This window comes from Corynebacterium kalidii, assembly GCF_022869005.1.
Classification (GTDB): domain Bacteria; phylum Actinomycetota; class Actinomycetes; order Mycobacteriales; family Mycobacteriaceae; genus Corynebacterium; species Corynebacterium kalidii.
This window is the reverse complement of sequence record NZ_JALIEA010000011.1, coordinates 514,127-558,774: the sequence shown is the minus strand read 5'-3', so window position 1 is coordinate 558,774 and position 44,648 is coordinate 514,127. Positions and strand designations below refer to the sequence as shown.

Annotated in this window: 53 protein-coding genes and 1 pseudogene (1 of these 54 cut by a window edge); 27 read left to right on the top strand and 27 right to left on the bottom strand. The window is 69.0% G+C overall.

Features of this window, described 5'->3' with window-relative positions; translation table 11 throughout:
• Position 1 precedes the first annotated feature (1 nt).
• The gene (locus MUN33_RS05785; protein WP_244802870.1) at positions 2–604 is read left to right on the top strand and encodes a superoxide dismutase; all 603 of its coding nucleotides are present in this window, start codon (positions 2–4) and stop codon (positions 602–604) included.
• Positions 605–608: 4 nt separating this feature from the next.
• Entirely contained in the window at positions 609–932 is a 324-nt protein-coding gene (gene fdxA / locus MUN33_RS05780; RefSeq protein ID WP_244803928.1) for a ferredoxin, read from the top strand.
• Positions 933–960: 28 nt separating this feature from the next.
• On the opposite strand, the gene MUN33_RS05775 is transcribed toward fdxA, so the two are convergent.
• From MUN33_RS05775 to MUN33_RS05720, 12 genes are all read right to left on the bottom strand, one after another.
• A complete protein-coding gene (locus tag MUN33_RS05775; RefSeq protein WP_244803927.1) occupies positions 961–1,611 on the bottom strand; it encodes a LysE family translocator in 651 nt (216 codons plus the stop codon).
• 77 nt (positions 1,612–1,688) lie between these two features.
• Positions 1,689–2,510, bottom strand: coding sequence for a helix-turn-helix transcriptional regulator (locus MUN33_RS05770; protein ID WP_244803926.1), 822 nt, complete (start codon positions 2,508–2,510; stop codon positions 1,689–1,691).
• Between the two features lie 18 nt (positions 2,511–2,528).
• Positions 2,529–3,362: a hypothetical protein gene (locus MUN33_RS05765; RefSeq protein WP_244803925.1), complete on the bottom strand. Its 834-nt coding sequence runs from the start codon at positions 3,360–3,362 to the stop codon at positions 2,529–2,531.
• On the bottom strand, positions 3,359–4,093 hold the full coding sequence (locus MUN33_RS05760) for an ABC transporter ATP-binding protein (RefSeq protein ID WP_244803924.1): 735 nt from the start codon (positions 4,091–4,093) through the stop codon (positions 3,359–3,361). Before MUN33_RS05760 ends, MUN33_RS05765 begins: the two co-directional genes overlap by 4 nt.
• A complete protein-coding gene (locus MUN33_RS05755) occupies positions 4,090–4,635 on the bottom strand; it encodes a helix-turn-helix domain-containing protein (protein WP_244803923.1) in 546 nt (181 codons plus the stop codon). Before MUN33_RS05755 ends, MUN33_RS05760 begins: the two co-directional genes overlap by 4 nt.
• Before the next feature lie 44 nt (positions 4,636–4,679).
• Complete coding sequence (locus MUN33_RS05750) at positions 4,680–5,096, bottom strand: DMT family transporter (protein WP_244803922.1); 417 nt, start codon at positions 5,094–5,096, stop codon at positions 4,680–4,682.
• Positions 5,097–5,134: 38 nt separating this feature from the next.
• On the bottom strand, positions 5,135–5,455 hold the full coding sequence (locus MUN33_RS05745) for a DMT family transporter (protein WP_244803921.1): 321 nt from the start codon (positions 5,453–5,455) through the stop codon (positions 5,135–5,137).
• On the bottom strand, positions 5,452–5,958 hold the full coding sequence (locus MUN33_RS05740) for a tRNA-specific adenosine deaminase (RefSeq protein WP_244803920.1): 507 nt from the start codon (positions 5,956–5,958) through the stop codon (positions 5,452–5,454). The genes MUN33_RS05745 and MUN33_RS05740 overlap by 4 nt, the downstream gene beginning before the upstream one ends.
• Entirely contained in the window at positions 5,955–6,560 is a 606-nt protein-coding gene (locus MUN33_RS05735) for a DsbA family oxidoreductase (RefSeq protein ID WP_244803919.1), read from the bottom strand. The genes MUN33_RS05740 and MUN33_RS05735 overlap by 4 nt, the downstream gene beginning before the upstream one ends.
• An 84-nt stretch (positions 6,561–6,644) precedes the next feature.
• A complete protein-coding gene (locus MUN33_RS05730; protein ID WP_244803918.1) occupies positions 6,645–7,118 on the bottom strand; it encodes a MarR family winged helix-turn-helix transcriptional regulator in 474 nt (157 codons plus the stop codon).
• Positions 7,119–7,133: 15 nt separating this feature from the next.
• A complete protein-coding gene (locus MUN33_RS05725; RefSeq protein WP_244803917.1) occupies positions 7,134–7,652 on the bottom strand; it encodes a mycothiol transferase in 519 nt (172 codons plus the stop codon).
• Between the two features lie 49 nt (positions 7,653–7,701).
• The gene (locus MUN33_RS05720; RefSeq protein ID WP_244803916.1) at positions 7,702–8,643 is read right to left on the bottom strand and encodes a tyrosine-protein phosphatase; all 942 of its coding nucleotides are present in this window, start codon (positions 8,641–8,643) and stop codon (positions 7,702–7,704) included.
• Between the two features lie 137 nt (positions 8,644–8,780).
• Here MUN33_RS05720 and MUN33_RS05715 point away from each other — a divergent pair, with 137 nt between their 5' ends.
• Positions 8,781–9,515 carry a PIG-L deacetylase family protein gene (locus MUN33_RS05715; protein WP_244803915.1) on the top strand — a complete coding sequence of 245 codons (735 nt, stop codon included), beginning with the start codon at positions 8,781–8,783 and terminating at the stop codon, positions 9,513–9,515.
• A 16-nt stretch (positions 9,516–9,531) separates the two neighbouring features.
• On the opposite strand, the gene MUN33_RS05710 is transcribed toward MUN33_RS05715, so the two are convergent.
• Positions 9,532–9,792: a lipopolysaccharide assembly protein LapA domain-containing protein gene (locus MUN33_RS05710; RefSeq protein WP_244803914.1), complete on the bottom strand. Its 261-nt coding sequence runs from the start codon at positions 9,790–9,792 to the stop codon at positions 9,532–9,534.
• Positions 9,793–9,812: 20 nt separating this feature from the next.
• On the bottom strand, positions 9,813–10,010 hold the full coding sequence (locus tag MUN33_RS05705) for a CsbD family protein (protein ID WP_244803913.1): 198 nt from the start codon (positions 10,008–10,010) through the stop codon (positions 9,813–9,815).
• 204 nt (positions 10,011–10,214) lie between these two features.
• Between MUN33_RS05705 and MUN33_RS05700 the strand changes: the two genes are divergently transcribed.
• On the top strand, positions 10,215–10,820 hold the full coding sequence (locus MUN33_RS05700) for a TetR/AcrR family transcriptional regulator (protein ID WP_244803912.1): 606 nt from the start codon (positions 10,215–10,217) through the stop codon (positions 10,818–10,820).
• Positions 10,821–10,905: 85 nt separating this feature from the next.
• Positions 10,906–12,090 carry an MFS transporter gene (locus MUN33_RS05695; protein WP_244803911.1) on the top strand — a complete coding sequence of 395 codons (1,185 nt, stop codon included), beginning with the start codon at positions 10,906–10,908 and terminating at the stop codon, positions 12,088–12,090.
• 152 nt (positions 12,091–12,242) lie between these two features.
• Here MUN33_RS05695 and MUN33_RS05690 read toward each other — a convergent pair whose 3' ends face one another.
• The 3 genes from MUN33_RS05690 to MUN33_RS05680 all read right to left on the bottom strand — a co-directional run bounded on the left by MUN33_RS05690 (position 12,243) and on the right by MUN33_RS05680 (position 14,968).
• A complete protein-coding gene (locus MUN33_RS05690; RefSeq protein ID WP_244803910.1) occupies positions 12,243–13,154 on the bottom strand; it encodes a zeta toxin family protein in 912 nt (303 codons plus the stop codon).
• A complete protein-coding gene (locus MUN33_RS05685) occupies positions 13,147–13,413 on the bottom strand; it encodes a hypothetical protein (RefSeq protein ID WP_244803909.1) in 267 nt (88 codons plus the stop codon). Before MUN33_RS05685 ends, MUN33_RS05690 begins: the two co-directional genes overlap by 8 nt.
• A gap of 328 nt (positions 13,414–13,741) precedes the next feature.
• Positions 13,742–14,968 carry an MFS transporter gene (locus MUN33_RS05680; protein WP_244803908.1) on the bottom strand — a complete coding sequence of 409 codons (1,227 nt, stop codon included), beginning with the start codon at positions 14,966–14,968 and terminating at the stop codon, positions 13,742–13,744.
• Between the two features lie 72 nt (positions 14,969–15,040).
• Between MUN33_RS05680 and MUN33_RS05675 the strand changes: the two genes are divergently transcribed.
• Positions 15,041–15,394, top strand: coding sequence for a MerR family transcriptional regulator (locus tag MUN33_RS05675; RefSeq protein ID WP_244803907.1), 354 nt, complete (start codon positions 15,041–15,043; stop codon positions 15,392–15,394).
• A 38-nt stretch (positions 15,395–15,432) separates the two neighbouring features.
• Here MUN33_RS05675 and fni read toward each other — a convergent pair whose 3' ends face one another.
• Positions 15,433–16,539 (bottom strand): type 2 isopentenyl-diphosphate Delta-isomerase, encoded by a 1,107-nt coding sequence (gene fni / locus MUN33_RS05670; RefSeq protein WP_244803906.1) that lies wholly within the window; start codon positions 16,537–16,539, stop codon positions 15,433–15,435.
• A gap of 204 nt (positions 16,540–16,743) precedes the next feature.
• Here fni and MUN33_RS05665 point away from each other — a divergent pair, with 204 nt between their 5' ends.
• Positions 16,744–16,983, top strand: coding sequence for a hypothetical protein (locus tag MUN33_RS05665; RefSeq protein WP_244803905.1), 240 nt, complete (start codon positions 16,744–16,746; stop codon positions 16,981–16,983).
• Positions 16,984–17,169: 186 nt separating this feature from the next.
• On the opposite strand, the gene MUN33_RS05660 is transcribed toward MUN33_RS05665, so the two are convergent.
• From MUN33_RS05660 to MUN33_RS05650, 3 genes are read right to left on the bottom strand one after another with little or no spacing between them, the layout of a single operon-like run.
• Positions 17,170–17,328 (bottom strand): hypothetical protein, encoded by a 159-nt coding sequence (locus tag MUN33_RS05660; protein ID WP_244803904.1) that lies wholly within the window; start codon positions 17,326–17,328, stop codon positions 17,170–17,172.
• On the bottom strand, positions 17,297–17,965 hold the full coding sequence (locus MUN33_RS05655) for an NAD(P)-dependent oxidoreductase (protein ID WP_244803903.1): 669 nt from the start codon (positions 17,963–17,965) through the stop codon (positions 17,297–17,299). Before MUN33_RS05655 ends, MUN33_RS05660 begins: the two co-directional genes overlap by 32 nt.
• Positions 17,962–18,942 (bottom strand): EamA family transporter, encoded by a 981-nt coding sequence (locus MUN33_RS05650; protein WP_244803902.1) that lies wholly within the window; start codon positions 18,940–18,942, stop codon positions 17,962–17,964. Before MUN33_RS05650 ends, MUN33_RS05655 begins: the two co-directional genes overlap by 4 nt.
• 79 nt (positions 18,943–19,021) lie before the next feature.
• Between MUN33_RS05650 and MUN33_RS05645 the strand changes: the two genes are divergently transcribed.
• The 13 genes from MUN33_RS05645 (at position 19,022) to MUN33_RS05585 (ending at position 31,203) form a co-directional block, all read left to right on the top strand.
• Positions 19,022–19,900: a LysR family transcriptional regulator gene (locus MUN33_RS05645; RefSeq protein ID WP_244803901.1), complete on the top strand. Its 879-nt coding sequence runs from the start codon at positions 19,022–19,024 to the stop codon at positions 19,898–19,900.
• A 176-nt stretch (positions 19,901–20,076) separates the two neighbouring features.
• Positions 20,077–20,868 (top strand): 23S ribosomal RNA methyltransferase Erm, encoded by a 792-nt coding sequence (gene erm / locus MUN33_RS05640; RefSeq protein ID WP_244803968.1) that lies wholly within the window; start codon positions 20,077–20,079, stop codon positions 20,866–20,868.
• 152 nt (positions 20,869–21,020) lie between these two features.
• On the top strand, positions 21,021–21,320 hold the full coding sequence (locus MUN33_RS05635) for a YHS domain-containing protein (RefSeq protein WP_244803900.1): 300 nt from the start codon (positions 21,021–21,023) through the stop codon (positions 21,318–21,320).
• 125 nt (positions 21,321–21,445) lie between these two features.
• A complete protein-coding gene (locus MUN33_RS05630; RefSeq protein ID WP_244803899.1) occupies positions 21,446–23,608 on the top strand; it encodes a heavy metal translocating P-type ATPase in 2,163 nt (720 codons plus the stop codon).
• A 55-nt stretch (positions 23,609–23,663) separates the two neighbouring features.
• Positions 23,664–24,029 carry an ArsR/SmtB family transcription factor gene (locus MUN33_RS05625; protein ID WP_244803898.1) on the top strand — a complete coding sequence of 122 codons (366 nt, stop codon included), beginning with the start codon at positions 23,664–23,666 and terminating at the stop codon, positions 24,027–24,029.
• Positions 24,030–24,033: 4 nt separating this feature from the next.
• On the top strand, positions 24,034–25,248 hold the full coding sequence (locus MUN33_RS05620; protein ID WP_244803897.1) for an MFS transporter: 1,215 nt from the start codon (positions 24,034–24,036) through the stop codon (positions 25,246–25,248).
• A gap of 233 nt (positions 25,249–25,481) precedes the next feature.
• Positions 25,482–26,591: a DNA alkylation repair protein gene (locus MUN33_RS05615; RefSeq protein ID WP_244803896.1), complete on the top strand. Its 1,110-nt coding sequence runs from the start codon at positions 25,482–25,484 to the stop codon at positions 26,589–26,591.
• 182 nt (positions 26,592–26,773) lie between these two features.
• Positions 26,774–27,784: a tripartite tricarboxylate transporter substrate binding protein gene (locus MUN33_RS05610; RefSeq protein ID WP_244803895.1), complete on the top strand. Its 1,011-nt coding sequence runs from the start codon at positions 26,774–26,776 to the stop codon at positions 27,782–27,784.
• A complete protein-coding gene (locus MUN33_RS05605) occupies positions 27,784–28,287 on the top strand; it encodes a tripartite tricarboxylate transporter TctB family protein (protein ID WP_244803894.1) in 504 nt (167 codons plus the stop codon). The genes MUN33_RS05610 and MUN33_RS05605 overlap by 1 nt, the downstream gene beginning before the upstream one ends.
• Complete coding sequence (locus tag MUN33_RS05600; RefSeq protein WP_244803893.1) at positions 28,284–29,906, top strand: tripartite tricarboxylate transporter permease; 1,623 nt, start codon at positions 28,284–28,286, stop codon at positions 29,904–29,906. Before MUN33_RS05605 ends, MUN33_RS05600 begins: the two co-directional genes overlap by 4 nt.
• A complete protein-coding gene (locus MUN33_RS05595; RefSeq protein WP_244803892.1) occupies positions 29,903–30,382 on the top strand; it encodes a universal stress protein in 480 nt (159 codons plus the stop codon). Before MUN33_RS05600 ends, MUN33_RS05595 begins: the two co-directional genes overlap by 4 nt.
• A 73-nt stretch (positions 30,383–30,455) precedes the next feature.
• Positions 30,456–30,926 (top strand): universal stress protein, encoded by a 471-nt coding sequence (locus tag MUN33_RS05590; protein WP_244803891.1) that lies wholly within the window; start codon positions 30,456–30,458, stop codon positions 30,924–30,926.
• Between the two features lie 22 nt (positions 30,927–30,948).
• On the top strand, positions 30,949–31,203 hold the full coding sequence (locus tag MUN33_RS05585; RefSeq protein ID WP_244803890.1) for a hypothetical protein: 255 nt from the start codon (positions 30,949–30,951) through the stop codon (positions 31,201–31,203).
• A gap of 44 nt (positions 31,204–31,247) precedes the next feature.
• Here MUN33_RS05585 and MUN33_RS05580 read toward each other — a convergent pair whose 3' ends face one another.
• Genes MUN33_RS05580 through MUN33_RS05570 form a run of 3 tightly spaced genes read right to left on the bottom strand, consistent with a single transcriptional unit; the run spans position 31,248 to position 36,805 of the window.
• Positions 31,248–34,592: an ATP-binding protein gene (locus MUN33_RS05580; protein WP_244803967.1), complete on the bottom strand. Its 3,345-nt coding sequence runs from the start codon at positions 34,590–34,592 to the stop codon at positions 31,248–31,250.
• Between the two features lie 9 nt (positions 34,593–34,601).
• Positions 34,602–35,237 carry a DUF4194 domain-containing protein gene (locus MUN33_RS05575; protein ID WP_244803889.1) on the bottom strand — a complete coding sequence of 212 codons (636 nt, stop codon included), beginning with the start codon at positions 35,235–35,237 and terminating at the stop codon, positions 34,602–34,604.
• The gene (locus MUN33_RS05570) at positions 35,234–36,805 is read right to left on the bottom strand and encodes a DUF3375 domain-containing protein (protein ID WP_244803888.1); all 1,572 of its coding nucleotides are present in this window, start codon (positions 36,803–36,805) and stop codon (positions 35,234–35,236) included. Before MUN33_RS05570 ends, MUN33_RS05575 begins: the two co-directional genes overlap by 4 nt.
• 258 nt (positions 36,806–37,063) lie before the next feature.
• Here MUN33_RS05570 and MUN33_RS05565 point away from each other — a divergent pair, with 258 nt between their 5' ends.
• The 3 genes from MUN33_RS05565 (at position 37,064) to MUN33_RS05555 (ending at position 39,298) form a co-directional block, all read left to right on the top strand.
• Positions 37,064–37,759, top strand: coding sequence for a histidine phosphatase family protein (locus MUN33_RS05565; RefSeq protein ID WP_244803887.1), 696 nt, complete (start codon positions 37,064–37,066; stop codon positions 37,757–37,759).
• A 164-nt stretch (positions 37,760–37,923) separates the two neighbouring features.
• On the top strand, positions 37,924–38,508 hold the full coding sequence (locus tag MUN33_RS05560; RefSeq protein WP_244803886.1) for a DUF3090 domain-containing protein: 585 nt from the start codon (positions 37,924–37,926) through the stop codon (positions 38,506–38,508).
• 1 nt (position 38,509) lies between these two features.
• Positions 38,510–39,298, top strand: a complete 789-nt coding sequence (locus MUN33_RS05555) for an SCO1664 family protein (protein ID WP_244803885.1) — start codon at positions 38,510–38,512, stop codon at positions 39,296–39,298.
• Here the strand turns inward: MUN33_RS05555 and MUN33_RS05550 are convergent.
• Both MUN33_RS05550 and MUN33_RS05545 read right to left on the bottom strand, forming a co-directional pair.
• The gene (locus MUN33_RS05550; protein ID WP_244803884.1) at positions 39,295–40,443 is read right to left on the bottom strand and encodes an MFS transporter; all 1,149 of its coding nucleotides are present in this window, start codon (positions 40,441–40,443) and stop codon (positions 39,295–39,297) included. The genes MUN33_RS05555 and MUN33_RS05550 overlap by 4 nt on opposite strands.
• Positions 40,440–40,763, bottom strand: coding sequence for an ArsR/SmtB family transcription factor (locus tag MUN33_RS05545; protein WP_244803883.1), 324 nt, complete (start codon positions 40,761–40,763; stop codon positions 40,440–40,442). Before MUN33_RS05545 ends, MUN33_RS05550 begins: the two co-directional genes overlap by 4 nt.
• A gap of 103 nt (positions 40,764–40,866) precedes the next feature.
• On the opposite strand from MUN33_RS05545, the pseudogene MUN33_RS05540 reads away from it, so the two are divergent.
• Both MUN33_RS05540 and MUN33_RS05535 read left to right on the top strand, forming a co-directional pair.
• A pseudogene (locus MUN33_RS05540) lies at positions 40,867–41,680 on the top strand (class I SAM-dependent methyltransferase).
• A 64-nt stretch (positions 41,681–41,744) separates the two neighbouring features.
• On the top strand, positions 41,745–42,026 hold the full coding sequence (locus MUN33_RS05535; protein WP_244803882.1) for a PLDc N-terminal domain-containing protein: 282 nt from the start codon (positions 41,745–41,747) through the stop codon (positions 42,024–42,026).
• Here MUN33_RS05535 and MUN33_RS05530 read toward each other — a convergent pair.
• The gene (locus MUN33_RS05530) at positions 41,992–43,572 is read right to left on the bottom strand and encodes an MFS transporter (protein WP_244803881.1); all 1,581 of its coding nucleotides are present in this window, start codon (positions 43,570–43,572) and stop codon (positions 41,992–41,994) included. The two genes, MUN33_RS05535 and MUN33_RS05530, sit on opposite strands and share 35 nt — an antisense overlap.
• Before the next feature lie 125 nt (positions 43,573–43,697).
• On the opposite strand from MUN33_RS05530, the gene MUN33_RS05525 reads away from it, so the two are divergent.
• Together MUN33_RS05525 and MUN33_RS05520 are read left to right on the top strand one after the other, a co-directional pair.
• On the top strand, positions 43,698–44,312 hold the full coding sequence (locus tag MUN33_RS05525) for a TetR/AcrR family transcriptional regulator (RefSeq protein WP_244803880.1): 615 nt from the start codon (positions 43,698–43,700) through the stop codon (positions 44,310–44,312).
• A gap of 63 nt (positions 44,313–44,375) precedes the next feature.
• On the top strand, positions 44,376–44,648 hold the beginning of the coding sequence (locus MUN33_RS05520) for a TetR/AcrR family transcriptional regulator (protein WP_244803879.1). 333 nt of this gene lie beyond the right edge of the window; the window shows 273 of its 606 coding nt (coding positions 1–273); the start codon lies at positions 44,376–44,378; the stop codon falls past the right edge of the window.

The following is a 44,648-nucleotide window of genomic DNA, read 5'->3' as shown; positions in this document are numbered from 1 at the left end:
CATGGCTGTGTACGAGCTTCCCGACCTCCCCTACGACTACGACGCCCTCGAGCCGCACATCTCCGCCGAGATCATGCAGCTGCACCACGACAAGCACCACGCCACCTACGTCGCCGGCGCCAACACCGCCCTCGACGCCCTGGAGAAGGCCCGCGAAGACGGCACCAACCCCGACCAGATCCGCGCCCTGTCGAAGAACCTCGCGTTCAACCTCGGCGGCCACACCAACCACTCCATCTTCTGGAAGAACCTCTCCCCCAACGGCGGCGGCGAGCCCACCGGCGAACTCGCCGAGGCCATCGACCGCGACTTCGGCTCCTTCGACAAGTTCAAGGACCACTTCTCCTCGGCAGCCCTGGGCCTCTACGGCTCCGGCTGGGCCGTGCTGGGCTACGACCACATCGCCGGCCGCCTGGTCGTCGAGCAGCTCACCGACCAGCAGGGCAACATCTCGGTCAACCTCACCCCGCTGCTGATGCTCGACATGTGGGAGCACGCCTTCTACCTGCAGTACAAGAACGTCAAGGCCGACTACGTCAAGGCCGTGTGGAACGTGTTCAACTGGGACGACGTCGCCGAGCGCTTCGCCGCCGCCAAGGCCTGACCGCATGACCTACGTCATCGCCCAGCCCTGTGTGGACGTCCTCGACCGGGCGTGCGTGGAAGAGTGCCCGGTCGACTGCATCTACGAGGGCAAGCGCATGCTGTACATCCACCCGGACGAATGCATCGACTGCGGTGCATGCGAACCGGTCTGCCCGGTCGAGGCGATCTTCTACGAGGACGACGTCCCCGACGAGTGGGAGGACTACATCGACTACAACGTCGCGTTCTTCGACGAGATCGGTTCCCCGGGCGGGGCGGACAGCATCGGTCCCACCGGGACCGACCACCCCGCGATCACCGCCCTGCCACCGCAGAACCAGGAGTAGAGAACCCGGGGTAGGCACGGTGGGCGCCCTACCCCAGCTCGACGAGCAGTTCGGCGACCATGACCACACCGAACACCACGAGGAACGCCCCCGCTGTCCGTGTCAGCCACGGCACGACGCGTCCGAGCCTGTGCAGCGCCCTCGTCGATCCGAACAGCAGTGCCACCATGAGGTCCCACACCAGGACCAGCCCCACCATCCACGCGCCGTAAACCGTCAGCGCCATCGGATCCGCCCCGGAGACAGCGGTCGCCAGACTGACGTAGAACAGCGCGTTCTTCGGATTCAGCAACCCCGACGTCAGGCCGAGACCGAAGTTCCTGAGCCATGGCACTCTACTCGTACCACGCGTCCCGTCAGGCAGCGCCGTGCGCTCCGGTACCTGCAGGCCGTCCATCTGCTCCCCCGCCACCGACCGGAGGAACGCCACGCCGATATAGACGAGGAACAGCCCTCCGGCGAGGTGGACCACGCCCAGCACGATTGGATCCTGGATCAGGGAGAGCCCGGAGAACGCGGCCGCGATGATGATCCCGTTGGCGACCGCTATGCCCAGGCAGGCAGCGCTGGCACGCCGCCAGCCTTCGGCGATACTGAGCCGCAGGACGAGGAAGAAGTCGACCCCGGGAATCAACAAGGCAAGGAAGTGGGCGAGGGCGACGGCGGCAAACTGGTCCATGCCCATGAGTGTCGGGCACCGCCACTCACGACGTCTTGTACATTCTTGCGCCCGGGTGCGTACTTACCCCGGTGGCCTCACCCCCGGTAGCTGCCGGGCGTGGTCGCGACATGTGCCTGGAACACCCGGTGGAAGTGGCTCTGGTCGGTGAATCCCAGCATGCTCGCGGTGTCGGCGATCGCCGCTCCGGAGCGCAACATCCGTCGGGCCTCCAGGATCCGGGCGTTCTGCCGCCACGCCACCGGGCTCAACCCGGTCACCTGCTTCACTGCCCGGATGAGCTGGTAGCGGCTCAACCCGACCAGCTCCGCCAGGTCGTCCAGGGCAGGCGTGGTGTCGTCGTACCGGAGACGGTGCAGGACGGGCTGCAGTCTCTGCGCCGCCGCGAGATGCCCGTCAGTCGGAGCAGGCATCGTCGGGACAGTCATCGACTCCTCCTGCTCTGCATGCCTGAACACGTCGGCGAGCCCGCGGCGCTCGCGCTCCAACTCGGCGGCGGGGCGGTCCGCGGCGATCGCGTCGTTGACGTTGGTGACCTGAGTGTAGACGGACGGAGACCGCAGGACGCGGACCCCTGCCGCACCGCTGGTCGCCCGCACCAGGTCGTCCGCCCACGCCGGATCCAGGTGGGTCATCTGGTACCTCCATCGTCCCGCCTCCGGGTTGCAGGAGTGGACGTGCCCTGGCGGGATGACGACGACGTCACCGGGGGCGAGCTGCACCGGTCCCGTCAGCGGGCCGGTGAGGACCGAACTGCCCTCGTCGATGAGCCCGATGGACAGGACGTCGTGGGTGTGCGGACGGTAGCAGGTGTTCTCGCGGCAGGACCGCCGAAGCTCCAGCGACGGTATCGCCGTACTGCGGTGGAACTCCGGTGCCGTTGTCCTCGTGGTTGCCATCGCTGACGAGACTACCTCTCAGGCACTGAGCACCTTCGTGCTGCGGAACCCCCGGGCCGTCAAGGCCACGACCGCCACGCTGGCCAGGACCGTGAACATTAGCACCAGGCCGAGTGCCGGCAGCACCCACCCGGGCAGCAGCAGGACCGTCGGCACGGCGATCATCGCGGGCAGCAGGGCGAGCAGACGGATCGGCCCGCCGTTCATCCCCGCCGTGGTTTCCAGGCTGCCAGGGTAGAGCAACGCCCCGAGGAGCGTGGCCGTGGCCGACCAGACCGCCATCGCGAACGGGACGGCGACCAGCGCCACCCCGAACGCCGGCGTCAGGGTCACCGTCGTGCCGGTCACCAGGAAGGCCGAGGCCGCCGTAACCCCGAAGGCCACCGTGGCGACAAGCCACGACGCGGCGGTGAGCAGGAGCCCCGCACCCAGATACGACTGGAACAACGCCCGGCGCGGGACGGGACCGGCCAGGAGCACCTCGATGCCTCCACCGCGGACGTCGTCGGCGGTGACTCCCGGCAGGGTCAGTGTCGCGACGATGGCGACGAGCATTCCCAGCATCGCCGGGGTCATGGTCAACAGGTAGGTCGTCATGGGGAGGAGGTCGCCGGCGGTGTCGTGGACGGTGACCAGTCCGGTGCCCTGTGCCGGGACGAGGCCGTCGAGTCCGGTGGTGTCGACCGCGCCGGATCCGGTGGCGACGAGGACGCCGAGGAGGGCGCCGATCACCGCGGCCAGCCACACGGCTGTGCTGCGTTGTTGCCGCCATGCCCGGCGTGCGAAGGCGATGCTCCGCGCTGTCGTCCCTCTGGTAGTCCCTCTGTTCGTCCCTCTGGCCGTAGCAGTCATGGTGTCGCCTCCAGTGCCTCGAGTATCGTCCGTTCCGTCACGTCGGTGCCGTCTGTGTCGTCGGTGCCGTCCCCGTCTGCGCCGATGCTGACCAGCCGCGTGCCGCTAACCACGAGGAACCGTCCGGCGATCTCCAGTGCTTCGGGGACGCTGTGGGTGGAGTAGAGCACGGTCCGTTCCTCTCCCCACCGGCGCAGCAGTGTGCGGGTGCCGGCCGCGTAGACGGGGTCGAGCCCGGTCAGTGGTTCGTCGAGGACGATGAACCGCGGGTCGGTCATGGCCAGTCGGGCCAGGTCGACGCGTTGCCGTTGGCCCCGGCTGAGTTGTGCCACCTTCTTCTGCAGCAGGTCGCCGAGATCGAACTGATCGACCAGGTCCTGTGTTCCCAGCAGGGTGACGTCCGGGTAGGTGGCGGTCACGGACTCCCAGAACCGGAGGTTGTCCTGCACGGTCAGGGCGGAGGCGAGGGCTGACTCGTGGCCGAGGTAGCCGATGCGTGAGCGAACCGGTGAGCTGTCCTGGACCTCGGTGCCGAGGACGGTGCAGTGTCCGCCGAGGGGCGGGATGATGCCACACAGTGTGCGCATCAACGTGGTTTTCCCTGAGCCGTTGCGGCCGAGCAGGGCGGTCACCCCGGATTGCAGGGAGAAGTCCACCGGACCCAGGACGGTGTGGTCTCCGTAGCCGACGGTGAGGTCGACGGCCACGGCGCTGTCGTTCGGCGCAGTCACGGTGTCTCCTCCCCCGGCACGTCGCGTGGCATGAGGATGGTGGTGAGGCGCCGTGGACGGCGGTCGGCCCGTGGCGGGTTCTGGCGGAGCTGAAGGAGCGCGTCGGTGACGGTGCCGAGGAAGACGTCGATCTCGTCGTCGCTGGCCCAGAAGTCTGCCTGGGCGAAGTTGACGCGGTCCTCGACGAGGTCCGGTGGCCCGGCCTGCAGGTAGGCGTCCATGTCGCGGATGGTGCCGGAGGTGAACACGGTGAAGAGGGTGAGCAGGTCGTCCGGGGTGAGCGCCGCGAGTTCCTCCGCCGTGGGGTTCGCGAGCGTGGGGGCGATGCGGTAGATCTTCTCGGTCGTCCCCCGCACCGGCCGTTCGTCGGCGATCTGGATGACGTCGGCGTCCACGAGGGCCGCGACGTGCCGGTAGAGGGTGGCGACGGGGACGTCGCCGAGCAGTTCGCGGATCTGGTGGGTGGTGAGTTCGTCGCCGTCGCGGAGGACCTGGACGATGCGGAGCCGGACGGGGTGGAGGAGTGCTGATGCTGTGGCCATGCCCGAACACTATCATTATTGATAATGATAGTGAACCCCGGACGTCAGGCCGCGGCGGACGACACCCCGAGCTTCGGACTGTCGGCCAGCTTCAGCCAGACGACGCCACCGATGATCACGGCCAACCAGAATCCCTTGAACAGCGTCAGCGTCTCGTCGAAGAAGACCGGCCCGAGCATCGCCGCACCGATGGCTCCGATACCGGCCCAGACGGCGTATCCGATGCCGACGTCGATCCGCTTCAGCGCCACACTGAGGAAGTACAGGGTGAACAGGAAGAACACGACGGCGACCGCGGACCAGAGGAGGTTGGTGAACCCCTCGCTGCCGTTGACGCTCAGCGCGTAGCCCATCTCGAAGAGGCCCGCGACAAGCAGGGCGGCCCAGGGGCCGGCCTTTCCGTCGGCGGAGTCTGGTGCGGGGTCGGTCGACAGTGGGGCCGTGGATGTGTTCGTGGTCATGGAAAAGTCCTTTCGGAGTGAGGTGGGGAGGATGGCGGTCACGCGGTACCGGCGAGGTTGAGACCGATGACCCCGGCGATGACGACACCGATGCCGACGAGCTTTCTCCAGGTCAGCGCCTGGGAGAGGAAGAGCGCCCCGACGACCACGATTCCGACACCGGCCAGCGACGTCCACAGGGCGTAGCCGACCCCGACGTCGAAGGTGAGCAGAGCCAGACTGAGGAAGAACGTCGCGATCGCACCGGAGACCAGGGTGGACACCGTCCACCAGGCGTGCTTGAAGCCGTTGGCCTTGCCTGCCGAGATGCCGACAGCGACCTCGAAGAGGATGGCGATAGCCAGGTAGAGCCAGTTCATGATGATGTTCCTTCGTTGTTGATGGTGTTGATGGTGTTGAGCGTCAGGTAGTGCGTGAATGGTTCGCCGTCCCGGGGGACGGACAGGGGACGCAGCAGGCGGGCCCGGAGATCGTCGTCGACCCCGAAGTGCCGGTAGCTCGCCCGGTAGTCGAAGCCGTATCCGGCAACGCGGTCGCGGTCGACTGCGACATAGATGGCGGCCACGCCGTGGTCCACGGCGAAACGGAAACACAGCCCACAGGGCTCGCCGGTGGCGAAGAGGTGCATCCCCCGGAGGCCGCCGGCCCCACGGCGCGCGAGGACGTCGCGCATGGCGACGATCTCCGCGTGGGCCGTGGGATCACCGGTGTCACGGACGTCGTTGGTCCCGAAACAGGACAGGCGCCCCGAACCGTCCGCGACGACCCCGACGAACGGGAGGCCACCGTGCCGGACGTGGGTGATCGCGTGCTCGACGGCGGACACCATCAGTGCCGTGTCGCCGGTCGTGCCCCGGGTCATGCGCCACTCCCCTTCCCCGCCTGGTCGACGGCCTTCCTCAACCGGGCGGCACCGGGCACACCCGGGATGAGGACGCCGTCGACGGCGATCGCCGGGACAGCCTGTACCCCGACGGTGGTCACCGCATGGTCCAGATCCGCCCGGTGCCGCGCCCGTCGGTCGCTGCTGTCCAGCGCGGCGACCACCTCTGCCCTGTCGAGCCCCACCGAGGTCGCGATGTCGATGAGCGTGTCCTCGTCACCGATATCCCTGTCCTCGCGGAAGAACGCGGTGAACACCGCCTCGGTGTAGTGCTCGGCCTTCCCGTGTTCCTGGGCAAGCTGTAGCACGAGGAACGCCTTCTCCGTGCGCGGCTGCGGAGACACGGTCGGCAGGGTGACCGGCACCCCCACGCGCTCGGACATCGGGTACACCGACGCCTCCCAGACGCGCGGCAGGTAGTCGTCCTCGGGGCGCAGCGTAGGGACCGGGTCCGGACGTAGCTCGAACGGGCGGATCGTGACGTCGACGTCGCGGTCGCGCTTCAACTCGTCGAGCGCAGGCTCGACCAGGAAACAGAACGGGCAGACGTAGTCGAGATAGACGTCGATGCTGGTGGTCATGATGATCTCCTGTCGTAGATGTTGATGTATGCACATGCATGTTTCTAGGCAAGGAAAAGCGCCCACGGACGGGCACCGTGGGCGTCAGCCTTTCAGCAACGAGCGGACGTCCTCCAGTGCCCCGTCGACCGCGCCTGCACTGAGGTGGGGGAAGTGCCCCGGGAGGTCCCGGAGAACGTCCCGGACCCGTTGCGCGAAGGGCCCCCTCGCGTCGCGCAGCAGCGCCTCCCCGTCCCCGTCGAGGACGGCGTAGACACCGCGACCGTCGTCGTCGCACACGTCACGGTAGGCGAACCCCTTGGACTCGAGCCGACTGACCAGCCTCGTCGCGGAACTCTGGTTGAGCCCGAGACGCTGGGCAAGCTCGCTGACCCGCAACTCCCTCGCCGGGAGGTCGCCGAGGAACGTCAGCGCACGGAACTCCGTCAGCCCCACCCGGTAGCGGGCGGCCAGCCATTTGTCCAGGTCCGCGTCGACGGCGGAGGCGAACGCCGCCACGGTCGACCACGCGACCGTGGCAGCCTCGCCGACATCGTCCGGTGTGTCATCTACTTGCATGTGCATGCACCTAAGCTAGCAATGCCCCGGCGCGGCGTCAACCCCCACCACGTCACGGCACACCTCCAGGTGGCCGAGGTGCTGGGCGAGTTCGTGGACGATGTGCTCAAGGACCCATTCGGGGGTCACCTCGGCGGTGTCACGCCGCGACGTCCCCGTGGCCTCCCGGTTACGGATCCCCTCGGTGAGGGCGATACGCGCCCACCCGGGCACCCTGTCGCGGACCTGCCCGACCAGCGCATGCGCCTGTGCCACCGTCCCGGTCGCACGGAACTCGGCGTCGCGGTCACGCGGGATGTCCTCTCCCCCGATGAATGCGCCGCCCCAGAAGTGTGCCATGCCGTGGACATGGGTGACCAGCGCGAACGCCGTGTTCACGACGCCGGGCACCGGTGACTGGTTGACGGTGTCGTCGTCGAGGGTGTCCAGCGCGGCGTCGTAGCTGTCCATGATCTCAGTCACGACGGACACGACGGCGTTGTACCGGTGGTCGGTGGATGCAGTGTCGGTGGATGTGTTGTCGTCAGAGCCCATCCCCCGAGTCAACCACGGCACCGGCCGTTCGCGCGGCCGGTCCGCCGCCTCACCCCTCGACGAGTTTCTCCTTCAACTCCAGCACGGTGGAGACGTCGAGTCCCAGGCCGGAGACCAGGTAGGTGTCGACGTCCCCGTAGAACTCCTTCATCGCGTCCAGCCCGGAGCGCAGAAAGCTCTCCTGCACCCCCAGCAGGACCCCGTAGGTCTCCGCCGCCGCGTCCCCCTCCCGCGCCCTGATCTGCTCCGTGGTGGCGTCGATACGCTCCTGCGAGTACTCGTTCGTCGCGAGGTAGTCGGCGACGACGTCCTTCTCCGTGACCCCTGCGGCGAGCTGCAGGACCGCGCTCAACCACCCGGCGCGGTCCTTGCCGGCGGTGCAGTGGAAGACCACCGGCCCGTTCGCCTCGACGATCGCGGTGACAGCCGTCCCCAGCTGTGCCCTCATCCCCTCGTCGGTGACGAAGCTGCGGTTGAGCTCGCCGAGCATCGTCGCGGCGTCGTCCGGGGAGTTCACGTCGAGGCCGTCGGTGGGGTTGGCTGCGGTGTTGGCGCCGCCGACCACGTCGACGTGCACGTAGTCGGCCCCGGCCGGGACCCGGTCCGGGTGCTCGGCGATCTCGGTGTCGGTGCGCAGGTCGACCACGGTGGAGACGCCGAGGCGTTCGAGGGTGCCGAGGTCCCCGTCGCTGACCTCGAGGGCGTTGGACCGGTACACCGAGGCGGTGGCCATGTGGCCGTCGCCGGTGTCGTAGGCGTGGTCCGTGCCGGCGAGGTCGCGGAAGTTGTCGGCGGTGTCCAGCCGCGGTGTGTCCAGGACCGGGGCCTGCACGCTGTGGGCGACGTTCGTCAGCCCGGCGACACCGCCCGCCGGCTGGACCTGGCACCCGACGAGCAGCATCGAGGCGGCGAGGACCGCTACTGTCGCCGGGGCACGGAGCGGGCGGAGGACACGACGGTGCGGGAACAAGCGGGCGGGGCGTGTGGTCATGGGTCCTTCGCTGGGGACGGCGTGATCAGGGGTGGTGACCGTCATGTTCCCGTGCTTGAATGACGACTACGTGGACGGAGGGTGTCTACCGCCCGTCCCGGCCGTGAACGTTTCTTCGCCGCAATGGAGGCTGGACCATGCCCGACGACCGTCTCGACATTCTTCACCTCGACGACCGCGACCGGGTGCTGTGCGTCGTCGCCCACCCGGACGACATGGAGTACGGTGCGTCCGCCGCCGTGGCGGAGTGGACCGACCGTGGGATCCCGGTCACGTACCTGCTGTTGACGTCCGGGGAGGCCGGTATCGACTCGATGTCCCCGGCCGAGACCGGACCGGCCCGCGCCGAGGAGCAGCGTCGCGCGTGCGCCCAGGTGGGCGTCGACGACCTGCGGATCCTGGATTTCCCGGACGGTGTGCTCGAGTACTCGCTGGACTTGCGGAAGGCGGTGGCGGCGGTGGTCCGGGACGTTCGTCCGACCACCGTGGTCACCCTGGGCTGGGACATGGAGATGCCGTGGGGCCTGAACCAGGCCGACCACCGGGTGGCGGGGACGGTAGCCCTCGACGCGGCGCGGGACGCCGGGAACCGGTGGGTCTTCCCCGACATCACCTCGGACGACGGGCGGCCGCTCGACCGGTGGCAGGCGGACCAGCTGCTGATGTTCGGGTCGGGACCGGCGACGCACGCGGTCGCGGTGTCCGTCGAGGCGGTCGAACGCAGCATCGCCTCCCTGGAGCAGCACGAGGTCTACCTCGCCGCGTTGGAGGACCACCCGGCGCCCCGTGACCTCATCGGTGGTGTCACCTCGGAGGCCGGTGCGCTCGCGGGCGTCGAGCATGCCGTGGCGTTCCGACGGCACTCCTTGTAGAGCCGCGGCGTCGGTGTCATCGTCTCCGACGGAAGGCGATGATCCCGGAGAGCGCGAACGCGACGATCGCGCCTCCGACGGCCGCCGCCACGAGCCCGACGGAGAGCGGGAACGCGAATTCCCATCCGAGGAAGCCCATGTCGACCTGCTCGGTGTTCTGGCCGATCAGGATGACCAGCGCGACAGCGACGATCACGACGATCGCCGTGGTGACCACCAGGCCGACAGACGACCGGCGCCGGGTGGTGGTGTCGGGTGCGGACGTGTCAGCGTTCATCGGTGGACTCCTCCCTACCGTCAGTTGCCGGTGATCTTGTCGATGCCTTCAGCGATCTTGTCCTTGGCGTTCTCGGCGGCGTCCTTCACGCTGGACTTGGCCTGGTCCGCCTTACCCTCGCCCTTGAGCTTGTCGTTGTCGGTCGCGTTCCCGGCGGCCTCCTTGGCCTTGCCGGCGGCGTCCTGGGCGGTGTTCTTGAGTTTGTCGTCGAACCCCATGATGGTGTCCTTTCACTAGGTGGAGTGGGCACTTCAGAGCATAGACCGATCCGGCCAATTTCGCTCACCTTGTTAGCGAATTGCTACCGCTCCGTGCCCGGGCCGTGACCCTCACGACGCTGGCAGGGGCCGACAGCGAGCCGTCGACGTACCACCGCTGGCCTTTTTGTACTCCACTATCCAAAATGTGCTACCGTCGCCGACATGGCCAGACCACGGGAATTCAGCGAGTCCGCCGTCCTCGATGCCGCAGTGTCCCAGTTCCGGGTGCACGGTTACGCCGACACCTCGACCGAGCAGCTCTGCACGGCCGCCGGCGTGCGCCGCAGCAGCCTGTACAACGCCTTCACGTCCAAGGACGAACTCTTCGTCCGGGCACTGGAGCACTACATCACCGACACCGGCGGACGGCAGGCGGACGCTCTCGACGACGAGAACCTCACCGGCGCCGAACGGCTGGACGCCGTCATGGACCTCATCCTCGACGAGGAGGCCACGGCGGCCGAGCACGGCCATGCCGCCGGTTGCATGGTCGTCAATTCGCGCATGTCCCCTGACCTCGTCGAACAGGACGAGCGCATCGGGCAGCTCCTGGACCGTGGCCTGGCCCGCCAGACGTCCCTGCTCGTCGCCGCCGTGGAGACGGGACGGAGGGACGGCAGCCTGCGGGCGGACCTTCCACCGCACGAGACCGCACTGGCGGTCGTCTCGCTGATCTCCGGCGTCCGCGTCCTCGCCCAGGCAGGAACCGGGCCAGAGGGACTGCGCCGGGTCGTCGAGCTCACGCTCAGCGGCCTGAAGACAGCCTGACCCACCGCACAGCCCCGACCAGGGCGCTTCCCTACCGACCCCTGTCCACGTTTTGGACTTTCAAATACAGAAAGAGAACCCCTCGATGCCCAAGCAGTTGTACCTGCTCATGCTGACCATCCTCGTTGTGGTCATGAGCGAACTCCAGGTTGCCGGCATGATGCCCGAGATAGCGGACGACCTGGGCGTGAGCACCGGCCAGGTCGGACTCCTGGTCTCCCTCTACGCCCTCGGCATGGCCCTGGGCGGGCCACTCCTCGCCTTCGCGGCCCGGCACAGCCCGCCCAAGCGCTCCCTCCTCCTGGTCGTGGCCGCCTACGCGGTCCTGGAGGTCCTCGTCCCGCTCGTCCACGAGTACTGGTGGCTGGCGCTGCTCCGTATCGTGACCGGCTGCCTCGCCGGTGCCGCGTTCGGACTCTCGGTGACCTACGGGGCGCGCCTGGCTCCCTCACCCGCCCGGATCGGTGAGGCGGTGTCGATCGTGCTCGGCGGCATCATGGTCGGCACCGTCATCGGACTGCCGTTGTCGCATTTCATCGCCGGACGCTGGGGGTGGCAGTCGAGCTTCTACGTGCTCGGCGCCGCCGCACTGCTCCTGTTCATCATCAGCGCACTGGCACTTCCCCACCGCGACGCCGCCTCCCAGGACGACGCCGCGCAGGACGTGCGTAACCTCCGCTCGCCCCGTCTGTGGTCGCGGTACCTGGTGAGCCTACTGACCATCGGTTCGGCCTACGCGGCATTCTCCTACTTCACTCCCCTGCTGGAGCAGACCGCGGGTTTCTCGTCCGACGCCACCACCGTGATCCTCCTCGGGTACGGCACCTGCTCGTTCATCGGCAACCTCGTCGTCGGACGCTTCGCCGACCGGCACGCCGTCGCTGTCCTCCGGTTCGGCCACGCGCTGTTGTTCACCGCCCTGACACTGCTCGCGCTGTTCGGACAGGTCCCGCCACTGGTCGTGGCGACGGTCCTCGTCGTGGGCCTGGCCGGGGTGACGATGAACCCTGCACTGGTCACCCGGGTGGCGGAGGTCGGCGGTACCGGCAACCTCGTCAGCACCGTCCACACCGCGGTCATCACGATGGGAGTGACCCTGGGAACCGCGATCAGCGCGGTGACCATCAGTCTCGTCGGCGACGACCCCGCGGTCGCCATGTGGACCGGCGTCGCCTTCGCCGTACTCGCCGCGGTGGTGCTCGCGATGCAGACCACGCGGAGGAACGGCAGCGTGATCCTCATCGATTCCTCAGCTACTCCGGTGCCATAGAGGAACACCAACCCCAGCCGATCTCCCTATGCGGCCCGTGCGTGTCCGCCTTCTCGGGGACTATTCGCGCTCGTGAGAGCCGCCGGGCTGCGGAGGTGCCGCGGGCCCCCTGGAGGACACCTGCGGGTCGGCGTTGAGCGGATCAGGGCTCGCTACCGGCGTCGAGGAGGACTGGCGTCGAAGACCAGGCCATGCAGGTGGAGGTGGGCATCAGGCAGATCGACCAGGTCGATGTTGCGGTCTGCATCGTGCAGGAGGTTGCGGATCACCGTACGGGTCTGCTCAGTGATCATCCCCGGCTCAGTGAGCCGGTCCACCACACCGAGGTACCCGGCGGCCCAGAGCGCGAGCTGGTCGGCGTCCTTGGGCAGACCCCGGTACTCGGTCACCGCCGTGGCTGCGGCCGCGCCGTCGACCCCGGAGTACAGCGACTCCCCGGACCGGCTGTAGACCTCGATCGCGTCGACCACCCCGGTGATCTGCTCCAGCCCGTCAACCATGCCGGTATAGGCAGAGGAGTGGGATCGTTCGGTGGTCCACCGGGGATAGGGGTCGTTGTCCAGGCCGGTGAGGTATCGCTGCACGATCCCCAGTCGACTGTCGTCCTCGGGGACGGCCAGGGCGGCGACCCGGACCTCATAGCCGGCCTCGTGGAACTTCCCCGCGGTCTCGGCGACCTGGGACGGGTTGGTCAAGGTGTTTTCGATGATGACGTTGTACCCGGACTCCCGGGCATGCTCGATCAGACCGGACATCCACTCGCCGACCGGCCCGTTGGACAGCACATCCATGCGCTGGGGATCACGGGAGATGATCTCGTCCATCATCGGGTGGTTTAGCCGGATCACGTCGGAGTCCAAGACTACCGGGGCGGTGCCGAACCTGGCGGAGATCCGGTCGATCGTCCGGGACTTGCCGGCGGCCGGCTGCCCGGTGACGAACGTCAGACAGGGAACCGCCGAACGCGCCGTATCCACATCCATCTCGGCGGTGAGGTCAGCAAGAATCCCAGCCCTGCGCTCAGCAGAGACCGGGAAATCAGCGGCAGTGAGGCGGTCAGTCACGACCAGGGGACCCGAGGCCACCGATTCGGTCGAACTCGTCCCGCATCAACCGGGTGCGGCCCACAAGATCCTCACGGTCAGTGTCCACCGCCGCAGCGACAAACTCGCGCAGTGCGGTGCGACGCGACTCCCACCACAGCCGCTCCGCCTCGGTGCTCGCCGCGCGGCGACGGTTGGAGTAGGCCACGCCCAAGCTGGCGGCCACCGACTTCATCACGTCGTACTCGGCGAAGTAGATCTGGCCCTTCGTGGGACTCAACAGCATATAAACCTCCCTGTGTTCCCTCGCAATCTATCACAGAAAACAGGCGATGAACAGCGAAGATGGTGATGAATCGGACCTGGTCAAGATCGAGGGTGCACCGCCCTCGATGTCTGTCCCAGCGCCATTGCGTCTAGTTCGGCGTTTTCTTGCGGTTCCAGATTACCCGAGGACGCAGCGCGGAAGCTGATGTTCTGCTCGTACTATCGGGCTGCCGCCATGTCGTGGGCTTGGAGCGCCAGACCAGTGTGATGCAGTTCGAGCAGAGGTCTGACGCGACGGTATCAGCGCCCAGATCCAACACCGCCGCCCCCTGCCGCAGCTTTCATTGGTGATCCTCCTGAGTTGTTGACTGTGTTGCCTGTGCCGCCGTAGTCTGCGTCGTCGTCCTGAGCGCCAGCAGTGCGAGGACCAGGCCGACGACCGCGAACACCGCTCCGCCGACACCGCCCCACCGAAGCAACCCCGCAGCCACCCCGACGCCGCCCAGTGCGGACCCCACGGCGTTGGCCATGTTGAAGGCGCCGACGTTGACGGCCAGCGACAGCGTCGGAGCGGCCCCGGCGTGGCGCAGGACGAGCGACTGCAGTGGGGCGATGGTGGCGGTGGACAGCAGTCCGAGCACCAGCACCATGACGATCATCGGCGCCGGATGCTCCGCCACCAGCGGGAACAGTGCCAGGGTGACGACGAGGGCACCGAACACCGCGATGAGCGTCCTGCCCAGGTCGAGGTCGGCGCACCGTCCGGCGACTAGGTTGCCGACGAAGCCGCCGACACCGTAGGCCAGGAGCAGCGCGGGAATCACCGCTGCGGCGAGCCCGGTGACGTCCGACAGCAGTGGAACGAGATAGGTGAAGACGATCCCGACGCCGGCGAACCCCACCACCGTGGTCGTCACGGCCAACAGGACCGGTCCGCGCACCAGCGTCCGGATCTCGTCGCGCACCCCGGTGGCCGGCGCCGGGGTCCGTGGCATCGACGACCAGAGGATGAGCACTCCGGCCACCGCGACGACCGCGACGACCAGGAACGGCGTCCGCCAGTTGAGGTTCCCGCCCAGCAGTGCGCCGAGCGGGACACCCAGCACCGTGGCGACGGTCAGCCCCGAGCTGACGATGGCGACGGCCCTCCCCTGGCGTCCCGGTCCCATCGCCGCCGCCGCGGTGGTCAGCCCGATAGCGAACAGTGTCGCCTGACTGCAGGCGGACACCACCCGTCCGACGATCACCCATGCGTACGTCGGGGCGACGACCGTGACGAGCGTGCCGAGGACGAAGACCAGGCCGAGACTCAATGCCAACCCTTTACGCGGAAGACGTGCGGTCAGGATGGTCACCACCGGACCACCGACCGCCACACCCAGGGCATAGGCGGTCACTGTCTGGCCGGCGGCGGCGGTGCTCACACCGACGTCGGCCGCCAGTTGCGGGAGCACACCGGCGACGAGGTACTCGGCGGTGCCGGTGCAGAACACCAGGAGGACGAATCCGGTCAGCACCCAGGCCGGGTGCGCGCGGGGCGGGAGCGGGGGCGCGGTGTCATCAGTCATTCTGCTAGCGTCGACCTTCACATCGGTGTGAAGGCAAATGGCAGCCCATGACGGCGAAGGAGCGGACCCACCATGCGGATTTCCGAGGTGTCGGAGCAGACCGGCGTCACGCCCCGACTGTTGCGCTACTACGAGGAGCAGGGGTTGCTGGTGCCCGACCGCGACTCCTCCGGCTACCGGGACTACACGGCGACCGACGCCGAGGTCGCCCGGCGGATCCGCCAGCTCCTGGACGCCGGATTGAGCACGGCGTCGATCCGCACCGTCCTGCCGTGCCTGACCGAACGGGCCGGACGCCTGGCCCCGATCTGCGAGGAGACAATCGCCGACCTGAAGCGCGAACAGGAACGTATCGAGGAATCGATCGAGGCGCTGACCACCTCACGCGATGCGATCGCCACCGTGATCGCCGCCGGGACCGTGTGATCCAGCCACCGTCCCGCTGCCGTTCTGCTGCTGTCCTGCTACGCGCCAGACGCCGCGCTCCGGTGCGCCAGCGCCTGCAGGTCCACGCCGCGTAGCCCGGCGAACTCGGCGGTCTCCCCGGTGACCAGGATGTCGGTCGCGGCCAGGGAGGCGACGTCCGCCGCCCCGAGCAGGGTCATCAGCGTGCGGACCTGCTCGGCCCAGGCCGTCAGTTCCTCGGCCAGGGCGTCCGGCCCGTCGTCGACGAGGATGTGCAGGAAGTGCCCGCTGACGCCCACCGCCCCGGCGCCGAGCGCCAGGGCCCGGACCACGTCCAGCGGGGTGCGTACGCCACCGGAGGCCAGCACCTCGACCTCCGGCACCGGGCGCCCGCCGTGCAGTGTGTCCAGCAGGCACTCCGCCGTGGTCTGTCCCCACCCCGACAGGTAGCTGTACTCCTGGCGTGGCCGCCGGTGGTTCTCGATGTCGATGAAGTTGGTGCCGCCCCGCCCGCTGACGTCCACGGTGCCCACGCCCCGGTCCGACAGCTCGGAGACGGTCTCGCGGCTGAGCCCGAAGCCGACCTCCTTGACGACCACCGGCACGTCCACCCCAGCGACGATGTCGGCGATGCGGTCGAGCCACGGGCGGAAGTCGCGGTCGCCCTCGGGCATCACCAGTTCCTGTGCGGGGTTGACGTGGATCTGCAGGGCGTCGGCGTCCAGCAGGTCCACCGCGCGACGTGCCTGGTCCACGGTGACTTCGGGGCTGACATTGGCGAAGAGGAAGGCCTCCGGTGCGTTGTCCCGGACGGTGCGGAACGTCGGTTCCAGCGCGGGGTCACGCAGGGCCGCACTGACCGAGCCGCTCGCCATAGCCACCCCGGCCGAGGCCGCGGCACGGGCGAGGTCGGCGTTGATCTGTCCGGTCTTCTCGCTGCCGCCGGTCATGGCGTTGATGTAGAACGGCACCGGCCAGTGTGTCCCGGTCACGGTGGTGGAGATGTCGACGGTGTCGCGGGCGAGCCCGTTGAAGCTGTGGTGCATGAAGCGCAGGTCGTGGAAGCCACCGGTGGGCGTTGCCGCAGGTGTCCGGGTGGTCAATTCTTCGGCCAGCCGGACGTGGTCGTCCTTGCGGTTGGTGCCTGTGGGCGTGGTACCGGTCACTCGATCGTCCCGTCGGGTTGGTGGTCGTGCACGTCGAGCACGCCGATGTCGGCGCGTTCCCGGGCGACGAGGGGGCTCGTCGTGGTTCCCGGTGCCGCCGGTGCCTGTGTCGATGTGCACGATACCGTAGCGGCTCCGCTCCTAGGCGACAGGTGAGGCCGACGACTGAACCCCATCCCGTCCGGACGGATCTACATCGACCCGGTGACGGTTCGGGTCCTCGCGGCGACGCCTTCCGGCGACCTGGCCGGGGCCGGGGCCGACCTGGTTCTCAGCACGTCCGGCCCCTCGACGACCGTCGCGGTCCTGAACTCGGTCGAGCACCTGCTCAAGAACGACGTCCAGAGGGCGGCCAGGATTCCGGGGGTCAGTGTCGAATACCAGTGGCAGATCACCGACGGCGGCGCCGTGGTCAACAACGCCTCCCGCCTCGTCCGCCGTTAGATCCACTTCCCCGCGAGGTATTCACCCCCTCCACGGGAGCCACACCTGGCACTCCTGACCTACCGGACCACGACTCCCCGTCGTACGCACCCTCAACGCCAACGGCACCACGACGAGTGCGCAGACGGCCGTCGCCAGGACGACCAGCCCCACCACCGGGTCCCTCCGGCGGGTACCGGTCCCCTGTCACATCCCGCGTCGGCTCTGCAGCATCGATCCTCCGACCCACACCAGCGCGCCGGAGGTGATGCCGACGGAGATCAACAGGCCGAGGGTGAGCAGGCGCAGTGGCGGGGCGAACACGCCCGTCGGTTCAACGTCCGACGACGGTGATGTGCGGGTCATCGCCTGGCTCCTCGATCTCGTCGACGACGGCCAACGCCAGGTCGGCCGGAGTGACACGGGACTGTCCATGCTCGTCGGTGAGCAAGGTGGTGGTTCCGCGCCGGTACCCACCGGTGTCCTCCCCCGGCGCGAAGACCGCCGGCGGGCTGAGGTAGGTCCACCGGGCGCGCGGGTGCTCCAGACACACCCGGAACTGGTCCAGGCTTGCGCCGGCGATCGGCCGCCAGGCTTCGGGGATGTACCGGGTGTCGTCGATGACCAGGCGGTCCGGGTCGTCCGGTGAGCGCAACGGTGCCGAGCCACCGACGACCACCACACGGATCCCGGCGCGTCCTGCCGCGTCGAGGACGGCGGCGGTCATCGACGCCATGAGGTGCTCCGACCCCGGTGCCGGCCGTACGGCGAGCACGACGGCATCGATGTCTGCGTCCGCGTCGGCGAGGATCCGGGTCAGGTGGTCCGTCGCGTCTGTGGCTGCGACATCCAGGGCAACGGCGGTGACGTGGTCGTGGTCGTGGACGGTGTCTGTGCCCTGCCCGCCCCGCGACACCGCGGTGACGTGGTGTCCGCGGGAGGCGGCGTCGGCGACGATCGCACTGCCGGCCATTCCGGTTGCTCCGATGACGACGATGTTCATGTGGTGGTTCCTTCCCTAGTGTTTTTCGTGTTCTTCGTGTTCTTCGTGTTTTCGTTCCTCGTCCGCGGCGGGCTGAGCTGGCCGGCCAGCATGGCCGACAGCGCCAGGGCGAACCCGGTCAGCTGGACGGGGCTGAGTGACTCCCCGGCGACGACCGCTCCCAGCACCGCGGCCACCAACGGGGACAGCAGCCCCAGCAGTGCGGTCGCGGTGACGGGGAGACGTCGGATGCCGGAGAACCAGATGACGTAGGTCATCAGGCCGCCGACCAGTCCGAGCCAGAGGTAGCCGGCCACCGCCGTGCCGTCGATGTCCGCGGGTACCCCGTCGACGACGAGGGCCGGGCCCAGCAGCACCAGTCCGGCCGCGGTGAGCTGCCACCCGGCCAGTGCGGTCGCGCTGACGCCGTCGGGGCGTCCCCACTTCTTGGTGAGCACCACGCCGGTGCCCATCGACGCCGCGGCACCGACCCCTGCCAGCAGGCCGACGAGGTCCAGCCCGGCCCCGGGGCCGAGCACGACCAGGGCGACGCCGCCGACACCGACGGTCCCCCACCCCAGCCGCCAGACCGAGAGCTTCTCGTGCAGGATCACCACGGCGAGGACGGCGACGACGATGGGCTGGGAGGCGTTCAGTGTGGCCGCGACGCCGCCGGGCAGGTGCTGGGCGGTGAGGAACAGCAGTGGAAAGAACGCGGCCATGTTCAGGGTGCCGAGCACCAGGCTCTTCCACCACCAGGATCCGCTCGGCAGTGTCCGGGCCAGGGCCAGGGCGATCAGGCCGGCGGGAAGGGCCCGCATCATCGCGGCGAACAGCGGGTGGCCGTCGGGCAGCATGTGCGTGGTCACGATGTAGGTGGTCCCCCACACCGCGGGCGTCACCGCGGTCAGTGCGGTCCAGCCCACCCGTGCGGTGCCCATCGCCGGTGGTGGGGTACCCGGCGGGGAGTGTGGCTGGTGGACGGTTGTCGTTGTCATGGAAACCATCGTCGGGCGAATTCACCCATGAGTCCAACACATGTTTTTCATTCCATCGATCATGATTCATGATTGATCCATGGAACTGCAGCAACTGAGGTACGTCCTGGCCGTCGCCGAGACCCGCAACTTCACCCGCGCCGCGGAACGCTGCCATATCGTGCAGTCGGCGATGAGCCACCAGATCAAGACACTGGAACACGAACTCGGTGTGTCGTTGTTCGCCCGCACCAGCCGGCGGGTGGAGCTCACCGCCGCCGGGACAGCGTTCCTGCCGTCCGCCCAGGAGAGCCTGGACGCCGCGGAGCGTGCCGCCGCCGACGCCGCGGCAGCCGCCGGACGGATCTGCGGCACGGTCACCGTCGGGGTAATCCCCACGGTCACCGCCCTCAACGTGCCCGCGGTCCTCGGCCGGTTCCGACGTGCCCACCCGGAGGTGCGGGTCCGGCTGCTCGGCGGCGGCAGCGACGAGTTCATCACCGCGATTCGGTCCGGGTCGATGGACGTCGCCGTGCTCGGCCTGCCGACCGGAGAGCCGCCGCAGGGGGTGGCGAGCCGTGAGCTGCTCCGCGAGGATCTCGTGGCGGTAGTCGGCACGACCCACCGGCTCGCCGGGCGCGACAGTATAGCGCTGGCGGACCTGGACGGTGAATCGTTCGTGGACTTCCCGGTCGACTCCCCGGGCCGGGCCCAGTCCGACGTAGCGTTCCGCGCCGCCGGCCTGGGCCGCGACGTCGCGTTCGAGTCGGTGGACACCGCGTTCATGCTGGAGATCGTCCGGCAGGGCCTGGCCGTCGCCCTGCTGTCCCGCGACGCCGTCCCCGTTGACGCGGACGTGGTGGTCCTGGAGATGTCCGACGGGCCGTCGCGGGTCCAGTACCTGGCGTGGAGCGACTTCAACCCCGGGCCTGCGGCGACGGCGCTGTTGGAGATGATGTGCGAGACCGCGGCCAGGTAGTCACCAGTTCTGTTAGGATGACCGCCATGTGTTCCCTGGGAATAGCAGTGACGAGGATCCGCGCCTTCTAGCGGCGCGGCCTCACCACGACAGGCCCTCCGCCGCTCCGCAGCATCAGCCGGGTGGCGCTTCTCGTCTGCCCGGATCAGTTCGATCATCCGGAGTTCCTGAACACAATGCCGACCTATCACAGCGGCCGACACGAGTACGGCCAAAACTTCCTTACCGACCGCACGATTATCAACGATGTGATTGCGCTGGTCGACGACACCGACGGACCGATCATCGAGATCGGCCCGGGCGCTGGTGCGCTCACCAGACCACTCACCCGCCTCCAACGACCACTGACGGGGATCGAGATCGACCCGAAGCAGGTCAAACGGTTGACCGGGAAACTGCCCGACACGACTCTCATCACCGGCGACTTCCTGGCCTACCGGCTTCCGTCCCACCCCCATGTGATCGTCGGTAACCTACCGTTCCACATCACGACAGCGGTCCTGCGCAAGCTGCTCCATGCGCCGGGATGGACGCGTGCCGTCCTCGTGGTCCAGTGGGAGGTCGCCCGTCGCCGTGCCGGAATCGGCGGCGCGACGATGATGACCGCACAGTGGTGGCCCTGGTACACCTTCGCCATGCACGAGCGAATCCCCGGCAGCGCCTTCACCCCGAGCCCCGGCGTCGATGCCGGTCTGATGACCGTGGACCGGCGGACCACTCCCCTCCTCCCCCATGAAGCCGGGTCCGCCTACCGCGCTTTCGTCCATGCCGTCTTCACCGGCAGGGGCCGCGGTCTCCACGACATGGTTGGCCGGGCCCTCGGCGGAAAGAAGGCCTCGTCGTCGCTGCAGGGGTGGCTCCGCGCAGAGGGCCTCCGGCGTGCAGCGCTCCCCCGCGACCTCACGGCGGAGCAGTGGGTCTCGCTGTTCCGCGCGGCAGAGAGGACAGGCTGGCAGCCAAGGCGCTGAGCAGGTCTCGGTACCGACGGTCGTCCGGCGGCGGTTACCCGACTATCGTGACCGCCGCGCGTCCAGCCGTGTACATATACCCCCATGGGGTATACTCTGGTGGTGTGCGTAAGCACCGGTCAACGATCACCTACCAAGAACAGGACCACCCCATGACCACCCACGGCAACCTCACCCTCACCGACACGTCAGCCACCGCCGGCGGAGGATGCTCCTGCGGACACGGCCACGCGGCCGACGCCGATACTGCCCCGACGAGCACTGTGCCGGAGATGCCGGAGATACCGGAGATGGCCGAATGCCCGGTCATGGCCGGTACCCCGGTCGTGAAGGCCGACGCAGAGGCAGCCGGGCTCTACCGCGACCACCAGGGCCAGCGGTACTGGTTCTGCTGTGCCGGGTGCGGACCGCGGTTCGACGCGGATCCCGACAGGTACGCCAACGCAGCCTGAGGTCGACTGAGGCAGCCAGACGACCGCGAACCATAGACCACGGACGAGACATCGACAGCGGGAGACAGTCAGCCTCCCGGTCAGCGGATGAGCACCAGGCCAGGCCGGGAAGAAATGGACCGGAGATGAACGAGAACCACGCCCACCACGCCCACCACACACAACACCACCCCCACCACGACCACGAGGGTCACGAGGGCCACGACATTCACACAGAGCACGACCACCACAGCCACGAGAATCATGGAGACCACGACCACGGCGGCCACGCAGGCCACGCAGGCCACGGCGACCATGTCGGCCAGTTCCGTCGGCTCTTCTGGATCATGCTCGTCCTGGCCGTCCCGGTCGTCGCGTTCAACACCATGTTCGCCGACCTCATCGGCTACGGACTACCCGACGCGGAGTGGGTCCGCTGGGTCTCCCCGGTCCTGGGCACGGTCATGTACTTCTGGGGAGGGTGGCCGTTCCTGACCGGCGGGGTCGGCGAGATCCGTTCCCGCCGGCCGGGCATGATGCTGCTGATCGCCCTGGCGATCACCGTGGCGTTCCTGGCCTCCTGGGGCTCCAGCCTGCACCTGCTCAGCCACCAGCTGGACTTCTGGTGGGAACTCGGCCTCCTGGTGGTCATCATGCTGCTGGGCCACTGGATCGAGATGCGTTCCCTGGCCCAGACCACCTCGGCACTGGACTCCCTCGCCGCCTTGTTGCCCGACGAGGCCGAGCGCATCGACGGCGACACGGTCGTGACGGTCTCCCCCGCAGAACTCGCCGTCGGTGACGTCGTGATCGTCCGGCCCGGCGCGTCGGTGCCGGCCGACGGACGGATCGTCGACGGGTCCGCGTCGATGGACGAGTCGATGGTCACCGGCGAGTCGAGGACGGTGCGCCGCGGCACCGGTGACGACGTCGTCGCCGGCACCATCGCCACCGATTCCGGGCTCCGCGTCGAGGTCACGGCCATCGGCGACGACACCGCCCTGGCCGGTATCCGCAAGCTCGTCACCGATGCCCAGGAGGCGTCGTCCCGCGCCCAGCGGCTCGCCGACACGGCGGCCGGGTGGCTGTTCTGGTTCGCGCTCGGCGCGGCGGTCGTCACCGCCGTCGTCTGGTCGTCGCTCGGCCTGCCCGACGAAGCAGTCGTGCGTACCATCACCGTCCTCGTCATCGCCTGCCCGCACGCCCTGGGACTGGCGATCCCACTGGTCGTCTCGATCGCGACCGAACGCGCCGCCCGTGGCGGTGTGCTGGTCAAGGACCGGCTCGCGCTCGAATCCATGCGCTCGGTCGATGCCGTGCTCTTCGACAAGACCGGCACCCTCACCAAGGGCGAGCCCACCGTCACCGGCGTCGAAGCCGCCGGCGGTCCCGGCGGTCCCGGCGGTCACAGTGAGGACGAGGTCCTCGCGCTCGCCGCCGCTGCGGAGGCCGACAGTGAGCATCCGCTGGCCCGGGCGATCACCCGTGCCGCCCGGGAACGCGCCCTGGACGTGCCGGGTGCACGTGACTTCTCGTCCTCCCCGGCCGTGGGAGTGTCGGCGACCGTCGGCGACGGGACGGTCGAGGTCGGCGGCCCCTACCTGCTTGAACAGCGCGCCGCCGACGAACTTCCGGTCGCCGACACGTGGCGTGGGCAGGGTGCGATCATCCTCCACGTCCTGTCCGACGGTGAGGTGATCGGTGCGCTGCGGCTGGCCGACGAGATCCGTCCGGAGTCCCGCGACGCGGTCGACGCCCTCCACGCCGTCGGCGCCCAGGTGGTGATGATCACCGGCGACGCCCAGGCCGTGGCGGACACCGTCGCCCGGGAGCTCGGCATCGACCGCGTCTTCGCCGGGGTACGCCCGGAGGACAAGGCGGCCAAGGTCGCCGAGCTGCAGGGTGAGGGCCGGAAGGTCGCGATGGTCGGTGACGGGGTCAACGACGCCCCCGCGCTCGCCCAGGCCGACGTCGGTATCGCCATCGGTGCCGGTACGGACGTGGCGATCGGTTCGGCCGGGGTCATCCTGGCCTCCTCCGACCCCCGCTCGGTGCTCTCGGTGTTCGAGCTCTCCCGGGCCACGTACCGCAAGATGACCCAGAACCTCTGGTGGGCCGCCGGCTACAACCTCGTCTCCGTGCCTCTCGCGGCAGGTGTCCTGGCACCGGTCGGTTTCGTGCTGCCGATGAGCGTCGGTGCGGTCCTCATGTCCGCGTCCACCGTCGTCGTCGCGTTGAACGCCCAGCTGCTCCGCCGGCTCGACCTCGCACCGGAGGCGAGTACCGGACGGTTCCTCGGCCGGTCCTGACCGGCAACGATGCGGCACGACTCCCCCGGGAGCCGCATCGTGTTACTATCTGCGTATGCACGAAGATAATAAACTATGCGGCCTCGACCCGCACTCGGACTACGTCGAACTCGCCGCCGAGGTCTTCTCCCTCCTCGCCGACCCCACCCGGGTCCGGGTCGTCCTGTCCCTGCACCGGCACGGCGAGCTCTCCGTCGGGGATCTGGCCGACATCGTCGGCAAGTCCGCCTCCGGGGTCTCCCAGCACCTGGCGCGCCTGCGGATGGCCCGGGTGGTCACCACCCGCCAGGACGGCACCCGGGTCTGGTACCGGCTCGCCGACGAGCACGTCTTCAACCTGGTCAGCGAGGCAGTCAAACAGGCCGAGCACACGGTCTCCAACGGACAGTCCCCGCCGCACCACCACGGATCAGCGACCTAGCGTCATGGCGACCGTACTGGCCCACACCGCCTTCCGCCGCCTGTTCTGTGCCCAGGTCACCGCCCTGCTGGGTACCGGCCTGCTGACCGTCGCCCTGGGCCTGCTGGCCTTCGACATCGCCGGCGACAGTGCCGGCGCGGTGCTGGGCACCGCGATGACGATCAAGATGGTCGCCTACGTCGCCGTCTCCCCGGTCACCGCCGCACTCACCGCACGCCTACCGCGCAAGCCCCTCTTGGTGGCCACCGACATCGTCCGCGCCGGCGTCGCCCTGTGCCTCCCGGTCGTGGACCAGACCTGGCAGATCTACGTGCTGATCTTCGTCCTGCAGTCGGCGTCGGCCACCTTCACCCCGGCGTTCCAGGCGGTCATCCCCTCCGTGCTCACCGACGAGGACGACTACACCCGCGGGCTGTCACTGTCCCGGCTCGCCTACGACCTGGAGTCCGTGGTCAGTCCGGTCCTGGCCGCCGCACTACTGACCGTGGTCAGTTACAACAACCTGTTCCTCGGGACGGTGGCCGGTTTCCTGGGCTCTGCGCTGCTGGTGGTCCGGTCCCGGCTGCCCCGGGTTGCGCAGGTCCCCCGCGAGCCGTTCCTGACCCGGCTGACCGGTGGTGCCCGCCTGTTCCTCCGGGTACGCCAACTGCGCGGGCTGCAGGGGGTCAACCTCACCGTCGCCGCGGTCCAGGCGATGGTCATCGTCAACACCGTGGTCCTGGTCCGCGGGAGCATGGGCCGCGACGACACTGCTCTGGCGGTGACGTTGGGCGTATTCGGTGCCGGCTCGATGATCGTCGCGGTGACTGTGCCGTGGTTGTTGCGCCGAATCGCCGACACCACCGCGATGCTCTGCGGTGCCGTGGGTTCTCTGGTGGTCCTGGCGCTGATCGCGGTGGTGATTCCTGTCGCCGTGGATGCGGACGCCTGGTGGCCGCTGCTGTTCCTCTGGTTCCTGCAGGGTGCCTCGACGTCGCTGATGCTGACCCCCTCGTCGAAGATCGTGCAGAAGAACAGCACCGAGGCCACCCGCCCCGCCCTGTTCGCCGCGCAGTTCTCCCTGTCGCACGCCTGCTTCCTGGTCACCTACCCGGTCGCCGGGGCGCTCGGGGTCGCAGCCGGGCTACCGACGACTGCGCTGGTCCTTGTTGCCGTCGGCGCGGTGGGCGCACTGTGGACGGCGCTGAACTGGTACGCGGGGCAGCGCGTGACAGTGTGACACCCAATCCAGATCACCTGCATGATGAAATGAATGGGTTTCGTATCATTTCGGAGTGTCGACATGACAGACGGCGACTCGCGCGTTACCTGTCGGCCCGGAACGCATCGACGTCCCTGCGCCGGCCCCACTAGTCTGGTGGGACGACGGGCGCCTCATGGCCGCTCCCCTCGGTCTGCCGGTGTCGCAGGACACCGCCCTGCCGGCGCTCCACGACCCGGAGGAGATTCAGGATGGCCGGACTCAAGGACGACATCTCGCCGCAACTGGTCGGACGGCTCGCCGGCGCGTTGTCGGCGGTCTCGACCTCCTTCGACAGTGCCGCTTTCCAGCGGCAGGCCGTGTCCGGGCTGGACGGCATGGAGCTGAAGGCCCGGGTGTCCTGGATCGCCGACGCCCTCGCGGCCACGCTGCCGTCATCGCCCGACGACGCCGCCCGGGTGATCCACGATGCGGTCGCACACGACGACCGCACCGGCAACGCCGTCCTCCAGGGGTGGACGACGATGCCGCTCACCGAGTACATCGCGGCGGAGATGCTCGACCGCCCTGACCTCGCCCTTCCCCTGTTGGGGTCCCTGACGTCCCGCTACACCGCGGAGTTCGCGGTCCGTCCGTTCCTGGAGGCCCACCACGACGTGACGATGGACCAGCTGCGGGCATGGGCCACGAGCCCGGACGAGCACGTCCGGCGCCTGGTCTCCGAGGGGACCCGCCCACGGCTCCCCTGGGCGGGGCGGCTGTACCGCTTCATCGAGGATCCGTCAGATACGTTGGCGCTGCTCGATGCGCTGTTCGACGACGACTCCCTCTACGTCCGGCGGTCGGTGGCCAACCACCTCAACGACGTGAGCAAGGACCACCCCGAACTCGCCGTGGACACCGCCCGACGGTGGGCGCGGACCTCCACCCACGGCGACTACGTGGTGCGCCACGGACTGCGGACCCTGGTCAAACGCGGGGACCCGGACGCGCTGGCCGTCCTCGGGTTCGACCACGACGCGCCGGTCACGCTGACGAACCTCACCTGCACCCCGTCGACGATCGGCATCGGCGACAGCACCACGATCTCCTTCACACTGCAGGCGTCCTCCCCGACGAGGGCCGCGGTCGACTACCTGGTGCATTACCAGGGCACGCGCAGGGTGAAGTCCGGGAAAGTCTTCAAGCTCGCCGTCCGTGACCTCCCGGCAGGCGAACCTGTGGAGTTCTCGCGCCGCCATACCTTCGGCCATGTCTCGATCCGCACGATCCACCCGGGGCCGCACCTCATCGAGATCCAGCCGAATGGGCGAATCCTCGGCGCGACGACGGTCGACGTCGAGAGATCTCCCCGGCGCTGACACGGGACATCTCACCGGCCGCACACGCGGCTCGATGTGATCTACATCGCGTTATTCCCGCGATGTTGTACCTGACACTTTGCATGGGGTAAGTTTCAGGCGTAAAGCGAACGGACGTGCGCACAGCGAACACCTGGGACGGACGGCCGTTGCGATAGACGTTCAAACCACAGGAGCCGTGCATGAGGACCCAGATCCGACCACGACGAAGCAGGAGCAGGAGAGCGCCCACAGCCATCGCCGCGCTCACGATGATCAGTGCCCTGGCACTGACCTCCTGCAGCACTGACGACGATTCCGCCGGAGAATCCTCCTCCGGACGCCCGCCGCTGAATCTCGTCGTCCCCTTCAACCCCGGCGGTTCCGCGGACGGGACGTCCCGGCAGCTCGCCGTCTACGCCCAGGAGACCTGCGGCAGGGAGATCATCATCCGTAACGAGACAGGCGGCTCCGGCACCGTGGGGTTCCAGTCCGCCGCCTCGTCCACGCCCGACGGCAACACCATCGGGTCGGCGTCCATCGAGCTGTCCATCCTGCCCCACCTGGGTGTGTCCCCCGTGGGACCGGACGACATCCGGGGCATCATGCAGTACAGCGAGCAGCCCATCGCCTACGGCGTGCCCCCGAACTCCGACATCGAGAGCATCGAGGAACTGCTGACCACCGACGAGGACGTCACCATGGCCAGCTCCGGCACCGGGTCGATCTACCACATCGGTTTCGCCGGGCTCGCCCAGGAAGCCGACCAGCCCAACATCCGCAACGTCCCCTACGGCGGTGCGGCCGGTGCGCTGCAGGCGGTGATGGGCCACGAGACCAAGGCCGTCGCCGTCGGCGCCGCCGAGATCGCACCGTTCGTGGAGGCCGGACAGCTTCGGGCACTGGCCATCGCCGGTGACCAACGGCTGGAGGACATCCTCCCCGGTGTGCCGACCCTCAAGGAAGTCGGCATGGACTGGACCAGCTACGCCATCCTCGGGCTGTTCGCCCCGGCGGACACCTCCGACGAGGACATCGAGGAGCTCAACCGGTGCTTCAACGAGGCACGCGAGTCCCAGGGCTTCAGCGACTACATGGACAACCTGGGCTTCACCCAGGAATACAAGGACGCCAGCGAATTCGACGCCTTCCTCGCCGAGGAATACGACCGCTACCGGTCCGTCGTCGACGAAGCCGGGCTGGGAGGAGAATGATGTCCACACCCACCGACCTCCCGCAGGAGACCACACAGCAACCGCAGGGCGGTTCACTGCTCGGTGACCGGATCATCGCGGTGATCGTCACCGCGCTCGGGGCGGTACTCCTGTTCCTCGCCTTCGGGTTCCCAGAACCCGGCCAACCGGAGGACCCCGGGACCGCCGCACTGCCCCGCCTGATCGGCGGTGCCCTGGTGATCCTCGGCATCATGCTGCTGTTCAACTCCGAACGCAACACCTTCCTGCCTGAAGAGGGCACGCGCCTGCGCACCGTCCTCATCGTCGTCGTCGGGGTGGTCTACGCCCTGCTCATGACGCCGCTCGGGTTCATGCTGTCCACCCTGGCCTTCATGGTCCTCGGCCTGCTGATCATGGGCGTGCGCAGCATCGTCCGGCTCATCCTCGTGCCGGTCCTCGTCTCCGTCGCCGTCTACTACCTGTTCACCGCAGCCCTGGGGGTCTACCTGCCCTCCGGTGTCATCGAAGGGATTCTGCCATGAGTAATTGGATGGACGGCCTCGGTGCCGTCGCCGATGTCCAGGTCATGATCATGCTGGTACTGGGCGTCCTGATCGGCATGGTGGTCGGTGCCCTCCCCGGCATCTCCGCCACCGTCGGAGTGGCGCTGCTGCTCCCCTTCACCTTCGCCCTGGAACCGCTGGCCGGCATGATGCTGCTGCTGGGCATCTACGGCGGCGCCGTGTACGCGGGGTCCATCCCCGCGATCCTGATCCGAACACCGGGAACACCGGCATCCGCGGCCAGTGTCGCCGACGGCCACGCCATGACCGTGGCCGGCAAGGGTGTCCAGGCACTGAAGATCTCGGTGCTGGCGTCCTGTGTCGGCGGCTTCATCGGCGTGCTCCTGCTCGCCTTCTTCTCCCCCGTCATCGCCGACTTCGCCCTGGGCTTCGGTTCCTCGGCGAACTTCATGCTCGCCCTGTTCGCACTGACCATCATCGCCTCGATCTCCGAAGGCCGTATGGTCAAGGGGCTCATCGCCGGCTTCCTGGGCCTGGGCATCGCCATGATCGGTCTCGACACCATCCAGGGCTTCCCGCGCCTGACCTTCGGCAACTCCGACCTGATCTCCGGCATCTCCTTCATCCCGCTGATGATCGGCCTCTTCGCCGTCTCCGAGGCCTTCCTCCAGGTCGAACGGCTGACGAAGCTGAACCTGAAGATGAAGCCGGAGAAGTTCCGCGCCACCCCTGCCTGGCTGCGCAAACTCGCACCCTCCAGCATCCTGGGGTCCGCCATCGGCTTCGTCATCGGCATCATCCCGGGTGTGGGTGGCGACATCAGCTCCTTCGTCGCCTACAACGAGTCCAAGCGCGCCGCCAAGGACAAGTCCCGGTACGGCAAGGGCGATCCCCGCGGCATCGCCGCCGCGGAGTCGTCGAAGAACGCCGGCACCGCCGGTGCCCTGGTTCCCACACTGACCCTCGGCATCCCCGGCGACGTGACCTCCGCAGTGCTGATCGGCGCCCTGACCGTCCACGGCCTGCAGCCGGGACCGACCCTGTTCTCCGGCAGCCCCGACCTGATCTACGGCCTGTTCATCGGCTTCGCAATGGTCTACCTGGTCCTGCTGGTCCTCGGCTGGTTCGGCACCACCTTCTGGGTGAAGCTCATCGAGTCCGTCCCGCCGCGACTGCTCTGGCCCTCCGTCATCGTCCTGGCCGTGGTCGGCTCCTACGCGATGCGCTCCAGCATCTTCGACGTGCTGGTCATGTTCCTCGCGGCGATCCTGGGCTACATCATGGTCAAGGGCGGCTTCCCGCTCGCCCCGCTGATCATCGGCGTGATCCTCGGGCCGATCGCCGAGAGCGGCTTCCGCCGCGCGATGATCATCAACAACGGCAGCTTCACCTGGATGCTCGAGCCCATCCCGCTGGTCCTCGGCATCCTGACCCTGGCCTCCATCGGCTTCGCCATCTGGCAGGCCGTCCGCCGGCCCAAAATGATGGACCGGGCCGAGGAGGCCCTGCACTCCACCGAGACCGAGCCCGCCGCTGCGGGCGCCGGGGAAACCGGAGATACCGGGGCCACCGTCGCCACCGTTGCCACCGACCCCACTGACCCGGCAGCTGCCGACGACCAGAAAGGCACGCGATGACCAGCCGAACCAGGACGATCGTCACCGGCGTGGATTCCAGCCAGACCGCGCTCAACGCCGCCGGTAAAGCCGCGGAACTGGCGGAAGGTCTCGGCGCCGAACTCCACATCGTCTCCGCGTACAGTGTCAGCACCGCCGACACCCTGCAGTCCTTCAAGATCAAGGAGCAGGGGCAGTCCACCTCCGCGGCCTACCAGCACCTCACCGAGGGGCAGGCCCGTGCCGCAGAGCACGTCGCCGAGGCGGTCGCCGCCGTCCTCCGGGAGGCGCACCCGGAGCTGACCATCGTCTCCTCCGCGCAGGAAGGTACCCCGGCCGAGGTGCTCTCGCACCAGGCACGGACGTTGTCGGCGGAGCTGATCGTGGTCGGCAACAAGCACATGCAGGGGTTCTCCCGGATCCTCGGCAGTGTCGCCCGCAAGGTCGCCGCCGAAGCGCCCTGCGACCTGTACATCGTGCACACCACCCACCGCTGACCGGGCGCGGTACGCTACACTGCCGGGACATGGACCACCGCAGGGTCCGCGACACCTCTCTGAAAGGCACTCGATGACGAAGACAATTGTGACCGGGGTCGACTCCAGCCAGACGGCCCTGGCCGCCGCCCAGAAGGCTGCGGAGCTGGCCGACGGCGTCGGCGCGGAACTGCACGTGTTCTCCGCGTACAGCATCGGTGCCTCTCTGCCGCTGCAGGTGGCTAAGAGCAACAACATGGGCCCGGGCACCTCGACGGCCTACCAGAAGCTCACCGACGGGTACGCCCGCGCCGCACAGGAGGTCGCCGACTCCGTCGCCGCCGTCCTGCAGGAGGCGTACCCGTCGGTGACGGTCCACGCCTCCGCGGTGGAGGGGGCGCCCGCCGACGTGCTGGTGCTCCAGGCGGAGAAGCTCCACGCCGACACCATCGTGGTCGGCAACAAGCACGTCCAGGGCATCTCGCGGATCCTCGGCAGCATCGCCCGCAAGGTCGCCGCCGAGGCACCCTGCGACCTCTACATCGTCAACACCACCCAGCAGTAGGACGACCCCCGGGTACCGGCCGGTGTTCCTGGTCTCCCTCGTCGTCGGCCCACTGCTCGTCGGGGCGGCGTGGCTGTGCCGCCTCGTCCGCGTCGGCGGGGTGCTCGGCCACGTGACACTGCTGTTCCTCGGCACGATGCTGATCCTGCTGGATGTCGTGGTGTCCCTGTCCGACTTCGCCGAGGTGACGACCGCCGCCGCGGTGACGAACGGCGTCATCGCCGTCGTCGCGGTGGTGGTCTGCGCACTCTCGGTGAGGACGTTCACGGCCCGGTGAGGCCGCTCCCCACGACACCCCACGACGCCGCCGGCAGGCGACGACTAGACCGCCAGCGCCACCTTCGGCTTCGCCCATGAGCGGCCCTGCGTGTCCTTGAGGATGTCGTACTCGACGTCGACATGCGGTTCGATCGCGCTGTACTTGTCGTTCGGTGCCCCGATGACCAGCTGGAAGCCCAGCCCGCGCCAGGCGCCGATCGCGCGCTTGGTGAAGTGCGCGTCCGCCTTGATCAACGCCTCGTCCAGGAACACCGGGGCGTACCGTGGCCGCTCCGCGTCGGCGTCACCGAGCTGGTAGCGCAGGGCCGCGCCGACGATGAAGGCGATCAGCTCCTGCGACTCACCACCGGACTTCTCCCCGATGTGGTCGTAGAGGGCGGCATGCTCCTTGGTCTCCGCGTGGATCTTCTCCGCGCTGACACGCACGTGGTTGCGCACGTCGACCAGGCCGGCGAAGTCCGGGGCGTCGCGGCGGATCCGGTTGATCACCCGCGCCATGCGCTCGTAGGCCTGCTCGCGCTCCCCGTCCCCGGTGGCGTCCTCGATGAGACGTCGCACGTCACGCAGGTCCTTGCGGAACCGTCGCCGCACCTCCGACTGGTTCTCCCGCGGGACGATCTGGAGCCGGTGGTCGTCGTCGTAGAACGGCAGGTTCTCCATGATGCGGTTGATCGGTTCGATCCGCTCCCGGATCTCACGCAGTGAACGTCCCAGGGTGGAGTCCAGGTTGGTCAGGTCATTGCCGGACAGGGTCAGCAGACTGTTGCGCCACTCCCCCTCCAGCTCGTGCAGGCCGCTGGTCTCCAGGTCCTCCAGGATCCGCTCGAAGTCCTTCAGGGAGGTGTCCGGGTCGGCGCGCAGCGTGGGGTTCGGCCAGGTGTCGAGGAAGCTCTCCATCGTCCGACGCAGCGTCTCGCGCTGCTCCGCCACCGTGGCCTGGGCGGCCGCACGGTCGTCCTCGAGCCGGCGGGACGCGGTGTCCAGGGCGGCGTCGAACCGCGCCAGCCGGGAACCGGTGGTGCCCGCCGCGGCATCCGCCGGCGGGTCGAAACGCTCGTTCAGGTAGGACGCCTGGGCGTCGCCGAGTGAACGTCCCTCGCTCTCCGCGACGTCGAGGGCCTCCTGCGCCGCGTCGACCTCGTCGACGGTGTCGGCCCACTGCCTGGCCAGGCGTTCCTGCTCACCCTTGGCCCGGCCGGTGCTCTCCTGCAACCGGGTGACCTTCGTCTTCAGGTCGGCGATCTGGCGTTGCAGGTCGGAGATCTCCGGGTTGCCGTCGGTGATCTCGGCGATCACCCCGGCCCACCGGTCCCGTTCCTGCTCCACGGTGTCCACGTCGATCTCGTCCCACGTCACGTCCGTCACCCGTGTGTAGGCGGCGTGGCGGGCGTCGAGCTCGTCGAGCCCGGCACCCGCCCGGCGCTCGACCTCCTCGGCCGCGCGGACCTGCTCCCGCAGCGCGGACACCTCCCCGGCCAGTTCCTCGAGCCGTCGCCGGCTCGAGAATCCCAGCACATTGCGTCCGCCGTGCCCGCCGTGGGCACCCCGGTCGCCCTGCGACACCTGGCCGGTGATCGTCAGCGCCGGCTGCCGGGCCGCCAGGCCGTCGGCGGAGTCGACACAGTAGAACCCGAACTGGCGTTCCAGCCGGTCCTGCAGCCATCCGGTGAAGGCGGTGTCACGGTAGTCGAGCCGTCCCGGCAGGCACTGGGGGTCCAGGCCGGACCGCCGGGTGAACCCGGTGTGCACGCCCTCGTAGCGCAGCCGCACGTCGGTGCGGACGGAGTCCACCGCCGCCCGGAAACGGGGCAGGTCGTCGGCGTCGATGAGCATCGTGGTGGCGAAACCACCCAGGGCCAGGTTGAACGCCTCTCGCCAGGGCTCGTACTCGGTCGCCACGTCGACGAGTTCGCCGACGAACGGCAGGTCCTCGATCGACAGCCCCGCGGCGTCGGCGAGGATCCGGCGGGCGACGTGCAGGCGCTCCGGGATGTTGTCGCTGCGCTGTTCGGTCCACCGCTGCTCGGTCTCCAGGTCGGCGAGTTCACGCCGCAGCTTCTTCAGCTCCACCCGCGACTCCGCGTAACCGTCACGTGCGGCGGTCTTCGCCCCCGGGTCGGCCAGGGCGGCACGGGCCCGGTCCGCCAGCGCGGTGAAGTCCTCCTCCGAGGTGACCGGGTGGTCCAGGCAGGCGGTGTTCTCGTCGAAGCGGGCCCGGTTCTGCCGCACGGCGGACAGCCGACGCTCCACCTGGGCGAGTTCACGTTCGGCGGTGTCGAGCCGGTCACCGCCGGACTGGCGCAGGACCTCGAGCAGCCCGGCGCGCTCGGCTTCCGCGGCCTCGGCCAGGGCCGCCTGGGCGCGCACCTCGGCGTCCGCCGCCTGCTTCTGCGTCCTGACCTCGGTCTCCGCCTCGTGGAGCAGTTCCAGGCGACGTTCCGTGCGCCACAGCGACGCCAGGGAGTACGCGTCGGCGAAGCCCCCGATCTCGTCGAGCAGCCGCAGCCGTTCGGCGGCGTCCTCGATCCTCGTCCGGATCCCGCGCACCGGTTGCAGGGCCCGCACCTGCTTCTGCGCGGTGACCATCCTGGTCCGGGTGCCCTCCAGCTCGTCGAAGTGAGCGACGACGGCGTCGGCGGTCGCCATGGTCTCGGGTTCCTCGAGCACCATGCGCTTGTAGAGCTCGTCGACGGTGGTGATCTGCTGGCCGGCCTGGATCCGGGCCAGCAGGCTCATGGCCTTGGCCCCGGCACCGGCGGCACCGATGCCCAGCACGGAGTGCACCCGGGCCAGGAACTCACGGTCGGTGGCCATGGTCTCCAGGCCCGCCTCCTTCACCGCCGAATCGGCGAGGCGACGCGACGCGGCGTCCTCGAGCGAGGCCGGGTCGAAGTCGCCCTCGACCACGCCGCGCACCTTCACGGTGTCGTCCAGCACCCGGGCGGACGCCGGGATGTACCAGGCGCGCACGGCGGTGAACCGTGACCCGTCGCGGTCGCGCCAGGTCATCGAGACCGCTGTCCAGGTGTCAGAGCCGTCGCCGCGCAGCACGGTGACCTGGGTGCCGTCGTCGGTGCGGGACTCGTCGATCTTCCCGCGCCCGTAGGACAGGATGTTGCGCTGGTCCTCGCCGCGCGGGCGTCCGGTGACCCCGCCGTTGGATGCACCGTTGAACGGCGTGGTGTGCGGCATCATCAGCGCGATGTAGGCGTCCATCAGCGTGGACTTCCCCGATCCGGAGCCGCCGCAGAGCAGCGTCGCCGCGGGCGAGAACTTCACCCGGTGGGCGCCGTCGTAGCCGCCCCAGTTGACCAGGTGGAGCTCGTCGGCGAGCCACTGCTGCCCACGGGACTCCGCCGGCACCAGTCCGAACAGTGTGTCGAGCATGCTCACGGTCTATGAACCTTCCTGTGTCTGTTCCTGCAGCCAGTGCTGCAGTTCCCGGAGCCGGTCGGCGCTGAGCACGATCTCGACCAGGGGGCTGATGCGGTAGCGTCCTTCGGTCTCCTCGTCGATGACCCCCTCCTGGCGGAGGCGTCCCAAGGCGTTGCGGATCAGCTTCTGCCGGCGGGCGACATCGCCGTTGGTCTCGGTGAAGTAGGTCATCACCGTCTGCTCGACCTCCTCGACGTCCACCCGGGCGGCGAGTTCCCCGGCGGTGGACTCGCGCTGGTAGACGGTACGCAGGTACACCAGCACCAGGGTCTCGGCCCGGGTGTAGGGCTCGTCGCGCAGCAGGATCGGCACGTCGAGCTCGTCGGAGCGCACCTGCTGCTTGTAGGCCACCCCGCGGTCGGAGTCGACCACCAGCCGGACGAACAGGTCGTGCAGACGTGACTCGATGACCTGCTGGTTGTCCAGCAGCACCTTCCAGTCGTCACGGTTGCGCTCGGCCTGCAGGAAGCGGCGCTGCAGCAGCCGCACCAGCACCCGGCGGACCTGCGGGTCGAGCACCCCACGGTCGCCGGCGAAGCACTCGTCGGGGTCCTGCTCCATCGGCACGGCGTCGATGAAGGGGTCGTTCACGGTCATTGCTCAGCTCCTTGTCCGGGTCCTTGTCCGTCTCCTTGTCCAGGCCGGGTCTCGGCGGTGGTGACGGTGTCCCCCGTGCCGCCGGTGACGGCGCCGAAGGCGAAGCGGCGGACGGTGCCGTCCGGCCGCAGAGTCTCGACGACGGAGACCTCATCGGTCTCCTCCATGCCGTTGCGGTGGGCGATCTCCAGCAGGCCCAGCAGGTCCACCGGGCGTCTGCTGTCCTCGGGCACCACGCCGAACACCGTGGCCAGGTCGAAGGGGCCGTCCACCCCGGCGACGACCTCCTCCAGCTCCCGGTAGTGCGGCCCACCCCAGGCGCGGGTGTCGGCGTGGACGAACTCGACGTCGGTGTCGTCGTCCTCGTGGCGCAGCGGTTCCGGAGCTCCGGGGACATGCAGGTCGTTGAGGGTCTGCCGCAGGTGACCGAGGTGGGCCGTCGGGAAGCTGCGCAACGGGTCGACGGCGTCCTGGGCCCGCACGTCGGCCCGGCCCTGCTGCATCCAGGTCTGCAGCCCGGACATCACGGTGCGCAGCAGGTCGTCGACCTCGCGGTCACGCACGGGATCATGGGTGCGCACCTGCGCGGTGATCACGTGGGACGCCCGACGCTGCGCGGTGAGCACCTCCTGCACCCCCTGCTCGACGCGACGGGCGATGGCCAGGAGCTCACGGCGCTGGTCGGCGCTCATGTGGCGGGAGAACGGCAACCCCATCAGCATGCTGAGCTGGTCGGTGAGGTGCTCGATGTTCTCCGGGTCCCCGATGAGATCGAGCGCCCCGGAGAACGCCCGTCCCTCCGGCGTGGCCTCCATGACGTGCTGCCCGCGGTGCAGGTACTCCCGCAGCACCTCCCCGGTGGGCCGGACGTCGCGGCGCAGGTCGGCGACGACGTCGCGCTGCATGGCGTTGATGGACTCCGCCACCCGGGCGAAGTCCGCGGGAAGTTCACGGGAGAGGTGGACGACGTTCTCCGCCTCCTCGAGCAACTGGTCGTCCTCGACGGGGTCGTCCTCCCCGCGCTCCAGCTTCTCGATCTGCTCGTCGATCGCCGCCCGTTCGGCCCGCAGTGTGGCGATGCGTTCCTGCGGGTCGGTCTCGGCGGCGTGGGCGAGCTGGTCCACGGCGTCGAGGAGCGTCCGGACGCGCGACCGCGACACCCGCGCCCGTCCCAGGCCGCTGCGTCCGACGATCTCCAGGGCACCGACGGCCTGCGCGGAGAGCCGGTAGACCTCCACGTCGTCGTCGATCTGCGGCACCAGCCAGCCGACCCGCACCCAGTAGCGGCAGATCTCGCGGCCGTTGCCGGACGGCAGACCGCGTCCGCCGTGCCCGCCCTGTCCGCCACGGTCGTCCCCGGCGTAGCCGGCGGCACGGAGCTCGTCGACGACGTCGCCGACCTCCACGTGCGCGTCCGAGATCGCCACGGTGGGCCGGTCCGGGGTGAAGATCAGCGACAGCGCCGTGACGACGAAGGGCGCGTACCTGCCGTGCAGCAGGTCGAGAGTCGGGTTCCTGAAGGCCGCCGCCGTACGCTGATAGGCGGCCTCTGCACGCATGATTACCATCGGGGAAGAGTGTAGCGCCCGGGGTCACCGTGCTGGATTCGGCATGGTCGGGGTGTGTTCCCGCCCCGCCCCATGGCCAGGATTGTTCTAGCTCCGTGCCCGCCCGTGGGGAGAAAACGTGCACCGGACTAGAACAATCCTGGACGACCCTGGCGGTCCCGGGTCACGGCACGGGATCTCATCGTCCGGCGACCCGGTCGTCTCCCCTGCCCTCGGGCAGCATGCACCGTTGGCCCCGTCCCGACTAACCTCGGCCCCATGGCCACAGTGATCCTGGTCCGGCACGGACGCAGCACAGCGAACAGCGACGGCATCCTCGCCGGACGGACCCCCGGCGTCCTCCTCGACGACACCGGCCACCGGCAGGCCGACCGCACCGCCGCACGTCTCGCCGACGTCCCGGTGTCCCGGCTCGTCTCCAGCCCGCTGGAGCGGTGCCGCCAGACCGCCCGCGCCATCCTCGACCGGCAGCGGGACACGCCGTTTTCCACCACGGACGAGGGCATCACCGAGTGCGGCTACGGCGAATGGCAGGGCCGGAAACTCGCGGACCTGGGCAAGGAGGAGCTGTGGAAGACCGTCGTCGGGCAACCGTCGGCGGCGGTGTTCCCCGGCGGCGAGGCCCTGGCGGACATGCAGGCCCGGGCGGTCGGGGCGATCCGCGGTCACGACGCCGCCGTCGAGGCGGAGCACGGCCCCGGCGCGGTGTGGGTCGCGGTGAGCCACGGGGATGTCATCAAGTCCGTCATCGCCGACGCCTACGGTATGCCGTTCGACCATTTCCAGCGGGTGCACGCGGACCCGGCGTCCGTGTCGGTGATCCGTTACACCGCGGAGATGCCGCATGTGCTGTGCGTCAACACCTCCGAGGGGGACCTGTCGTGGCTCGTCCCCTCCGCCGGCGACGGGGTGCAGGTCGGTGGTGGGGCCGGGCACGGTGGCGGGGCCCGCTGAGCCGGCCCCCCATCGACGAGACAGCAACCCGACAGGTCGGTAGCACCATCCTCCGGGGTTGCTCCGTGCCCACGGTCCCGCACCCACGGTCCTGCGCCCACGGTTTCTGTGCCGACTGCCGGACTTCCTGCACCGGCGGCACCTGGGCTCCTACAATGGTCCCCATGCCCACCACCACTTACGGATTCGACTGGCCGGACCGCTTCGTTGTCGGCACTGTGGGTTTACCCGGTGACCGCACGTTCTACCTGCAGGCCCGTGACCGCGGGGTCACTGTCAGCGTGTCCCTGGAGAAGCAGCAGTCCGCCGCGTTGGCGGAAGGGGTCGCCGAGTTGCTCGACCGGCTCCGCAACCAGGACGGCAACCCGTTCAATGTCCCCGACGAGACCGATGAGCTGCTCGTCGACGATGATCCGCTGGACATGCCGGTCGACGAGGAGTTCCGGGTCGGGGTCCTGAGTCTCGGGTGGGACCCCCGGACGTCGCAGGTGGTGATCGAGGCGGCACCGCCGCCGGAGCTGGATCCGGAGGAGCTCGAGGAGCTGCAGGCCTCGGTGGACGCCGATGAGCCGGTGGAGCTGCAGGTGGAGCCGGAGGAGCTGCTGTCGGTGCGGCTGCCTGTCGGCGCGGCGCGGGCGTTCGTGGACCGGACGATGGCGATCGTGAACGCGGGGCGCCCGTTGTGCCCGCGGTGCGGAGAGCCCATGGATCCGGAAGGCCACGAGTGTGGCGGACCCGACGGTCTCTGACATGGGGACTACCGGGGTTCCGGACGGCGTCCTGGAACTGGAGGGCAGGATCGTCTCCGCCTCGAACGCGACGTTCCGCGGCAGCATCGGCGGGACGACGGTGGTGTACAAGCCGTTGGTCGGCGAGAAGCCGCTGTGGGATTTCCCGGACCGCACGCTCGCCCGTCGGGAGGTCGCGGCGTTCTGCTTGTCGGAGGCGTTGGGGTTCGGTGTCGTCCCCGCCACGTGGTTGCGCGACGGCCCGTTCGGCGAGGGCATGGTGCAGCTGTGGTGTGAGCCGTCGCCGGGGCAGGTCCCCGCGCAGCTCGTGGCGACCGCGGACGCGCCCCGCCTGGAGCAGGATGGGTGGCGCCGGGTGCTCGACGGGGTGGACGAGGACGATGAGCCGGTGTCGTTGTTCCACGAGGACTCCGCCGCCCTGCGCCGGATGGCGGTGTTCGATGTGCTGGCCAACAACGCCGACCGCAAGATCGGGCACATCCTGCCGATGGTCGACGGCCACCGTGTCGGCGTGGACCACGGGCTGACGTTCCACGGGGAGCCGAAGCTGCGCACGGTGCTGTGGGGCTGGGTCGGCGAACCGTTGTCGGACGGGGAGCTCGACGCGGTACGTCGGGTGCGTGGTGGACTGGACTCGGGTGAGGACGGTTCCCTCGGGTCGTCGTTGGGTGGCCTGCTCACTCCGGCGGAGGTGGCTGCGGTGGCTGACCGGTGTGACCGGCTCCTGTCCGACGGGGTGTTCCCCGGCCCGGTGCCGGGGTTGCCGGCGGTGCCGTGGCCGGTGTTCTAGACCTTCTCGACCTGTGCCGACCGCAGACTGACCCCGCCGGCCAGCAGGAACGCCCCGACGGCGGGGACGAGGGCCCACCCGGCGAGGTCTCCCGCGACCGTCCCGCCGCGGAGCAGGCTGCTGCCCACCGCGGCGCCCACGGCCGAGCCGAGGTACATCGCCGCCATCTGGAAGGCGATGACCGGCATGGCCTGGGCAGGACGGTCGGCGGTGAGCGCCTGCTGCAGGGTGGGCACCGTCGCCCAGCCGGCTGCTCCCCAGAGCACGGCGGCGACGAGCCACACGATGGGGTGCCCGCTGATCCAGGCCAGGGCGAATCCGAGCGCGAGGACCAGTGGCAGGATGATCAGGAACGGGCGCGGACCGACACGGTCCAGTGGCTTCCCGATCAGCGCGGTCGCCCCGACGCCGCCGATTCCCCAGGCCCACACCAGTGCGAATCCCCAGTCGTCGAGGCCGCGGGACCCCGCCATCGGCAGGAGGTAGGTGTACAGGCCCAGACTGGCCACACCGAGGAGGAAGGCGGCCAGCACCCCGAGTGCCGTCGTCGTCGAGCGTAGGACGCTGAAGACCGGAGCGCCACCACCGCTCTCGAGGACCGGGAGGTCCCGGGCACGGGTGGCCAGTGCGCCCATGCTGCAGACACCGAAGGCGACGACCAGGGCCATGGTCCACCGCCATCCCGCAGTGTCGCCGATGAGCATGCCCAGCGGCACACCGGCGACCGTTCCGGCGGACAGTCCGAAGGTCACCATGGACATGGCGCGTCCCCGTTCGGTGTCCTCGACCATCCCGGCGGCGGTCGCGGTGGCGACGGCGGTGAGGATACCCGCGCCCGCGCCGGCGATGATCCGGGAGAGCAGGAAGACCTCCACCCCGGGGGCCAGGGTGGTGACGAGGTTGCCGAGGTTGAACACCCCGAGGGCGACGAGCAGTGCGCGGGCCGTGCTCCCGCGGGTCAGGCGTCCGGACAGCAGGGGTCCGGCCACGGCGTAGGCGGCGGTGAAGGCGGTGACGCCGAGTCCGATCACCGCTGCGGTGGTGGACAGGGAGTCGGCGATCTGCGGCAGGACGCCAGCCAGGACGTAGGCGTCGATGCCCAGGGCGACCGCGGCGGCGGTCAGCGGCCAGACCTTCCGGATCATGCGTCGTCCTCCCCGTGTCCGGCGAGGACGGTGTCGACAAGTCCGGGGAACCGGGTCTCGAGGTCGTCGGTGCGTAGCCGGATCATGCACTTGCGTCCTTCCGCGCGGACGAAGACCACGCCGGACTCCCGGAGCAGGCTGGTGTGGTGGGTCAGGGTGGACCTGGGCAGGTCCGGGCCGAGCTCGATGCTGTCGACCTCGCCGCGCTCGGCGAGCATGCGCACCATGTTCAGGCGCAGCGGCTCGCTGAGCGCGAACAGCACGCGGTGGATGGTGATGTCGTCGGTGTCGGGGTGTTCGTAGGTCCGGGACGGGGACATGGTGCCCTCCTTATTCGTGCGACTATTTCCGCACGATCATAGTTCGATAATTCTCGCACGGTCAAGGGATGCCCCGGCACCACCCGGTCGTTAGGGTGGACTCATGAGACCTTTCACGGACCTGGTCGCCGAGGCCGTCGCCGCCGACGTGGACGGATGGGGGTTCGACTGGCTGGATGGTCGCGCCAACCGAGGAACGACCGCCCTGGGGGTATGCACGCCTGCTGTCGAAGCGACTCGCGACGCTGGCGCAGACCGACCCTGACGCCGCAGCCCTAGACATCGACACCGGTGGCGGGGAAGTCGTCAACGAGGCCCCGACGCTGCCGCGAAAGATGACCGTGACCGAATCCTGGGCACCGAATGCCGCGCGTGCACGTGCACTGTTGGGCGCCCGGGGAGTCAACGTCATCGACACCTCCGGCACGCCCGGCACCGGGGGACACCGACTCCCCTTCCCCGACAACTCCTTCGACCTGGTTAGCTCCCGCCACCCGGTGAGCCCGGACTGGCCGGAGATCCACCGCGTACTAAAACCCGGCGGGCACTACGTGGCGCAACACGTGGGCCCGGCGTCCGGGTTCGAGCTCATCGAGCACTTCCTCGGCCCCCGCCCGGTGGAGCGGACAGCCCGCGACCCCCACGGGCCGGACGGGGAGGTAGCTGCCGCCGAGGCCGCCGGCCTCACCGTCGAGCGGCTGGAGACCGCGCGGTGCCGGATAGAGTTCTCCGACGTCGGCACGGTGGTCTGGCTCCTTCGCAAGTGCGTGTGGTGGGTCCCGGACTTCACCGTCGACCGGTACGCCGACGCATTGCACGACCTAGATGCCCGGATGCGCGCCGGACACCCGTTCGTCTCATACTCCAGTAGGCATCTCATCGAGGCCACGGCGGTGAAGGATCAGACCACGGGATGATGTGCAGGCATGGTCCACTGGCGGATACTGAACGTGTTCAGTCCCCACCACCCCTGGAGGAATCATGCAGTACACCCTCGCCGCCGTCACCAACGCCGACGGAAGCCTGTCCAGCGGATGGGCGATCGGCCTGGTCGCCGTCATCGCCGTCATCGGCCTGGCGATCCTGGCGTTCGTCATCGCCGCCCTCGTCAGCGTCGTCACCAGCAGTGTCCTCGCCGTCGGCGGCAAGGCGGTGTGGGTGCTCCTGATCCTGGCGTTCCCGATCCTCGGCGCCGCCGCCTGGTTCCTCTGGGGACGCACCGGCGAGTTCACAAAGAACGACGTCGCACTGCCGGCCCGGTAACCTCCACCCCCGCACCACCGGACGCCGCGTCCGACCGACCCAGGTAGCGCCAGCGGACCACGACCGCCGCCAGGAGAATCACGGCGGCCGAGGCGACGATCGTCCCGACCAGGGCGAATCCCCCACCGTAGGCGTCGATCTGCGCTTCCTGGGTGAGCGCGTCGATGACGCGGTCCACGATCCCCGTCGCCTCCGGCGAGCCCGGGTACGCGTTCTCCCGCGCCATCGCCTCGGCGGCCTGCGCCTCGACCCTCCCCGCATGCTCCTCGATGTAGCCTTCGACCGAACGTGTGGCGTACGTACTCAGCACAGCCACGCCGAAGGAGGCGCCGACCTGCTGGCTCATGCTGATGATCGAGGAGGCCAGGCCCGAGCGCCCCTCAGGAACACCCCGCGTCCCGGCGTTGAACACCACCGGCACCGCCAGGCCGAGCCCTGCCCCGAAGACGACCATGCCGGGCAGGACGACCTCACCGTAGGTCGTCTCCACGGTGACCCGGGACAGGATGAACAACGCCACCGCCTGGACCGCCAGGCCACCGGGGAAGCAGACCTTCGCGCCGTACCGCGGCACCAGCAGACGTCCAGCCACACCGGCGGTGACGACCAGGGCGGCGACCATCGGGAGGAACGCGACACCCGTCGCCATCGGTGAGTAGCCGAGATGCTCCTGGAAGTAGTAGGTCAGGTAGACCAACGAGCCCATCTGCGCACAGGTACTCACGAACATCACCGCGTAGGACGACGTCCTCGACGCATTACGCAGCATCCCCAGAGGCAGGACCGGGGCGGCGGCCCGCCGCTCACGGAGGACGAAGCCGACCGCCAGGACCCCGGCGACGACGAAGAGCACGACGGTGGACCATGCGCCCCACCCGTCCTGCTGCGCGCGGTCCAGCCCGTAGATCAGGGAGAACACCGCGCCGCAGCCGGCGGCCAACCCGACGACGTCGTCGAACAGCCGCCCCAGAGCCGTCCGGGGATCGCCGGACGGAAGACTCGAGACGCTGACGACCGCGGCGACCAGCGCGATCGGAATGTTGACGTACATCGTCCACCGCCAGTCCAGCGACTCGGTGAGCACCCCACCGACGATCAGGCCGACGGCCGCACCGAGCCCTCCGGTCGCCCCGAGCACGGCGAAAGCGCGGCTCCGCTCCTGTGTCTCCGTGAACGTCCGGTTCACCAGCGCCAACACCGTCGGTGCGAGCACCGCGGCGAAGACGCCCTGTGCGACCCGGGCGGCGACCAGGACGGCGAACGACGGCGCCACCCCCGCCACCAGACTCGCGAGCGCGAAGCCGGTGAGCCCCAGCCGGTAGGACCCGCGGAGCCCGAGCACCCCGGACAGGCGCCCGCCGAAGAGCACCAGCCCACCGAACGCGAGCGTGTAGGCGGTCATCACCCACGGCCGCTGCCCCGCCGTCAACCCGAGATCCTCCTGCATCGACGGCAACGCCACGGCGACCACCGTCATGTCCAGGACGATCATCAACTGGGTCAGCACCACGCTGACAAGGACAAGTCCCTTTCCACCCACCGACACCGGACGACCTCCCATACCAAAAAGAAACGTTCGTTTCGTCAAAGGATGTCACGGCTGCCCGGCGCAAGTCAAAACGATCGTTGTCGTATGAGGGTCGGTCGCCCCCGGTCGGATAGAGTCGCAGCATGCCGCGCGTCACCGACGAACACCGACAGAAGCAGGCCGACCGCATCATCACCGCGGCGGAGGCCTGCTTCGCCCGCAACGGCTTCCACGCCACCTCCATGGACCAGATCATCGCCGAGGTCGACATGTCCTCCAGCACCGTCTACCGGTACTTCGAGGGGAAACGACAGATCATCCAGGAGGTGTCCCGCCGCCGCATCACACCGGTGGTCGACGCCCTCCGCGATGCCGCAGCCGCCAACACTCCCCCCTCCCCCGAGGCCGTCGTCGGTGGGATCGTCGACAGGCTCCTCCCGGACGACGCCGGCCAGCGCACCGAGGGTGCGCCACCGTCGGCCGTCCTGGCCGTGAACGCCTGGGCCGAAACCGCCCGGGACCAGAGCCTGGCGGACACCATCCGCGGCAACCTCGCCGAGACCCACCGGCTGGCCACCACACTCGTCCGACGGTGGCAGGAGGCGGGGCAGATGACCACGTCACTCAGCGCCGACGAGCTCGCGCACTTCCTCCAACAGAGCCTCTTCGGCCAGATCGCGACGGTCACCGTCACGGGATCCGCCGCGGCCCCCTCACTGGCAACGGCCCTGTCACTACTACGGCCCGCAGGGACGTAGCGGGGCACGGCCGAGCACCGTCGACCGGCTTGACCTGTTTTACATACATGTTAACCTGTTTGCATGAGACGAACAGCTGAGGACGCGGAGAAGACGCGTCTGGCGCTGCTGGAGGCGGCGTTGATGTCCTTCGAAGAGAAGGGGTGGAGGGGGGCAACGTTCGAGCACATCGCCGAACGTGCCGGTGTCACCCGTGGAGCACTCAACCACCACTTCCGGTCGAAGACCGAGCTGCTCTCAGCCGCCCTGGAGTGGGGATGGTCCTCCTACGGGAACCGGCTCTTCACCGCAGACACCGCAGACACCGTCGTCGACCCGGCCGGGTGGCTCACCTCC

Excerpts from the sequence above, each read along its gene's own strand:
- MUN33_RS05575 (WP_244803889.1), bottom strand. The coding sequence starts at position 35,237 with ATGACCGTGAACGACCCCTTCATCGACGCCGTGCCGATGGAGCAGGAC.
- MUN33_RS05655 (WP_244803903.1), bottom strand. The coding sequence starts at position 17,965 with ATGAACATCGTCGTCATCGGAGCAACCGGAATGGCCGGCAGTGCGATC.
- MUN33_RS05770 (WP_244803926.1), bottom strand. The coding sequence starts at position 2,510 with ATGGCAACCACGAGGACAACGGCACCGGAGTTCCACCGCAGTACGGCG.
- fdxA (WP_244803928.1), top strand. The coding sequence starts at position 609 with ATGACCTACGTCATCGCCCAGCCCTGTGTGGACGTCCTCGACCGGGCG.
- MUN33_RS05550 (WP_244803884.1), bottom strand. The coding sequence starts at position 40,443 with ATGATCCGGAAGGTCTGGCCGCTGACCGCCGCCGCGGTCGCCCTGGGC.
- MUN33_RS05735 (WP_244803919.1), bottom strand. The coding sequence starts at position 6,560 with ATGACCACCAGCATCGACGTCTATCTCGACTACGTCTGCCCGTTCTGT.
- MUN33_RS05590 (WP_244803891.1), top strand. The coding sequence starts at position 30,456 with ATGACGAAGACAATTGTGACCGGGGTCGACTCCAGCCAGACGGCCCTG.
- MUN33_RS05615 (WP_244803896.1), top strand. The coding sequence starts at position 25,482 with ATGGCCGGACTCAAGGACGACATCTCGCCGCAACTGGTCGGACGGCTC.
- MUN33_RS05645 (WP_244803901.1), top strand. The coding sequence starts at position 19,022 with ATGGAACTGCAGCAACTGAGGTACGTCCTGGCCGTCGCCGAGACCCGC.
- MUN33_RS05700 (WP_244803912.1), top strand. The coding sequence starts at position 10,215 with ATGGCCAGACCACGGGAATTCAGCGAGTCCGCCGTCCTCGATGCCGCA.
- MUN33_RS05650 (WP_244803902.1), bottom strand. The coding sequence starts at position 18,942 with ATGACAACGACAACCGTCCACCAGCCACACTCCCCGCCGGGTACCCCA.
- MUN33_RS05680 (WP_244803908.1), bottom strand. The coding sequence starts at position 14,968 with ATGACTGATGACACCGCGCCCCCGCTCCCGCCCCGCGCGCACCCGGCC.
- MUN33_RS05740 (WP_244803920.1), bottom strand. The coding sequence starts at position 5,958 with ATGACCCGGGGCACGACCGGCGACACGGCACTGATGGTGTCCGCCGTC.
- MUN33_RS05660 (WP_244803904.1), bottom strand. The coding sequence starts at position 17,328 with ATGACCCGCACATCACCGTCGTCGGACGTTGAACCGACGGGCGTGTTC.
- MUN33_RS05610 (WP_244803895.1), top strand. The coding sequence starts at position 26,774 with ATGAGGACCCAGATCCGACCACGACGAAGCAGGAGCAGGAGAGCGCCC.
- erm (WP_244803968.1), top strand. The coding sequence starts at position 20,077 with ATGCCGACCTATCACAGCGGCCGACACGAGTACGGCCAAAACTTCCTT.
- MUN33_RS05545 (WP_244803883.1), bottom strand. The coding sequence starts at position 40,763 with ATGTCCCCGTCCCGGACCTACGAACACCCCGACACCGACGACATCACC.
- MUN33_RS05745 (WP_244803921.1), bottom strand. The coding sequence starts at position 5,455 with ATGAACTGGCTCTACCTGGCTATCGCCATCCTCTTCGAGGTCGCTGTC.
- MUN33_RS05625 (WP_244803898.1), top strand. The coding sequence starts at position 23,664 with ATGCACGAAGATAATAAACTATGCGGCCTCGACCCGCACTCGGACTAC.
- MUN33_RS05560 (WP_244803886.1), top strand. The coding sequence starts at position 37,924 with ATGCCCACCACCACTTACGGATTCGACTGGCCGGACCGCTTCGTTGTC.
- MUN33_RS05600 (WP_244803893.1), top strand. The coding sequence starts at position 28,284 with ATGAGTAATTGGATGGACGGCCTCGGTGCCGTCGCCGATGTCCAGGTC.
- MUN33_RS05775 (WP_244803927.1), bottom strand. The coding sequence starts at position 1,611 with ATGGACCAGTTTGCCGCCGTCGCCCTCGCCCACTTCCTTGCCTTGTTG.
- MUN33_RS05750 (WP_244803922.1), bottom strand. The coding sequence starts at position 5,096 with ATGACCACGAACACATCCACGGCCCCACTGTCGACCGACCCCGCACCA.
- MUN33_RS05620 (WP_244803897.1), top strand. The coding sequence starts at position 24,034 with ATGGCGACCGTACTGGCCCACACCGCCTTCCGCCGCCTGTTCTGTGCC.
- MUN33_RS05710 (WP_244803914.1), bottom strand. The coding sequence starts at position 9,792 with ATGAACGCTGACACGTCCGCACCCGACACCACCACCCGGCGCCGGTCG.
- MUN33_RS05785 (WP_244802870.1), top strand. The coding sequence starts at position 2 with ATGGCTGTGTACGAGCTTCCCGACCTCCCCTACGACTACGACGCCCTC.
- MUN33_RS05635 (WP_244803900.1), top strand. The coding sequence starts at position 21,021 with ATGACCACCCACGGCAACCTCACCCTCACCGACACGTCAGCCACCGCC.
- MUN33_RS05595 (WP_244803892.1), top strand. The coding sequence starts at position 29,903 with ATGACCAGCCGAACCAGGACGATCGTCACCGGCGTGGATTCCAGCCAG.
- MUN33_RS05715 (WP_244803915.1), top strand. The coding sequence starts at position 8,781 with ATGCCCGACGACCGTCTCGACATTCTTCACCTCGACGACCGCGACCGG.
- MUN33_RS05580 (WP_244803967.1), bottom strand. The coding sequence starts at position 34,592 with ATGCTCGACACACTGTTCGGACTGGTGCCGGCGGAGTCCCGTGGGCAG.
- MUN33_RS05695 (WP_244803911.1), top strand. The coding sequence starts at position 10,906 with ATGCCCAAGCAGTTGTACCTGCTCATGCTGACCATCCTCGTTGTGGTC.
- MUN33_RS05705 (WP_244803913.1), bottom strand. The coding sequence starts at position 10,010 with ATGGGGTTCGACGACAAACTCAAGAACACCGCCCAGGACGCCGCCGGC.
- MUN33_RS05720 (WP_244803916.1), bottom strand. The coding sequence starts at position 8,643 with ATGACCACACGCCCCGCCCGCTTGTTCCCGCACCGTCGTGTCCTCCGC.
- MUN33_RS05630 (WP_244803899.1), top strand. The coding sequence starts at position 21,446 with ATGAACGAGAACCACGCCCACCACGCCCACCACACACAACACCACCCC.
- MUN33_RS05755 (WP_244803923.1), bottom strand. The coding sequence starts at position 4,635 with ATGGCCACAGCATCAGCACTCCTCCACCCCGTCCGGCTCCGCATCGTC.
- MUN33_RS05730 (WP_244803918.1), bottom strand. The coding sequence starts at position 7,118 with ATGCAAGTAGATGACACACCGGACGATGTCGGCGAGGCTGCCACGGTC.
- MUN33_RS05725 (WP_244803917.1), bottom strand. The coding sequence starts at position 7,652 with ATGGGCTCTGACGACAACACATCCACCGACACTGCATCCACCGACCAC.
- MUN33_RS05605 (WP_244803894.1), top strand. The coding sequence starts at position 27,784 with ATGTCCACACCCACCGACCTCCCGCAGGAGACCACACAGCAACCGCAG.
- MUN33_RS05570 (WP_244803888.1), bottom strand. The coding sequence starts at position 36,805 with ATGGTAATCATGCGTGCAGAGGCCGCCTATCAGCGTACGGCGGCGGCC.
- MUN33_RS05765 (WP_244803925.1), bottom strand. The coding sequence starts at position 3,362 with ATGACTGCTACGGCCAGAGGGACGAACAGAGGGACTACCAGAGGGACG.
- MUN33_RS05675 (WP_244803907.1), top strand. The coding sequence starts at position 15,041 with ATGCGGATTTCCGAGGTGTCGGAGCAGACCGGCGTCACGCCCCGACTG.
- MUN33_RS05555 (WP_244803885.1), top strand. The coding sequence starts at position 38,510 with ATGGGGACTACCGGGGTTCCGGACGGCGTCCTGGAACTGGAGGGCAGG.
- MUN33_RS05535 (WP_244803882.1), top strand. The coding sequence starts at position 41,745 with ATGCAGTACACCCTCGCCGCCGTCACCAACGCCGACGGAAGCCTGTCC.
- MUN33_RS05525 (WP_244803880.1), top strand. The coding sequence starts at position 43,698 with ATGCCGCGCGTCACCGACGAACACCGACAGAAGCAGGCCGACCGCATC.
- MUN33_RS05565 (WP_244803887.1), top strand. The coding sequence starts at position 37,064 with ATGGCCACAGTGATCCTGGTCCGGCACGGACGCAGCACAGCGAACAGC.